This window comes from Candidatus Paralachnospira sp. LCP21S3_A2 (assembly GCF_052118925.1).
GTDB lineage: Bacteria > Bacillota > Clostridia > Lachnospirales > Lachnospiraceae > Lientehia.
The window spans coordinates 1-42,705 of the sequence record NZ_JBQKGG010000018.1; the positions used below are offsets into that span (position 1 = coordinate 1).

48 protein-coding genes, 12 tRNA genes, 1 pseudogene and 1 riboswitch are annotated in these 42,705 nt (G+C 51.8%); of the genes and pseudogenes, 13 read left to right on the forward strand and 48 right to left on the reverse strand.

Annotated elements, in window-relative coordinates; genetic code table 11:
• From ACTQ3K_RS10915 to ACTQ3K_RS10955, 9 genes are all read right to left on the reverse strand, one after another.
• Window positions 1-1,533: AAA family ATPase (locus ACTQ3K_RS10915; RefSeq protein ID WP_441567897.1), on the reverse strand; the 1,533-nt coding region annotated here is incomplete at its 3' end.
• Between the two features lie 2 nt (window positions 1,534-1,535).
• Window positions 1,536-3,125 (reverse strand): DEAD/DEAH box helicase, encoded by a 1,590-nt coding sequence (locus ACTQ3K_RS10920; RefSeq protein ID WP_441567898.1) that lies wholly within the window; start codon window positions 3,123-3,125, stop codon window positions 1,536-1,538.
• The gene (locus ACTQ3K_RS10925) at window positions 3,125-3,574 is read right to left on the reverse strand and encodes a hypothetical protein (protein WP_441567899.1); all 450 of its coding nucleotides are present in this window, start codon (window positions 3,572-3,574) and stop codon (window positions 3,125-3,127) included. Before ACTQ3K_RS10925 ends, ACTQ3K_RS10920 begins: the two co-directional genes overlap by 1 nt.
• A 14-nt stretch (window positions 3,575-3,588) precedes the next feature.
• Window positions 3,589-4,758 (reverse strand): ATP-binding protein, encoded by a 1,170-nt coding sequence (locus tag ACTQ3K_RS10930; protein ID WP_441567900.1) that lies wholly within the window; start codon window positions 4,756-4,758, stop codon window positions 3,589-3,591.
• Window positions 4,758-6,059 carry a chromosome segregation protein SMC gene (locus ACTQ3K_RS10935; RefSeq protein ID WP_441567901.1) on the reverse strand — a complete coding sequence of 434 codons (1,302 nt, stop codon included), beginning with the start codon at window positions 6,057-6,059 and terminating at the stop codon, window positions 4,758-4,760. Before ACTQ3K_RS10935 ends, ACTQ3K_RS10930 begins: the two co-directional genes overlap by 1 nt.
• A complete protein-coding gene (locus ACTQ3K_RS10940) occupies window positions 6,043-6,237 on the reverse strand; it encodes a hypothetical protein (RefSeq protein ID WP_441567902.1) in 195 nt (64 codons plus the stop codon). Before ACTQ3K_RS10940 ends, ACTQ3K_RS10935 begins: the two co-directional genes overlap by 17 nt.
• A gap of 67 nt (window positions 6,238-6,304) precedes the next feature.
• On the reverse strand, window positions 6,305-6,445 hold the full coding sequence (locus ACTQ3K_RS10945) for a hypothetical protein (protein WP_441567903.1): 141 nt from the start codon (window positions 6,443-6,445) through the stop codon (window positions 6,305-6,307).
• Complete coding sequence (locus tag ACTQ3K_RS10950) at window positions 6,438-6,572, reverse strand: hypothetical protein (protein ID WP_441567904.1); 135 nt, start codon at window positions 6,570-6,572, stop codon at window positions 6,438-6,440. The genes ACTQ3K_RS10945 and ACTQ3K_RS10950 overlap by 8 nt, the downstream gene beginning before the upstream one ends.
• Window positions 6,573-6,603: 31 nt before the next feature.
• Window positions 6,604-6,759 (reverse strand): hypothetical protein, encoded by a 156-nt coding sequence (locus ACTQ3K_RS10955; protein ID WP_441567905.1) that lies wholly within the window; start codon window positions 6,757-6,759, stop codon window positions 6,604-6,606.
• Between the two features lie 151 nt (window positions 6,760-6,910).
• Between ACTQ3K_RS10955 and ACTQ3K_RS10960 the strand changes: the two genes are divergently transcribed.
• Window positions 6,911-7,327, forward strand: coding sequence for a hypothetical protein (locus ACTQ3K_RS10960; protein WP_441567906.1), 417 nt, complete (start codon window positions 6,911-6,913; stop codon window positions 7,325-7,327).
• Here ACTQ3K_RS10960 and ACTQ3K_RS10965 read toward each other — a convergent pair.
• The 3 genes from ACTQ3K_RS10965 to ACTQ3K_RS10975 all read right to left on the reverse strand — a co-directional run bounded on the left by ACTQ3K_RS10965 (window position 7,320) and on the right by ACTQ3K_RS10975 (window position 8,240).
• Entirely contained in the window at window positions 7,320-7,652 is a 333-nt protein-coding gene (locus ACTQ3K_RS10965) for a hypothetical protein (protein ID WP_441567907.1), read from the reverse strand. The two genes, ACTQ3K_RS10960 and ACTQ3K_RS10965, sit on opposite strands and share 8 nt — an antisense overlap.
• Window positions 7,653-7,801: 149 nt before the next feature.
• Window positions 7,802-7,987, reverse strand: coding sequence for a hypothetical protein (locus ACTQ3K_RS10970; RefSeq protein ID WP_441567908.1), 186 nt, complete (start codon window positions 7,985-7,987; stop codon window positions 7,802-7,804).
• A gap of 43 nt (window positions 7,988-8,030) precedes the next feature.
• A complete protein-coding gene (locus ACTQ3K_RS10975) occupies window positions 8,031-8,240 on the reverse strand; it encodes a helix-turn-helix domain-containing protein (protein ID WP_441567909.1) in 210 nt (69 codons plus the stop codon).
• A 150-nt stretch (window positions 8,241-8,390) separates the two neighbouring features.
• Between ACTQ3K_RS10975 and ACTQ3K_RS10980 the strand changes: the two genes are divergently transcribed.
• From ACTQ3K_RS10980 to ACTQ3K_RS11010, 7 genes and pseudogenes are all read left to right on the forward strand, one after another.
• Window positions 8,391-8,822, forward strand: coding sequence for a helix-turn-helix domain-containing protein (locus tag ACTQ3K_RS10980; protein ID WP_441567910.1), 432 nt, complete (start codon window positions 8,391-8,393; stop codon window positions 8,820-8,822).
• Window positions 8,823-8,831: 9 nt separating this feature from the next.
• Window positions 8,832-9,275, forward strand: coding sequence for an ImmA/IrrE family metallo-endopeptidase (locus ACTQ3K_RS10985; protein WP_441567911.1), 444 nt, complete (start codon window positions 8,832-8,834; stop codon window positions 9,273-9,275).
• A gap of 18 nt (window positions 9,276-9,293) precedes the next feature.
• Window positions 9,294-10,232: an exonuclease domain-containing protein gene (locus tag ACTQ3K_RS10990; RefSeq protein ID WP_441567912.1), complete on the forward strand. Its 939-nt coding sequence runs from the start codon at window positions 9,294-9,296 to the stop codon at window positions 10,230-10,232.
• The gene (locus ACTQ3K_RS10995; RefSeq protein WP_441567913.1) at window positions 10,216-10,512 is read left to right on the forward strand and encodes a LexA family protein; all 297 of its coding nucleotides are present in this window, start codon (window positions 10,216-10,218) and stop codon (window positions 10,510-10,512) included. Before ACTQ3K_RS10990 ends, ACTQ3K_RS10995 begins: the two co-directional genes overlap by 17 nt.
• Window positions 10,513-10,525: 13 nt before the next feature.
• Window positions 10,526-11,266: a Fic family protein gene (locus tag ACTQ3K_RS11000; RefSeq protein ID WP_441567914.1), complete on the forward strand. Its 741-nt coding sequence runs from the start codon at window positions 10,526-10,528 to the stop codon at window positions 11,264-11,266.
• A gap of 224 nt (window positions 11,267-11,490) precedes the next feature.
• The gene (locus ACTQ3K_RS11005; protein ID WP_441567915.1) at window positions 11,491-12,948 is read left to right on the forward strand and encodes a recombinase family protein; all 1,458 of its coding nucleotides are present in this window, start codon (window positions 11,491-11,493) and stop codon (window positions 12,946-12,948) included.
• A gap of 60 nt (window positions 12,949-13,008) precedes the next feature.
• Window positions 13,009-13,539 (forward strand): annotated as a pseudogene (locus ACTQ3K_RS11010) (manganese catalase family protein); the annotation flags it as partial.
• A 71-nt stretch (window positions 13,540-13,610) separates the two neighbouring features.
• Here the strand turns inward: ACTQ3K_RS11010 and ACTQ3K_RS11015 are convergent.
• The 11 genes from ACTQ3K_RS11015 to ACTQ3K_RS11065 all read right to left on the reverse strand — a co-directional run bounded on the left by ACTQ3K_RS11015 (window position 13,611) and on the right by ACTQ3K_RS11065 (window position 25,951).
• Window positions 13,611-14,969, reverse strand: coding sequence for an alanine/glycine:cation symporter family protein (locus tag ACTQ3K_RS11015; RefSeq protein ID WP_441567916.1), 1,359 nt, complete (start codon window positions 14,967-14,969; stop codon window positions 13,611-13,613).
• A 117-nt stretch (window positions 14,970-15,086) separates the two neighbouring features.
• Window positions 15,087-15,204: riboswitch (glycine riboswitch) on the reverse strand.
• A gap of 83 nt (window positions 15,205-15,287) precedes the next feature.
• Window positions 15,288-16,223 (reverse strand): M14 family metallopeptidase, encoded by a 936-nt coding sequence (locus tag ACTQ3K_RS11020; protein WP_441567917.1) that lies wholly within the window; start codon window positions 16,221-16,223, stop codon window positions 15,288-15,290.
• Window positions 16,220-17,149: a M14 family metallopeptidase gene (locus tag ACTQ3K_RS11025; protein WP_441567918.1), complete on the reverse strand. Its 930-nt coding sequence runs from the start codon at window positions 17,147-17,149 to the stop codon at window positions 16,220-16,222. The genes ACTQ3K_RS11020 and ACTQ3K_RS11025 overlap by 4 nt, the downstream gene beginning before the upstream one ends.
• 176 nt (window positions 17,150-17,325) lie before the next feature.
• On the reverse strand, window positions 17,326-17,565 hold the full coding sequence (locus ACTQ3K_RS11030; protein ID WP_441567919.1) for a polya polymerase: 240 nt from the start codon (window positions 17,563-17,565) through the stop codon (window positions 17,326-17,328).
• Between the two features lie 62 nt (window positions 17,566-17,627).
• Window positions 17,628-20,057 carry a helicase C-terminal domain-containing protein gene (locus ACTQ3K_RS11035; protein WP_441567920.1) on the reverse strand — a complete coding sequence of 810 codons (2,430 nt, stop codon included), beginning with the start codon at window positions 20,055-20,057 and terminating at the stop codon, window positions 17,628-17,630.
• Between the two features lie 154 nt (window positions 20,058-20,211).
• Window positions 20,212-20,436 carry an HPr family phosphocarrier protein gene (locus ACTQ3K_RS11040; protein ID WP_441567921.1) on the reverse strand — a complete coding sequence of 75 codons (225 nt, stop codon included), beginning with the start codon at window positions 20,434-20,436 and terminating at the stop codon, window positions 20,212-20,214.
• Window positions 20,437-20,601: 165 nt separating this feature from the next.
• Window positions 20,602-22,104: a glycerol kinase GlpK gene (gene glpK, locus ACTQ3K_RS11045; RefSeq protein ID WP_441567922.1), complete on the reverse strand. Its 1,503-nt coding sequence runs from the start codon at window positions 22,102-22,104 to the stop codon at window positions 20,602-20,604.
• A gap of 4 nt (window positions 22,105-22,108) precedes the next feature.
• On the reverse strand, window positions 22,109-22,684 hold the full coding sequence (locus tag ACTQ3K_RS11050; protein ID WP_441567923.1) for a glycerol-3-phosphate responsive antiterminator: 576 nt from the start codon (window positions 22,682-22,684) through the stop codon (window positions 22,109-22,111).
• A gap of 80 nt (window positions 22,685-22,764) precedes the next feature.
• Window positions 22,765-23,133: a DUF1667 domain-containing protein gene (locus ACTQ3K_RS11055; protein WP_441567924.1), complete on the reverse strand. Its 369-nt coding sequence runs from the start codon at window positions 23,131-23,133 to the stop codon at window positions 22,765-22,767.
• The gene (locus tag ACTQ3K_RS11060; protein ID WP_441567925.1) at window positions 23,130-24,482 is read right to left on the reverse strand and encodes an NAD(P)/FAD-dependent oxidoreductase; all 1,353 of its coding nucleotides are present in this window, start codon (window positions 24,480-24,482) and stop codon (window positions 23,130-23,132) included. The genes ACTQ3K_RS11055 and ACTQ3K_RS11060 overlap by 4 nt, the downstream gene beginning before the upstream one ends.
• Window positions 24,479-25,951 (reverse strand): NAD(P)/FAD-dependent oxidoreductase, encoded by a 1,473-nt coding sequence (locus ACTQ3K_RS11065; protein ID WP_441567926.1) that lies wholly within the window; start codon window positions 25,949-25,951, stop codon window positions 24,479-24,481. Before ACTQ3K_RS11065 ends, ACTQ3K_RS11060 begins: the two co-directional genes overlap by 4 nt.
• 474 nt (window positions 25,952-26,425) lie before the next feature.
• Between ACTQ3K_RS11065 and ACTQ3K_RS11070 the strand changes: the two genes are divergently transcribed.
• Window positions 26,426-27,481, forward strand: coding sequence for a pyridoxal phosphate-dependent aminotransferase (locus ACTQ3K_RS11070; RefSeq protein WP_441567927.1), 1,056 nt, complete (start codon window positions 26,426-26,428; stop codon window positions 27,479-27,481).
• A gap of 312 nt (window positions 27,482-27,793) precedes the next feature.
• On the opposite strand, the gene ACTQ3K_RS11075 is transcribed toward ACTQ3K_RS11070, so the two are convergent.
• The 5 genes from ACTQ3K_RS11075 to ACTQ3K_RS11095 form a co-directional block, all read right to left on the reverse strand.
• The gene (locus ACTQ3K_RS11075) at window positions 27,794-28,021 is read right to left on the reverse strand and encodes a hypothetical protein (protein ID WP_441567928.1); all 228 of its coding nucleotides are present in this window, start codon (window positions 28,019-28,021) and stop codon (window positions 27,794-27,796) included.
• Between the two features lie 13 nt (window positions 28,022-28,034).
• Entirely contained in the window at window positions 28,035-28,916 is an 882-nt protein-coding gene (locus ACTQ3K_RS11080; RefSeq protein WP_441567929.1) for a DegV family protein, read from the reverse strand.
• A 155-nt stretch (window positions 28,917-29,071) separates the two neighbouring features.
• On the reverse strand, window positions 29,072-29,788 hold the full coding sequence (locus tag ACTQ3K_RS11085; protein WP_441567930.1) for a 3D domain-containing protein: 717 nt from the start codon (window positions 29,786-29,788) through the stop codon (window positions 29,072-29,074).
• 118 nt (window positions 29,789-29,906) lie between these two features.
• The gene (locus ACTQ3K_RS11090) at window positions 29,907-30,905 is read right to left on the reverse strand and encodes a sensor histidine kinase (RefSeq protein WP_441567931.1); all 999 of its coding nucleotides are present in this window, start codon (window positions 30,903-30,905) and stop codon (window positions 29,907-29,909) included.
• 2 nt (window positions 30,906-30,907) lie between these two features.
• Window positions 30,908-31,573, reverse strand: a complete 666-nt coding sequence (locus ACTQ3K_RS11095; RefSeq protein ID WP_441567932.1) for a response regulator transcription factor — start codon at window positions 31,571-31,573, stop codon at window positions 30,908-30,910.
• Between the two features lie 225 nt (window positions 31,574-31,798).
• Here ACTQ3K_RS11095 and ACTQ3K_RS11100 point away from each other — a divergent pair, with 225 nt between their 5' ends.
• Window positions 31,799-32,989 carry a metallophosphoesterase gene (locus ACTQ3K_RS11100; RefSeq protein WP_441567933.1) on the forward strand — a complete coding sequence of 397 codons (1,191 nt, stop codon included), beginning with the start codon at window positions 31,799-31,801 and terminating at the stop codon, window positions 32,987-32,989.
• A 211-nt stretch (window positions 32,990-33,200) separates the two neighbouring features.
• Here ACTQ3K_RS11100 and ACTQ3K_RS11105 read toward each other — a convergent pair.
• The 12 genes from ACTQ3K_RS11105 to ACTQ3K_RS11160 all read right to left on the reverse strand — a co-directional run bounded on the left by ACTQ3K_RS11105 (window position 33,201) and on the right by ACTQ3K_RS11160 (window position 38,559).
• A tRNA-Lys gene (locus ACTQ3K_RS11105) sits at window positions 33,201-33,273 on the reverse strand.
• Window positions 33,274-33,309: 36 nt separating this feature from the next.
• A tRNA-Gln gene (locus ACTQ3K_RS11110) sits at window positions 33,310-33,381 on the reverse strand.
• A 44-nt stretch (window positions 33,382-33,425) separates the two neighbouring features.
• Window positions 33,426-33,499: transfer RNA gene (locus ACTQ3K_RS11115), tRNA-His, on the reverse strand.
• A gap of 27 nt (window positions 33,500-33,526) precedes the next feature.
• A tRNA-Arg gene (locus ACTQ3K_RS11120) sits at window positions 33,527-33,600 on the reverse strand.
• 6 nt (window positions 33,601-33,606) lie between these two features.
• Window positions 33,607-33,677, reverse strand: a tRNA-Gly gene (locus tag ACTQ3K_RS11125).
• Window positions 33,668-33,886, reverse strand: coding sequence for a hypothetical protein (locus tag ACTQ3K_RS11130; protein ID WP_441567934.1), 219 nt, complete (start codon window positions 33,884-33,886; stop codon window positions 33,668-33,670). The genes ACTQ3K_RS11125 and ACTQ3K_RS11130 overlap by 10 nt, the downstream gene beginning before the upstream one ends.
• A gap of 93 nt (window positions 33,887-33,979) precedes the next feature.
• Window positions 33,980-34,465, reverse strand: coding sequence for a metallophosphoesterase family protein (locus ACTQ3K_RS11135; RefSeq protein ID WP_441567935.1), 486 nt, complete (start codon window positions 34,463-34,465; stop codon window positions 33,980-33,982).
• Window positions 34,462-35,076 (reverse strand): XTP/dITP diphosphatase, encoded by a 615-nt coding sequence (locus ACTQ3K_RS11140; protein ID WP_441567936.1) that lies wholly within the window; start codon window positions 35,074-35,076, stop codon window positions 34,462-34,464. The genes ACTQ3K_RS11135 and ACTQ3K_RS11140 overlap by 4 nt, the downstream gene beginning before the upstream one ends.
• Complete coding sequence (locus ACTQ3K_RS11145; RefSeq protein ID WP_441567937.1) at window positions 35,077-36,468, reverse strand: lectin like domain-containing protein; 1,392 nt, start codon at window positions 36,466-36,468, stop codon at window positions 35,077-35,079. It abuts the gene before it with no gap.
• Window positions 36,469-36,530: 62 nt separating this feature from the next.
• The gene (locus tag ACTQ3K_RS11150; protein ID WP_441567944.1) at window positions 36,531-37,703 is read right to left on the reverse strand and encodes a THUMP domain-containing class I SAM-dependent RNA methyltransferase; all 1,173 of its coding nucleotides are present in this window, start codon (window positions 37,701-37,703) and stop codon (window positions 36,531-36,533) included.
• Between the two features lie 122 nt (window positions 37,704-37,825).
• A complete protein-coding gene (locus tag ACTQ3K_RS11155; RefSeq protein ID WP_441567938.1) occupies window positions 37,826-38,131 on the reverse strand; it encodes a rhodanese-like domain-containing protein in 306 nt (101 codons plus the stop codon).
• Window positions 38,132-38,349: 218 nt separating this feature from the next.
• Window positions 38,350-38,559 carry a hypothetical protein gene (locus ACTQ3K_RS11160; protein ID WP_441567939.1) on the reverse strand — a complete coding sequence of 70 codons (210 nt, stop codon included), beginning with the start codon at window positions 38,557-38,559 and terminating at the stop codon, window positions 38,350-38,352.
• Between the two features lie 164 nt (window positions 38,560-38,723).
• Here ACTQ3K_RS11160 and ACTQ3K_RS11165 point away from each other — a divergent pair, with 164 nt between their 5' ends.
• Both ACTQ3K_RS11165 and dtd read left to right on the forward strand, forming a co-directional pair.
• Window positions 38,724-39,215, forward strand: coding sequence for a DUF1700 domain-containing protein (locus tag ACTQ3K_RS11165; RefSeq protein WP_441567940.1), 492 nt, complete (start codon window positions 38,724-38,726; stop codon window positions 39,213-39,215).
• A 52-nt stretch (window positions 39,216-39,267) separates the two neighbouring features.
• Window positions 39,268-39,702: a D-aminoacyl-tRNA deacylase gene (gene dtd / locus ACTQ3K_RS11170; protein WP_441567941.1), complete on the forward strand. Its 435-nt coding sequence runs from the start codon at window positions 39,268-39,270 to the stop codon at window positions 39,700-39,702.
• Between the two features lie 89 nt (window positions 39,703-39,791).
• Here dtd and ACTQ3K_RS11175 read toward each other — a convergent pair.
• From ACTQ3K_RS11175 to ACTQ3K_RS11200, 6 genes are all read right to left on the reverse strand, one after another.
• Window positions 39,792-39,865, reverse strand: a tRNA-Arg gene (locus ACTQ3K_RS11175).
• A gap of 70 nt (window positions 39,866-39,935) precedes the next feature.
• Window positions 39,936-40,020: transfer RNA gene (locus tag ACTQ3K_RS11180), tRNA-Leu, on the reverse strand.
• A gap of 34 nt (window positions 40,021-40,054) precedes the next feature.
• Window positions 40,055-40,128, reverse strand: a tRNA-Asp gene (locus tag ACTQ3K_RS11185).
• A gap of 43 nt (window positions 40,129-40,171) precedes the next feature.
• Window positions 40,172-40,245 (reverse strand) — tRNA-Ile (locus ACTQ3K_RS11190).
• 13 nt (window positions 40,246-40,258) lie between these two features.
• A tRNA-Thr gene (locus ACTQ3K_RS11195) sits at window positions 40,259-40,331 on the reverse strand.
• Window positions 40,332-40,342: 11 nt separating this feature from the next.
• A tRNA-Glu gene (locus ACTQ3K_RS11200) sits at window positions 40,343-40,414 on the reverse strand.
• A 174-nt stretch (window positions 40,415-40,588) separates the two neighbouring features.
• Between ACTQ3K_RS11200 and ACTQ3K_RS11205 the strand changes: the two genes are divergently transcribed.
• Window positions 40,589-41,452, forward strand: coding sequence for a polysaccharide deacetylase family protein (locus tag ACTQ3K_RS11205; protein WP_441567942.1), 864 nt, complete (start codon window positions 40,589-40,591; stop codon window positions 41,450-41,452).
• A 16-nt stretch (window positions 41,453-41,468) separates the two neighbouring features.
• Here ACTQ3K_RS11205 and ACTQ3K_RS11210 read toward each other — a convergent pair whose 3' ends face one another.
• Both ACTQ3K_RS11210 and ACTQ3K_RS11215 read right to left on the reverse strand, forming a co-directional pair.
• Entirely contained in the window at window positions 41,469-42,389 is a 921-nt protein-coding gene (locus tag ACTQ3K_RS11210; protein WP_441567943.1) for a LysR family transcriptional regulator, read from the reverse strand.
• Between the two features lie 102 nt (window positions 42,390-42,491).
• A tRNA-Asn gene (locus ACTQ3K_RS11215) sits at window positions 42,492-42,563 on the reverse strand.
• Window positions 42,564-42,705 lie beyond the last annotated feature (142 nt).

Consider the following 42,705-nt stretch of genomic DNA (forward strand, 5'->3'; position numbering starts at 1 on the left):
GTGGTGGCAGTAGATCACCGCACAGCCTAGCTCCGTGCAGACCTTGTCGAACTGGTTGCAGAAGTTTGCCATCTGATCGGCGCTATTTTCGTCTCCGGTAATGACTTTGTAGATCGGGTCAATGATAATGGCCACGTAGTCCTTTTTCGCAGCTCTCAGAATCAGCTTCGGCGCCAGCTTATCCATGGGCACCGATTTTCCTCGAAGGTTCCAGATGTCAATGTTTTTCAGGCTTTTAGGCGGAAGCTTTAGCGCCTCATAAACGTCCTTAAATCGGTGCAGGCAGCTCGCCCGGTCAAGCTCCAGGTTAACATACATCACCCGGCCCTGCGCACAGTGCCACTGGAGCCATTTCTTACCCTCAGCGATGGCAATGCACAGCTCGATCTGTAGAAACGATTTTCCCGCCTTGGACGGCCCGGCGATCAGCATCTTATGGCCCTTCCGCAGCACTCCATCGATCAGGCAGGGCGACAGCTCCGGCAGATGGTCCCAGACACTGTCCAGGCCTTCCGGTTCCGGCAGGTCGTCATTGACGCCCTCTATCCATTCATACCACTCATTCCAGGACTGCTTTCCAATGTTGGTATCCACTAGGAACTGCTTCTTTCCTTCTCGTGTAACGCCGGGCATTCTGGACAACCTGGACGGGTTCTTGTTCTGCGTGTCAACCTCTAAGCCGTTCTTCTGGCAGACCTCATACAGATAGTCCACACGCTTGCGGTATTCTGTGCTGTCCGCTGCATCCACCCGCACAATGGCATGCAGGCTCTTTTTCCCAGAGAATACCAGGCAGGCAATGGGAAGCTCCAGCTCCCGCAGGATCGCGTTCTGTTTCCCGATTTCCATGTGGTCGGATTCCACCAGCGCATACCGGTATTCCGTCACATTGACATTCTTACAGCCGTTCCCGTCTAACGGGTTGAAGCGGATCCATGCCCCTGCCTCCGGATTATAGTCGCCCAGGACGGCGCCGATGTCACCTTTGCACTGGTTTAACTGCTCGATCAGCTGTCCGGCTGTCCGGTCATAGTTTCCCCGCTGCGGAAGCCAGCGCGTCCCTTTTTCATCGGTGCGCTCCCAGCTTTCCGTCACATAGCCGACATTCTCCCCGGCTTCAAACAGGGTTTCCAGATACGTGATCAGCTGCTTTTCCGGTTCCCACTTCTCCGGCTCCTGAATCTCCTGTTCCTCGATCCATTCCCGGTTTACAACCACGCGGTCGCTGTCCGTCTGGATGCTGTCATTCCAGTCAAGCTCATGGCCCCTGTCCGGCACCCATCCCTGATCCAGAGCCATCTGCACGATCGTTCCGCCGGTCACCGGGGCAGAGGAGCCGGAAAAGCTCCTCCATTTCTTCTCGCACTCCCCGGTGTGGTAGCGCCCGAAGTCGCGCCTGCTCCAGTCCTCCCAGACAGAGACCGGATAGCCCTCCAGCTTCAGAGCCATCCCGACATTGACCCAGCCCTGGTAATCCAGGACGGACGGATCGATATGGGTTAAGACCTCTGCCAGGTTTGTTTTCTGTTCCATGTTCATACTCCTTTATATTCCTGCGGAACGACGCCTTTCGGGATCTTCCAGCCGTTTGCCGCGATCCGGTCGATCATGTTCTTGGCTGTCTCAAACGGCCAGGTACCGACATGCTGGAACCCGCGGCTTTCTAAAAAACGGATCTGTTTCGGAGTGGTAAGCCCTTCATTTCTGCGTCTGTCCAGCCGGTCCAGGATCTTCGCCGCCTTTCCGGCGTTATCAATCTGATCCGGCAGGATCCCCATTTTCTCCAGTGCTTTCTTCTGGTTTTCCGATGGCGGCGCCATTTCCCAGCCAAACGACGGGACATATCCAGACAGGTCTTCCGCCTGAATGCTCATCTCAAACTGCAGGGGATCCACCAGCTTTTTCTTCCGCCGCTTCATCTCTGCCAGCTGTTTTGCCAGGGCTTCTTCCCTCTGCGCCACCACATCTTCCGAGGCCGTCTTTTCTGCCTCTTCGATGTCCACCGCCAGGCCGGCTTCTTTCTCCAGATTCTCTGTCATCTTCTGCGCTACTTCCTCGTTTTCGCAGATCAGGCTTGCCGGATGGCAAAGCTCATGGCGCTCCGTGTGCCACAAAAAGTCCAGCAATAGCAGGTGATCCTTCCCGGTCTCCGGCGACAGCCTGGTACCGCGTCCCACCATCTGGCAGTACAGACTGCGCACCTTTGTGGGCCGCAGCACTACGATACAGTCCACCGATGGGCAGTCCCAGCCTTCTGTCAGAAGCATAGAGTTGCAGAGCACGTTATAAGTTCCGGATTCAAAGTCTTTCAGGATCTCTGCCCTGTCCGGGCTTTCGCCGTTGACCTCGGCTGCCTTAAATCCATGGCTGTTTAGCAAATCCCGGAACTTCTGGCTGGTTTTAACCAGTGGTAAGAACACCACGGTCTTCTTTTCTTGGCAATACTTCTGCATCTCGACCGCAATGCTCTCCAGATACGGATCCAGTGTGGTTCCGATATCGCCCGCCTTGAAATCCCCGGCCTGTACGGATACACCGCTCATATCGATCTTAAGCGGGATCGTCAGCGCCTTGATCGGCGACAGATACCCCTCTTTGATTGCCTTTGGAAGCGTGTATTCATAGGCCAGCGATTCAAAATAGGAGCCAAGGTTGCGCATATCGCCACGGTCCGGCGTTGCGGTCACACCAAGAACTTTTGCCTCCGGGAAATGCTTCAGGACACGCTGATAGCTGTCCGAAATGCAGTGGTGCGCTTCGTCAATGATGATGGCTCCGAAGTAATCCTCCGGGAAGCTTCTCAGACGCTTGTCCCGCATCAGGGTCTGGACGGATCCGACGACCACACGGCTCCAGCTACCTTTGCAGGAGATTTCCGCTTTTTCCAGGGCACAGCTGAGCCCGGTTGTTTTCCGGATCTTATCCGCCGCTTGATCAAGCAGTTCTCCCCTGTGTGCCAGGATCAGGACTCGTTTTCCCTCACCTACGCAGTCTTCCGCTACCTTAGCGAAAACAATGGTCTTTCCGCAACCCGTAGGCAGAACGAGCAGGGTCTTTAAGATCCCGCTCGCCCACTGCTCAAAAATCGCGGCTCTTGCAGCCTCCTGGTACGGCCTGAGTTCCATCAGAATTTACCCGGCGTAAAGGCCGGCTTCGCTGCGTCTTTCGGATACAGCTTTTCGATCCGGTTGAACATCTTGCTCGGATCCTTAAGCCCCGGTTCCTGGGTGATATGGGCTCTTACTGTCTTTCCGGGAAGCGCTCCCCAGTTCATGCGGATCTTTTCGCCCTCCTTTTTAAGACCGGTTCCGCGGAACAACTCCGACAGCTTCCACTCCATTCTTTCATGCAGGATATAGTTCTCGCGGAGCGATACTTCTTCGCCATGATCCCCGTATACGGTAAAGTACACGATCGCCATGTTGCAGGGCGGGAGCTTTCCTTCTCCCTTGGATCTGCCGCGGTCTACCTTTTCGATAGCTGCATTATAATCCCCTTCCGGGAGCAGGATAAACTCCTGCGCATCGCTCTGGATCTCGTCGTCCCATCCAAATTCTCTTCCTTCTACTGGCATGTCATATTCCTCCTCTAATTAAACGGTATGGATTCCTGTTCTTTCATCTGCTTGATGGCTGCATAAACCTGATCCCAGGACGCCACCAAAAGCCCTTCAACAATACCGGGATTCACGGTGTCATAATCTCGTACTGGTGTGCCCTGCGGTACATATCCCTTGGCCTCGACTACGTTCTGGATATCCCACTCATCGACGCCATACGCCTGCATCAGATCCCGCAGGCACTTCGGGATTCCCGGGTCGATATTGCTTGCCACCTCCTGGGTATTAAGCGGCAGGTTCATCTGCTGGCCGTCCGGTGTCGGGTCCGGTGCTTTCGGTTCAGGCGCAGGCGGCGGTGTGGGCTGTACCGGTGCAGGTGCTTCCGCAGGCGGTTCCGTAGGTGTCTTTGGCGCTGCGGCCACCGTTTCCTGCGGTGCCGGTTCCGATACGGTTGCAGGCCGTTCTGTCCGGTCCTGCTCAATAATGGACGCGATCACACTGTAATCAAACGGTGCCTCATCGGGCAGGCCGTAACGGTTTTTCGCGTCCCAGCAGGCGTGGTGGGTCGTATACATAACCCGTTCCCCGCCCTGTGCTTTCCGCTTCTGCCCCTTGTCGTCCACGGCAACGGAAAAGGTCTTATAATTGGCGAAGAGTAACATGTCCGCCCACTCTTTAATGAGCGGAGATGTCTGGGACTGGGTCTTTTTCCCCAGCTTTAACTCCCACCGGTCATAGGCGCCCAGCTCGTCCGGCTGCTCAAACTTTCGGATCTGCGCATGGGCCGTCAGTACTACATTGATGCCGGCCTCCACGACTTCAGAAAGCTTATTCAGGAAACGCCCCAGTTCTTCTTTTACATAGACGTAGCCATTCCCATACCCGAAATCCTCAATGCCGCTCTTGCGGTGCTTGCTGCAGATGTGATCGATGCACATGGATTCCGCCCAGTCGATGGTATCAATAACCAGCGTCTTGCAGACTCCCGGTGTACGGCGTGCATAATCCACCTGTTCTAAAAGCATCTGCCAGCTTGTAGCCTTGGGAAAGCGTGCTACGTCCATAGCGTTCGTGCTACCTTCCGTATCGATAAATACCGGATCCGGAAACCGGCTTGCAAACGTAGACTTTCCGATGCCTTCCGGTCCGTAGATCACAATCTTCTTAGCGCACGGGATCCTCCCTCTGATGATCTCCATTAAAATACTCCTTTCTGCCAGCTCTTCGGCTGCGGAGTGGCCTCCTCTGCAGGCTGATCCGCGCCGACCACATAACCGTCCTCAATCAGAATGCTGCATTCTTCTCCGGTACTAACCCTGGTGGCAATTGCCTGAAGCCCCTCAGCCTCCAGCCACGCCCCGAACTCTTTCAGGTTGTCCAGATCCATCTGTTCCAGCTTGTCCAGCAGCACAAAGCCGCACTCCGGGTTCAGCTTCCGCACGATTGCAGTGGCCACTTTCAGCCGGTCGGATCCGGACATGTTGTCCCACTGCTGCCCCTTATAGATCAGTTCCCCGTCTTTAACCGACAGCTCCGGAAGCGGAAGCTCTGCGGTGTTCAGTAATTCCGTTTTTCTGTCCCGGACTTTAGTGATCTCCGCCGTCAGGCTGTTGTACTGCTCCCGGTAGGTTCTGGCATCGTCCTCAGCCTTATCCTTATCAAGGTTCGCCCGTACCTTCCGATTCGTCTCCTCAATATTCTGGAGGCTCGCTTCCAGTTCTGCGGTGGATTCGTCACGGAGATCTACCGCGTCTTTGCTGGCAGTCATAAGATCCTGCTCCACTTCCCCCAGTTGATCCCGCATACGTTCCAGTTCCTGTTTCAGGTCTTCAACCTTAGTCTCCAGCATGGCCTTCTTTGCTTCCAGCTCTGCCTTCTTTTCCCGCTTTCGCTGGTTCTCTCCATTTCGTGCCAGGATCTCCTGCTGCTGTCGGATCAGCTCCGATGGAGATACCAGTTCCTTCGGTGCTTCTGGATAATACGACTGTTCCTTCGCATACTTTTCCTTCTGATCCGCGATCTGGCCGATGGTCCGCCGCCGGTCATACAGCTCCTTCTCCTGCGCTTCCAGCCGCTCCAGCTGGTCTCCCACGCCGATGATCTTAAGCAGCGTCTGCGCTTTCTCTTTTCCGCTGCATTCCATAAACTTCGGCAGATTCAGCGCCAGCTTTTCCACGAAACTGTCCAGGAGCTGCTGTCCTGCTTTCTGCCCGGACGGATCCGTGACCTTTAAGGTGCTGTTCTTCCCTTTCCGCTCCACGATTAAGCCATTACTCATGACCACCCGCAGGTTCGGCGGGATCACTGATCCCTCGCGCACAGCTGCGGACGGGCGGAACGCCTCTCCACCAAGGGCCCAGGCGATGGAATCCAGCACCGAGGTCTTTCCCTGGTTATTGCGGCCGCCGATGATCGTCAGCCCGTTGGCTGTCGGCTCCATCTTGACTGCCTTGATCCGCTTAACGTTCTCAATCTCCAGCTTGTTAATCTTCATAGACATCTCCGTTTTCCTCCTCCAGTGTCATTCCAAGGGCTGCCGCCACATCTTCCTTCCGGATCATGCAGACATCTCTATATTTTCTGTTTAGATCTTTCTCAAAGATCTTCGCCCGGTTCACGACCTCCATGATCTGGTCGTATTTCTTCAGGCTGATTGTTACAGTTTCCGTGATTTCCATTTGCATATCCTCCCAGATTTGATATACTGATGTTGTATAGTTGCTTTTGCCCCTTATGTAGTTGCCGCTACTGAGGGGCATTTTCATCGTCTTCTGGCATTGTGATCTCCCCGTTGTTGATCACAAAATCAATTCCCAGCACCTCATGATAGATGTACGCCGTCTCCAGTGTCATCACTTTGTAAAATTCTTCCTTGATCTCAACCATTCTCTTTCTCCTTTCTGTTTCGCCGCTTCCGATTTTTTAGCCATGCCCTCACCTCCTCCTGGATCCAGCCGATCAGCAAGATCAGACCGAGAAATCCGTAAATTACATAGATCAGATCTAACTTCACTGTTTGTTCTCCTTATCTCCCCTCGCGGGGCCTATGCTTTTGTTCTTGCCTTTGCTCGTTCTCTCGGCACCCAGCCGATTGTACCGACTGCCCGGTCTACAATGTCTTTCAGCACCTGCTGCCGTTCTTCTTCTGTCATTTCCACCGGATTCTTGTTCCGGTCTTCAATTACCAGCACTACTTTCATCGCAGCACCTCCCTCTGTATGGTATTCCGTGATCTGCTATCTGGTTCCTGTGTCTCTGTTGACTTTTTACGGCTTTGCTCCACAAAATCCTCGCTCTTGTTTTTCCCTTTTGATTTGTTACAATAAAGGCAAATACTTGGAGGTGATTTTTATGGATCTTATCGTATTAAGTGATGATTCTTTGCAGCTTTTAACACTCTTGGCCAACGATCCCGAGCATGCTCACGGATCTGATGAGGCCATCAGCCAACTTTCTTCTTATGGGCTAATTGATGTCCACATATCTGATGTCGGTTATTCCGGAGATACTCCGTATACCAAATACAGCGATCCAAAGATCACAGAATTTGGGAAGGGATATCTCTCTGCCTGGTTACGCGATGAGCAATTCCGGGAAGATATACGCCGACAGGCCAATGCCGCCGAAAAGCAAGCCGCCATTGCCATGGAACAATCAGATGAAGCCAAAAAGGCATCCAAGATTGCTACTACCGAGTCTGTTATCGCACTGGTTGTTTCTGTGCTTGCCCTTATCTTAAGTTTCCTGCAGACTTTTCATCTTACTTAGCCAGGAACATCGCTAAGCATGTAATAATTATTACGATTACCGCCGTAACGGTGCTGGAAATCGACAGGATTTCCGCCCACTTCGTCATGTTGTTCGCTTCTTTTGTTTTTTTCATTGCCTCATTGCTGAGTTCACTGATGCGTTTAAACTGCTCGGATAATTCTTTATAGCTCGGAGCCGGTTCCCATTTGAGGACCGGTTCCTTCTTTTCTTCGGCCGATCCGTTCTTTTTAGGGGCTGTCTCCGGGATCTTTCCGATCCCTACATCTGTTTTTGTTATCCAATGCGGATTTTTTTCTGCTTCTCTGTACTTTTTACTTACCATTTTTTCACCTCCACCATATCATCGCGGCCAAAACAAACAATGCAATTATTGTCGTTGCCATTCCGGCAATCTGGGCGGTTTTTGTCTGACTTGCCATGTCTTCCACTTTCCGCAGCCGTCTCCACATCTCATCGTTTTTTTCTTGCTTATCAGGACGCCGTATCGTTTCTTTCCGGTTCGTCCGTCTGATCCGCATACCCCTCTGCCACAAGCCGTCCGTCCTTTGTCCAATACTGGATCACTGTGCGCAGAGGGCTTCCCTCCCCGTTCATCTCTTTGATGATTTTCACCTTGACCAGTGACGTTTCCTTTACGTATACAATGCCTTTTTTCACCACATTCTCTCCTCCTACCTGCTGTCCTCCAGCAATCATTCGATCAACAGTGATTTTCGGCCGTAAAAAGATAATCCATGCTTAATTTAGGAAAATACTTATCATGAATTTTAAAAGCCTCTTCCACAGTAAACGGTGTATCACCGTTGATTTTATTTGACACGCTGTTTCGATGAATCCCTAAGAGACCAGACACATCTTCCATAGAGATTCCTTTTCGTGCCAGCTCCGCTTTCAAATTGGAATATTTCATCTTCTCCCTCCTTTTAGTACGCATTTGCGTGTTCATGTATATAAATTACCACTCATTTGCGTATATGTCAACAATATTTTTTGCATTTGCGTAATTTTTTGTTGATTCACACACGCAATCGTGGTATATTCGGTTTAGGAGGAAAACAGTATGGGTATAGGTATTGGAAATAAGTTAAACGATTTGCTGTCTGAGCGAGGAATGACCGTTACCGAACTTGCTCGAAAAATAGACGTTGCTCCTACAACTATCTATTCTATTATCCAGCGAAATAACAAAAAGGTAGATATTGACGTACTTATCAAAATAGCACGTGTCCTCGGTGTGAATGCTGAATACTTTGGTGATGTTCGCGCCAACAGCGATGATCATTTAACCGCAAAAGATAATCGCGACATAGCTAGAGATCTCGACCGTATTATGGGAGAAATAAAAAGCGGTGACAATGGGCCTTTATATTATAATGGAGTGGAAATTGATCAAGCCTCAATCGGACTTTTGCAAAATGCTATTGAATATGCGTTACGAGAGACTAAAAAAGAGAACAAAGTGAAATACAATCCCACCAAAAACAAGAAGTAGGTGATTTGTTTGGGAAATAATATGAGCCAAATAAAACGGCTTGTTCGATACTACACCAAAATGACCGGAAGCCGTGACCCTGTTGTAATATCTAACTATATCGGGATTCGCATTGCCATAGTGCCATTGGGATCTATCGCAGGAAATTATATGCTTCTAAAACGCAAACGATGGATCTTCATTAACGAAGATATTCCTACCGACAGCCCAATATTCAAGGTTGTTGTTGCTCATGAATTGGGGCACGCATTGTTACATCGAAAAGAAAATTGTGCTTTCATTCGGAATAAAACACTCTTATCAACTAGCCGGATTGAGCGCGAGGCTAATACCTTTTCCGCCCACTTGCTCATCAGCGATGATATGCTATCATCTTGTGACGGTATTACCGTGGATAGTTTTCATCGGTCCACTGGCTATCCTGCTGAGCTGATCAAACTCCGGATCAAATAATAATCCAAGGAGGTTCTTATGAAAAATTCTTCTCGCCCAGATAAGGGACTTAGTTTAATTGCTTCGCCTTCTGCTTATACGGTCATTGATCTTGAGACCACCGGCTTATCCCCAGACTATGACGCAATCCTTGAATTCGCTGCCATAAAAGTCAAAAACAATCAGATCTGTGATACGTTCTCGTCCCTGGTTAATGATCAGGCCTATGTTGATGACTTTATCACTGATTTAACCGGAATAACGCAGGATATGATTGATTCCGCTCCGCCAATCCTTGAAATATTCCCTCAATTTCTTGATTTTGTTGGAGACGACATTGTCATTGGCCATAATGTTAATTTTGATATTAATTTCCTGTATGATAATTCTGTCCGTATTTTTAATCGTCCATTTTCTAATGATTTTGTTGATACCATGAGGCTTTCCCGCCGCTTGTATCCACAACATCGTCATCATCGCCTTTCTGATGTTGCCGATTATTGCAATATCCAAGTCAATGACCTTCATCGCGCTCTTGCTGATTGTCAGCTCGCTTTCGGCTGCTACAATGCCTTGGTTTCTGATATCGTACATACTTACCATACTTTTGATGCGTTTGCCCACTCTGTTCTTGTTTCTTCTCACGGAGTGCGCGCATCTGATATTTCATCTTCGGTTTCCGATTTTGATATATCGCATCCTTTTTACCAAAAGACCTGTGTATTTACCGGGAAACTGGAAAAAATGACTCGGAAAGAGGCTATGCAGATAATCGCTGATGTCGGTGGAATCAACGGCGACAATGTTACTCAAAAAACCAATTATCTTATTCTTGGCAACAATGATTACTGCAGTACCATTAAGGACGGAAAAAGTTCCAAACAGAAAAAGGCTGAATCCCTTAAATTAAAAGGACAAGACATTGAAATACTCCCTGAGAGCGTCTTTTACGATATCATAAATGATTATTCTGTTTGATTTACAAATCCATGCTTCTCCCCGCACGGGCATCACCATCAACGTTTATGGCCGTGTGGCTGCCGGGATCCCGCTGGAAATGATCGAAGATGTGATTTATACCGAAGAAATCCCGGAAGAGCTGGCAAAGACCGGAGAGTTCTTTGGGCTACAGATCCACGGGGATTCCATGGAACCACTTCGAGCCGCTGGCGGTTGCGAAGATGATGAAATAAACTGTGTGGGACTCCAGACGGTTAGACTGCTGCCTGCGATAATGAGAAATAACATTTGCACATAAAGGAGGTTTTCACATGTCTGCTGCTACTGCATTTATTCCGTTTCTTCTGGACCGTTTTCAGATCGAATGGAAGCGGCGTGACCGCTCCGGCGTCTACGGTTTTACCCAGCGGCTGATGGCCTACAATTCCAACAAAATTGAAGGCAGTACTTTGACCGAAGAACAGACCGCTTCCCTGTTTGATACCGGCACACTCCCCAAGTCCGATGATTATTATCGGGCAAAAGATGTGGAGGAAATGAACGGTCACTTCCTGATGTTCAATAAAATGCTGGAAACGCTCGATCAGCCGCTCAGCCAGGATCTGATCAAACAATTTCACTACGAACTGAAAAGCGGGGTCTTTGAAGACCGGGCCAACGGCTACGCCATCGGTGACTATAAAAAACGTCCGAACATTATCGGAATGTATGAAACCGTGCTTCCGAGTAAGGTCCCGAAAGAAATGGATCTGCTCCTTTCCTGGTATGAAGGTCAAAATGTAACCTTGGAGGTTCTGGCCGAGTTCCATGTCCGCTATGAAAATATCCACCCTTTTCAAGATGGCAACGGAAGAACCGGCCGGCTGATTCTGTTCCGCGAATGTCTGCGGAATGATATTTCTCCGCTGATTATTGAGGACGTGCACCGGCCTGAATATCTGGAAGCTTTAAAAGAATACCGGGAAACGAAATCCATCATAAAGATGGTTTCTCTCTTCCAACAGGAACAGGATTACTACCGGAACCGCTGCCAGTATTTCATGAGCGAATAAACCTTGATTTAAAACAGAAAAAGCCGGCCCCTGCACCACCAGGAACCGGCCAAGATATACCATCCGAAGATGATACACCCCACAACTAAGCGCAGGAATATTGTATCATCTCCGGAACAGCCACGCAAGCGGAACATTAGTTCGCTGGCTGTTATTTTTGTACTCTTTTGCAGGCGGCGGCCTGAATCTGCTGCCCCAAGCATAACATATACGAGGTGATCAATATGAAAAACGGAGCGCTGTATGTGCGCGTGAGTACCGACAAGCAGGAAGAGCTTTCCCCGGATGCCCAGCGGCGACTGCTGCTGGAATATGCCAAGAAGAACGATATTGTGATCAGCGCCGATTACATCTATACGGAGAACGGAATTTCCGGACGGCATGCCGACAAGCGGCCGGAGTTCCAGCGCATGATCGCGGCGGCCAAGTCCGAGGAACACCCCATTGATGTGATCCTGGTCTGGAAGTTCTCCCGGTTTGCCCGGAATCAGGAGGAAAGCATCGTCTACAAGTCGCTGCTGAAAAAGCAGTGTAATGTTGATGTGGTCAGTATCAGTGAGCCGCTGATCGAAGGGCCGTTCGGCTCTCTGATCGAGCGGATCATCGAATGGATGGACGAATACTACTCGATCCGGCTGGCAGGCGAAGTTATGAGAGGCATGACGGAAAAGGCAAGACGCGGCGGCTACCAGGCAACCACGCCACTCGGCTATCAGTACAACGGCCCCGGAACCGTGCCGACCGTGCTGGAGGACGAAGCGGAAACGATCCGGTACATCTACCAGGAATATGTCCGCGGCGTTGACCGCACCACCATCGCAAGGCGTCTCAATGACATGGGACGAAAGACCAAGCGCGGCAACCTGTTTGAAAAGCGTACCGTCGAATACATCCTCCGGAATCCGTTTTATGTTGGAAAAATCCGATGGAACCGGGCACCTCATTCCGCTTACCAGGATAACCCGGACGATGAAATCATCATTGCTGATGGCGCTCATTGCCCCATCATTGCCCCGGAACTGTTCAATCGTGCAAAATCCCGTCTGGACTCTGAAAAGTGCGTCTACAAGGCGCGTAGCGTGTCAGCATGCCGTCACTGGCTGTCCGGTCTGGTGCGCTGTCCCATCTGCGGCGCATCATTAACCTACAGCGCAGGGAAGAAAAGCTGGAACTGCTGGAAATATGCCAAAGGGTTCCACCGCGGCTCCTGCCATATCTTCGACCGTGTGTTGACTGCTGCCATCCTGCACGGGCTGGAAGAGCTGCTGGCCGGAAAGGACTTTGAATATGAGTACCGGCCGCCGGCGGCACCGAAGACCATCAGCCGGCTGGCCGAACTGCAGTCGGAGCTGGCGCGGATTGCCACCAAAGAAGAACGGATCCGGCTGGCTTATGAAAATGGGATTGACACTCTGGAGGAATATAAGAATAATAAGCTCCGGTTACAGAAGGACCGGAAGCGCCTGGAAGAAGCGATTGAAAAAGAATCCGGAACGGATACAGAATCAAAGAAGCCAGGAAAGGAAGAAATCCTTTCCCGGATCCATACGGTGTATGATATGGTGGCATCTGAAGAGGTCGATCAGGTCACAAAAGGCAATCTTATGCGCTCTTTATTTGACCGGATCGTCTATGATCCCAAGACAGAGACACTGCGCTTTTACATTGTTGTCACTTCCTAGCAAAAAAGTCCGGGAACCCGCATAAAATAAGGGTTTTTCGGGCTTTCTCTGGTACCGTGATACGGCGGCCCGGACGGAGAATCCGGTGCCGCCATGCGTTACCTTTCCCAGCGCTATGCCATGCCCTATAAAGAGGGCAAGGCGGTGCTCACCGATATCGCTACCGAGGAGCTGGGACATCTGGAGATCGTAGCCTCCATCGTCCATCAGCTCACCCGCGGTCTCACCGCCGAACAGCTGGAGGAACAGGGCTTCGCTCCTTATTATGTGGATCACACCGCCGGGATCTGGCCTCAGGCAGCAGGCGGTGCTCCATTCTCCGCAGCAGAATTCCAGTCCACCGGCGATCCCATCGCCGACCTTTACGAATCCATGGCGGCGGAACAGAAGGCCCGCTTAACCTACGACAACATTCTCCGTCTGGTAAAGGATCCCGAGGTCTGCGATCCGATCCGCTTCCTTCGTCAGCGGGAGATCGTCCACTTCCAGCGGTTCGGCGAAACCCTGCGGATCGTTCAGGATCATCTCAACGCGAAAAACTTCTATGCCTTTAATCCGGCCTTTGACAAAAAGGAAACCGGCTGCGGCTGACGGAAATAGACGCACAAAAAAACGAGGGTGTGGCTCAGTATGAGCCACACCCTCAGATCATGTTATCCGGATTATTCTTTTTCCGTCTGCTTTTTGCCGGAATATTTCTTACACATTCCTACAACCGCTCCGCTCAGCACCAGAAGTGCCAGTACGTTGGGGATTACCATCAGTCCGTTAAAGAAATCGGACAGGGTCCATACCAGATCCACCTTCAGGGTAGAGCCCACAATAATGAATGCCAGAACCAGTACGGAATACACCGCAACTGCTTTCTTTCCGAACAGGTACTGAACATTGATCTTGCCAAAGAAATGCCAGCCCAGGATCGTGGAAAAAGCGAAAAACAGAAGACAGATTGCTACAAAAATATCACCGAATCCACCAAACCGTGTGGTAAACGCCGCCTGGGTCAATGCCGTTCCCTTTTTTCCGCACTCCAGCACACCGGAGGTCAGAATCGAAAACACGGTCAGATTCAGAATAATAAAGGTATCAATGAAAACACTGATCATAGCACGAAGTCCCTGCTCATGAGGGTTCTTTGCTGCCGCCCTTGCGTGTGCATGAGGAGTGGAACCCATACCTGCTTCATTGGAGAACAGGCCTCTTGCCACACCAAACCGGATCGCCTCCCGCACCGTGATGCCGGCGCCGGCGCCCAGAACTGCCTTGGGGCTGAAGGCACCCTCAAAGATCATACGGAACGCATCGGGAATCTTAGCTGCGTTGGATAAAATCAGCACCAGACTTCCGATAATATAGATTCCGGCCATGAACGGCACGATCTTTTCCACAACAGCAGCAAGACGGTTTGTTCCGCCTAAAAAGATCACACCGGCGATCACTGCCAGAACAATGCCCACTGCCACCGGCGGTACATTGATATTTCTGGAGGTGAAGACCTCTGAAAACGCTGCTCCGATGGAATTAGACTGTACCATATTTCCCATAAATCCAAGGGCCAGGATAATAAATACAGCAAACAGTCCCGCCAGGATCTTTCCAAAGGTTCCCTTAAACGCTGCTTTTATGTAGTAAATGGGGCCGCCGGTCACTTCACCGTCCACGGTAGTTTTATACTTCTGGGCCAGTGTCGCCTCCGCATAGATGGTACCCATGCCGAAAAATGCCGACAGCCACATCCAGAAAATGGCACCCGGTCCGCCGCCCAGAAGTGCAGTTGCCGCACCGGCCAGATTTCCGGTTCCGACCTGTGCCGCAATGGCAGTTGCCATGGACTGGAACGGTGTCATTTCCCCTTCTTTTCGTTCATGCTTGTGTCCCATGCTTCCAAACACCAGGTGCCAGCCCTCCCGGAACTTTCTCACCTGGATAAACTTGAGCCGGATCGTAAAGTAAATCCCTGTACCACAGAGAAGTACGATCAGCAGTACATTCCACAAAAAATCATTTGCCTTGTTCAACATTCCTATTCTCCTCACATTCTTTGTTTTTCGGTGATCCGGAATCCTGCTCCGTATCCCTTTCCTTTTCCAAAACAAAAAGAGCTGATAGTCATCAGCCCTCTAAAGAGTAGAACATTGCCTTATTGCCCTGTCCTTTTGCCTGAGAGATATACAGAACCGGTGCCCCTTCCGTTTCTGCTTTACACCTTCGGCGTCCTGGCACAATCCTGTGCAGGAACTCTCCAGAGTGTCGGTTTTAGCCGACATAGAACACCATAGCATAAAGTTCCGGAATTTGCAAGCAGTTTTGTCTGTCACATTCAAACAACTGTTTCTGTCCTACAGATGCAGCCTGCGGATAATCTTAAATAATACCTGGCTTTCAGAAACCAGCGAAGCTCCGTGGGCAAAAAACAGGATTCCGTCCGTAGGTGACTGGATCCTGCTGAGCACCGTTCCTTCCTGAGAATGCAGCACCTCTCCCAGAAGATCCCCCCGCCGTACCTCATCTCCGGGATTCTGAAACCGCCGGTAGATCCCTGCCGCATCACTGCGGACAGACATCAGATCCTGTTCGTACAGGACGGTCGCAATATATCCGCCGCTGCTGTTATAGCGCAGGATCCCCATGCGGGTCAGGAATCGCAGAACGGCCGACACTGCCCGCTGGGCAGACACTTCATCTACCTGATCCGTTCCGTTGGCATAGATGGAAAATGCGCTGGTATCCCACATCTGCCAGTGATAATTCAGGGTGGAGGTATCTAATGCATTGGGCTTTCGCACCATCACATACGGCAGGCCGAACAGGTTCGCCAGACTGGGATTCTGATAGCCTGTCTCCATCATACGCACATGAGGCACAAAATCTCCATCCATGTAAAAGCTGGTAAACTGAATCCCGTAGCTGTACTCCCGGATCTCCCGAAACAGTCCATCAGCGATCCGCTGGGTTGGCTCCCCGTTTTCATAGCCGGGGAAGCGCCGGTTAATATCCGTCTGATCCACCGTCCAGAAACGCTTTCCTACATTCATGGAATAATGGTTCACCGACGGCACCACCAGGATTTCCTTTCCTGCCGCGATGGCGCCATGCTCCTCCAGCTCCGAAAGAGCCCGCACAAGCTGAGAACAGATATACATCTGCTGCACCTCATTGCCCCGGAGGGCGCCGACAATGCAGGCCGCCTTTTCACCCTTTCCGAACCGATATCCGTAAATATTCATCTGGTCCCGGTACAGCGCCCGGAACGAATACAGGACCTCTTTTTTCATCGCACCACACCTCCAAAGATCCTGGCAATCAGAGAACCGTCTGTCACCACCGGGTACTCCCGCATGGTGAAAATAAGCCCCGTAAAAGGTGCGCGCACCACTTCCTGCTCCGTTCCGTCCAGCGGGCTTACAATGCGTCCAACTGGCTGCCCCTTCTGAATGGTCTTCCAGTGGGAGGCCTCCGGCAGAAAAATGCCCTCTCTGGACGCCCGCAGTGTCGCAGTCCGTCCCTCTGTAGACAGGATCGGCGTCCGCACCGGCGAAACCGCTCCGTCCCAGATCCCCAGTTCCTTCATGAGACGGAAGATCCCGTCCACCAGCTGGTTTCCGTACTCCATGCTGATCCGCAGACCGGTTCCCATCTCCACTGCCAGCGCCGGGATCCCGCCTTTATTTAAGCTGTAGACCAGGCTCGCCTCCGTCACTGTGGTGGCTGCACTGATCCAGATATAATCCATGTTTAAAAGCTTTGCCATGGGGAGCAGCGCTTCTTCATTCTCCGGATGGATCCGTACCTGGGGCACCTCCCGGAGAAACACATTGCTGGAATGAAGATCCAGACAGAGATCCGCGCCGAGAATATCATCGACCACCTGTGCCGCCAGATATTCCGCCATAGAGCCGTCCGATGCCCCCGGAAACAGCCGGTTCATGTCCAGATCCGAGATGGGGATCTCCCTGGAAACCGAATTGATCCCCAGCGGGTTCACCGCCGGATAAAGATCCACGATCCCCTTTAAATGCTTCTTATCCGCCTCGATCCTGCGCGCCAGCTCATAGCAGACATACTGGCCCTCCAGCTCATTTCCGTGGATTCCCGTCACAATACACAGACGCTTTCCGTTTTCGTCTCCGCACAGCCGGTTCCGCTTTAATTCCAGGCTCTCATCCACCGGAAGCTTCACACTCGCTACTGTCTCCACCATCTCATTCACCGCCGTTTCTCATTCTGCCCTGATGTCAGAAAAGCCCATTACAGAGATTGCCCTCCCCTGCACTTTGCTCACATCAAAACAGGACGCCCAGCTTCCCGAGCGTCCTCACTCTTCTATTTCCAATCCTTTTCAGGATCCTATTCTCTCCCAAATGGAAGAAGCCTTCCTTAGGCTTCTCCGTCGTACATGAACATTACGAGTTTCTGTACATCCTCGGGCTCATGTGCGATCAACTCCATCTCACCGATGGTGTTGTCCTTGAATACGCCAGAAAGCGCTACATACTGGGTCAGCTTGGATTTCAGGTTCAGTCTGTCTCCCTCATCGGTTACCAGCTCCACTTTTCCCTTGCATTCATCAATCACCTTGAAAAACTTTTCAACATCTGTGATATTCTTGACCTTCATAGTTACTTCTCCTTTCCTGTTCGGTTTTGATCCGTTGGCTTCATCCCCCGGACACTTGTCTATCATACCATGTTCGTGGGAATTTGTAAATAAATTTCACGATTCTTCCAGAACGTTCCCACCGCTTCCTCCAGTCCTTCATACTCGATCACCTGGCAGTCGGACCATTCCCTTGGAAACAGCCCGCGGTATTCATCGGTGAGAAAACGGTCATCCAGAAGAAGGATCACGCCCTCGTCGGTATCGGTGCGGATCACGCGGCCGGCAGCCTGAAGGACACGGTTCATTCCGGGATAACGGTAGGCATAGGCAAATCCGTCCTTTCCATGGGCTTCATACCAGCCACGAAGCATTTCCCGCTCTGTACAGATCTGGGAAAGTCCCGTTCCCACCACCATCACACCGATAAGCTTTTCACCGGTCAGATCGATCCCCTCGGAAAAGATCCCGCCCATGACACAAAGTCCGATGAGGCTCTGCTCCCGGTTCTCTGAAAATGCCCCCAGAAACGTTTCTCTCTCTGCCTCCCGCATATGAGACGACTGAACAAAGAGATCTGCCTCCGGCTCCCGCTCCTTCAGCACCTGATAAACCTCCTCCAGATACGCGTAGGACGGGAAAAATACCAGATAATTGCCCTTGTGAATCCCAGACGCCGTCAGGATATAATCCGCGATCCGCTCATATTCCCGTCGGTTCCGCCGTCTGTAGCGGCTGCTCACATCCCGGCCCACAGCCAGAAACCGTTTCTCCTGCGCAAACGGCGACGGAACATAGACCGCATACTCGTTCTGATTTCCGCACAGCAGCTCCTTATAGTAATTCACCGGAAGCAGCGTTGCAGAAAAGAATACCGTACTCTCTCCCTTCTGGAGACAGAGCCCCAGATTGGCCGCCGGGTTGACACATAACAGACGCAGAAGAAAGGAATCACGGCTGACCGGCTCCGTATAAAGCTTATAGGAATCATCCCACCGGTCATACATCGTTAAAAAGTGCCGGATCGACAGATACAGATTTCCGAAAGTCTCGTTTCCGTCCATGACACGAAACTCCTCCTGAAACTTCTCCATCTCGCTGAAGGCCGCTGCCAGCGCAATCGCAAAGGTTCCCAGATTCTCCCGTTCCATGGGCCCGTCACTCTCCCGCTTCATCTCCAGTAACAGCCGGTTGCAGCGGGAAAGCTTCCGTTCCAGTGCCGGGCTGTACGGCTTCACCAGCAGGCGGACCGCCAGAAAATCCTCTTTGTAAAGGGACGCACTGTACATCTCTCTGGCCCGGTCCGGCAGGTTATGCGCCTCGTCTACCAGAAACAGATAGCTTCCGTCATTTCCGTCGGCAAAATACCGCTTCAGCTGGACATTGGGATCAAACACGTAATTATAATCACAGATCACCACATCGACCCAGTCGCTTAAATCCAGGGAAAACTCATATGGACAGACATGATACTGTTTTGCCCACGCAAGGATCTCCTCCCTGCCGGCTGACTGGTGTGTATGGATATAATCAAAGACCGCTTCATTGACTCTGGAAAAATGACCCCTGGCATAGGAGCAGGCCTCCGGATTGCACTCCGGCTTCTGATCCTCACCGGCCATGGGGCAGAGCTTTTCCTTTGCCGTCAGCGTGATGGCGGATGCCCGCAGTCCATGCGCCCGCAGCGTCTCCATACCCTCCTCCGCCACCGTTCTTGTAATGGTCTTGGCCGTCAGATAAAAGATCTTCTCTTCCAGCCCTTCTCCCACTGCCTTCACCGCCGGAAACAGCACCGCCATGGTCTTTCCGATGCCGGTGGGTGCCTGAATAAACAGGGTTTTCTTTTTCTCCATGGCCCGGTACGCCGTCACCGCCAGATCCCGCTGGCCGGGCCGGTATTCAAAGGGAAATTCCAGATCACGGATCGATGCATTACGCTCCATGCGGTGCTGATACAGAAATCGTGCCCACATACCGTACTGTTCTGCCAGACCGCGGACATAGCTTCTGATCTCCTCCGCCGACAGCACCTCTCGGAACCGCCGGAGCTCCTCCGTCTCCATCTGGCAGTAGGTGATCTGAATGATCACAGAATCCGTCCCCGGCGCATCCTGCTCTTCTGTCTGAAACGCCCCGCCTTCCAGCGCCATATAGGCATAACAGACGGCCTGCGCACGGTGAACCGCAAGAGGCTCCTCCAGCCGGCTTAAATCCCAGTAGACGCCTTTGATCTCGTCCACTGCCGGAAGCTTTTCCGCATGGAACAGTCCGTCGGCGCGCCCCTCCAGGGACAGAACGATCTCGTCCAGGACAAACTCCGCCTTTAAGGGGACCTCTGCACGGTAACCGCTCCCCATGGAACGCTGAATCTTCCTGTGGATCCTGGCTCCGGCCGCCATGGCTTCCAGTTCCCGCTTTCCCCTTCTGCGGCTGTCGATATCACCGTCCCGCAGAAGAAATTCCACCAGATTTCTCACCGAAATCCGTATTCGGTTTTCCTCTAATTTTGCCACGGCCTTCCCTCCCCTCTCCGGATCTGATTCACAGTCACCTTTCGTTTACAGGCCACAGATCTTTCCCGGACGTTTCTTTACCGCAAAAATACAAAGGGCTGCCTCCCACAGAGACAGCCCGTGCTTCCGTTTTCCATATAGCGATCTTGTATCCTTAACAGGAAAACCGGTTCAGTACATGCTCAAAAGCAGAATTCTGCCCGCGGTATTCTACCGTGATCGGCTGTGTAAAATCAAGGCTCATAACACCCAGAATCGATTTTGCATCAACAACCATCCGATTATAATACATATCAATATCAAAATTACATGCGCTGGCAGCGGAAACCAGTTCCTTTGCCTCTTCCACTTTAGAAATTCTAATCTGCCTCTTGACCATTTCAACCATCCTTTTCCAAAAACACTTGTGCTTTTTTCTGCTTTACAGGAGTCCCCCCGAAAGATCCTGGAAAGTTTCTATACAACGATTGAAAGTTATATCATGTCTTTTTCCCAATGTCAAGCATTTCGACGATTTTTCCTGAAATTGGTCTTACCGGTCATCTTACTGGGCATCCGGATGGAAACAGCAGGTGGCATGTACTGCCTCTTTCCACCCGGCATACAGCTTTTTCCGTTTTTCTTCCGTAATCTGCGGCGTAAAGATCCGGTCAGCCTGATAATTTTTCGCCACCTCGTCCTTATCGTCCCAGAAACCGACCGCCAGTCCCGCCAGACATGCTGCCCCGAGAGCTGTAATTTCATTCAGTACCGGCCGCTCCACCGGAACATTTAACAGATCGCTCTGAAACTGCATGAGCAGGTTGTTTGACACAGCTCCGCCATCCACCTTCAGATCCTTCAATTCTATGCCACTGTCCTCCGACATGGCATCAATGATATCTTTTGTCTGATATGCCAGGGACTCCAGCGTTGCCCGCACAAAATGTGCTTTCGTTGTCCCTCTTGTCAGCCCGAACACTGCACCTCTGGCCCGATCCTCCCAGTAAGGCGCTCCCAGTCCCACAAAGGCAGGAACCACATAGACCCCGCCATTATCCTCGGCCATGGCAGCCACCTCTTCACTTTCCGGCGCCGTATGGATCATTTCCAGTCCATCGCGGAGCCACTGGATCGCACTTCCCGCCACAAAAATGCTTCCCTCCAGGGCATATTCCACCTTTCCGGATGCACCCCAGGCGATGGTTGTCAGCATACCATGCTCCGAACGAATCGGAGTCTCTCCGGTATTCATAAGCATGAAACAGCCCGTTCCATATGTATTTTTAGCCATGCCCGGCTCAAAGCAGGCATGTCCGAACAGTGCCGCCTGCTGATCCCCGGCGATTCCGGCAATGGGAACCTCGCAGTTAAAAAACAAGGTCGGAGCCGTTTTGGTATAAATACAGGACGAGGGACATACCTCCGGCAGCATGGATTTCGGAATGTCCAGCATAGCCAAAAGCTCATCATCCCATTTCAGATCATAGATATTATACAGCAGCGTTCTGGATGCATTGGAATAATCAGTCACATGGGCCTTCCCGCCGGACAGATTCCATACCAGCCAGGTATCCACCGTGCCGAACAGAAGATCTCCTTTCTCGGCCCGCTCCCTGGCACCCTCTACATGATCCAGGATCCATTTGACCTTTGTGCCGGAGAAATACGGATCGATGAGCAGACCCGTCTTTTCACGGATCATCTGCTCCCTTCCCTGTGCCCGCAGCTCATCACAGATATCCACGGTCTGTCTGGACTGCCACACAATGGCATGATACACCGGGATTCCTGTATGCCGGTCCCAGACCACCGCAGTCTCCCGCTGATTGGTGATCCCGATGGCCTCCACCTGCTCCGGCCCGATCCCCGAATTCATCAGCACCTCCGTCATGACCGCCTGCACACTGAGCCAGATGTCCGTGGCATCATGCTCCACCCATCCTGCCTGCGGAAAATGCTGCGGAAACTCCCGCTGGGCACTTGCCACCAGCTTCAGCTTTTTATCAAACAGGATCGCCCTGCTGCTGGTCGTCCCCTGGTCGATTGCTAAAATATACTTCTCCATGATATTACCCCTCCTGCTGTTCTTTTCTGTATGTATAAGCGGCCTGCCGGTCCGATATGGTCACGGCACAGGCCCCCGCCTGAAAGCACGCTTTGATCTGCTCTGCACTCCGCAAAAGCCCGCCGCACATGATCGGCATCCGGATCTGTTTCTGGATCTCCGGCAGAATTCCACAGGCAATTCCCGGAAGCAGCTCCACATAATCCGGCTCCAGACTCCTGCAAAGCGCGATTCCTCTGGAAAGCGACCTGGAATCGATCAGAAACAGACGAAACACAGCCAGCTTTTTATTTTTCTTCGCCGTCTCCACCACCTTCGGTCTGGTAGAAATGATCCCGTCTGCTCCCAGTCTCTGGCACGCAAACTCACATCCGGCCTCATCTGCCGAAATCCCCCTCAGAAGCTCCAGATGGAACAGAACTTTTTTCTTCTTTGCATGAGCCGCACGAACCATGTCCTGCAAAAGTGCGATATGGAATTCCATCAGAACGCCCCATGGAAAATCACTTTCCAAAAAAGCCTCAAATTCCTTCATAGTCGAGATGGCAAGCACCACCTGTCTGTTCCAGCTCTCCTGCATATCTGTTTCCTCTTTCCGCTTTCGTCCCTTATTCTGCTTTCTGCTAGACTTCTATGATTTGACCCTTTTCTTTTCTGCTTTTACGACTCTGTCTGCTTCACACTTCTCCCGGCTAAAAGATCTACTCCAAGCCCGCACAAATCTTTTTTTATTATAGCATTAACTGCCACAGGAGCGCAAACCCGAATTTTATGGATCTCCTTCATAACCGGAAAGATCTGAGCCTTCGGGATCGGTGCCGAGGTCACCACCGGCAGCCGGGCAATTCCTGCCCCGGAAAGAGCCACTGTACTGGTCACCATGCGGACCGGTGCTGTCAGCTCTGTTTTCGCATACGCTGCTCCGCGCTTACAGCCGTTTCCACTGATCTGCAGTTCTCCGTCTGCTCCGGTCTCTACCTGGATATGGCAGCTCGCCGGACATACAATACAATCTAACATCTGCTTCATGACGCACCTCCCTCTGTCAGCACAAACGTAAGCGGCAGACTCCTGCTTATCAGCGTTTCCTTTTTAATGGAAACGTTTCCCATAATCGCCGGCTCCAGATACTTTTTCTTCATGGAGGCAATCCTTGTCTCTCCCTGATACACCTCTAAAACAGCTGTTTTCCATGCCTGCCGCACCCGGAATTTAAATGTCAGCTCCCCGCCGCTTTCGAAATCCGCAGTGCAGATCCGCTGAGGAAGGATATAGGAAAGTCCGCCCTCTGCCCGTACAGGAAGCTGGTTTTCCATCACGTTTTTTCCGGATTTTCGTCTCTGTTTCACATATTCTGCCGCCGCCCGGCCAGCTTCCTCTCCCTCCTGGCTCACAAAATCCACCAGATCATGCACATGAAGCACATTGCCGCAGGCAAAAATCCCTTCTGTTTCCGTCTCATACTGCGAGCTGACACACGGCCCCTTTGTCCGCGGATCCAGTGAAATGCCTGCCTGCTCCGTCAATCCATTTTCCGGAATCAGTCCCACTGAGAGAAGGAGCGTGTCCGCCTCGAAACGTTTTTCCGTACCGGGAACCGGCTTCCTTGTCTCATCCACCTGAGCGATCACTACAGCCTCCACCCGATCCTCTCCCTCGATCCTTGTAACGGTATGGCTCAGATACAACGGAATCCCGAAATCCTCCAGACACTGGCGGCGATTTCGCGGCAGTCCGTTGGAATAAGGCATGACCTCGGCAACCCCAAGCACCTCCGCGCCTTCCAGGGTCATACGCCTTGCCATGATCATGCCGATATCACCGCTTCCTAATATAAACACCCGCCGGCCTACCAGATATCCGTCCAGATTCAGATACCTCTGGGCGGTCCCGGCAGTCCAGACCCCGGCCGGACGGTATCCGCAGATGGAAATGGCTCCTGCCGCCCGCTCCCGGCATCCCATGGCAAGAACAATGGCGCCTGCCTGAACGGTCACCAGTCCCTCTTTTTCATTCATATATGTCACGGTCCGATCCGGTCCGATCTCCAGCGCCATCGTCCTTGTCCGGATCGGAATCCCAAGCTTCTCCGCTCTGTCCACATATCGCTCTGCATAAGCCGGTCCTGTCAGTTCCTCTCCGAAGGTATGAAGCCCGAATCCGTTGTGAATGCACTGTAACAGCACACCGCCCGGCTCTTCGCCCTGCTCCAGCACCAGGATCTCCGTCACCCCCTGCTCCTTTGCTGCAATGGCAGCTGCCAGTCCGGCACTTCCTCCGCCAATGACCACCAGCTCTACCTGCTTCCGTACGGTTTGTCCTGCCTCTATTTTCTCATAACCATCCATGCTTCTTTGTTCCAGACTGTTCTGCTTCATGCTTCCACCTCCAGCTTTTCCAGGAATTTCACCTGATCCCGGTCATAAACCACCTGATCTCTTGGGATTCCCAGCTCCTCCGCCAAGATCCGTACGATCTCCGGCTGGCAGAATCCGCCCTGGCATCGTCCCATTCCGGGACGAACCCGCTTCTTCACTCCCTTGATGCTGACTGCTCCCACCGGCTTGCGGATTGCCTCCCGGACCTCGCCCTCGGTAATCCTCTCACAGCGGCAGACAATGCGCCCGTATGAGGGATCCCGTTTGATCAGCTCCTGCTTTTCCTCCAAAGAAAGCTCTGCCATGACCGGTGCTGCTGTTCTCTGCCGATAAGTTTCTTTTTTTCTCCAGCAGAATCCCTCTCCCAGAAGCTCTGTCCGGATCAGCTCTGTCCGGATATAGGAAGCAATCGCCGGTGCCGAAGAAAGTCCCGGTGATTCAATCCCTGCTGCCTGAATAAATCCGGGAACAGCCGGAGATTCCTCCAGGATAAAATCTCCGGTATTTCCTCTGGCGCGGATCCCGGCAAAATTCCGGATTACCTTTCCATACGGAACATTTTTTACTACACGGGAAAGCTGTTCCCGCACAAAGGCCAGCCCCTCCGGCGTGTTATCCCGTCCTTCCCGATTCTCTATATCTCTGGAATCAGGTCCCAGAAGTACATTTCCGTGAACCGTCGGCACCGCCAGAACCCCTTTTCCCATGACTCCCGGAACAGGATAGATCACCCGGCTCACAAAGGGCTCCTCCATCTGATCCAGTACAAAGTATTCTCCCCGTCTTGGAGTAATGGAAAGCGGCTCTTCCGTTCCCCGAAGCCGTCCCTCCGGGTCTGCCATCCGTCCCACCAGATCTCCGTAAACGCCTGCCGCATTGACAATGATCCTGCTCTCAAAGACAGCTCCTTCTGCCGTCTTTATCCGAAACCCTTCCGCAGTCTTTTCAATCCCGCTCACCTCGCTGTTTCGGAAAAACTCTGTTCCGTTTAATACGGCCTCCTCCAGAAGTGCCTCTGCCAGCTCCCACGGCCCCACCACTGCTGTATCCGGAAGATACAGCGCCATGGTAACAGAATCTGCCAGGTTCGGCTCCATAGACTTTGCTGTTTTTCCGCTGAGAAGCTGTGCCTGCACGCCACGTTCTGCCGCACGTTCATAAAGCTCCTGCAAAATCCTCTCCTCTTCTGCTCCGGAGGCCACCGTAAAGGAGCCCGTCTTTCGATACGGCACATGAAGCCGTTCACAGATTGCCTCATACTGCCTGCTTCCCTCCAGGTTCAGCCTTGCCTTTAAGGTTCCGTCCTCCGGATCATTTCCGGCATGGATAATGGCACTGTTCGCCATCGTCGATCCGCATGCCACATCATTCTCCCGCTCCAGAACCGCTGTCTTCAGCTCATATTCTGACAACTCATGAGCCAGGAAACAGCCTGTGATCCCTGCCCCGATAATCAATACATCAAACATACCCTTTTCCTCCTGTAAACCCTTTTATTTATAAGAAAAGCCCTTTTCCACAAATTTCATAGGACACACTTTTCCACAAATAAAAAACGACACAAAAAAGAAGCTCTTTCTTTTTCGTATCGCTCTGATCTCTTACACCGGTTATTAACTTGTTTCGGTTCAGCCTCTGTCTGTGCCGACTGAATCGCTGTTCTCATTATACTGCATCTGAAAAGATCCGTCAATGGATTTTGAAGGGTGGCCGGAAGCCGGATACATACTATTTGTTCGCCTCGTCCACTGCCCGCACTCCAGAAGGAAATGCAGATGCCTGTCATAATTGGGGAAAATATTGCTGTTTAAAATCATTCCTCTAAATTGGCATTTTCATGGTATGATAGTGTCAATAAGATTATGATTTTAATGATCCCTGCTGCGGCATTTTCGGAATCTGCCCTGCATGGATTCCATATAAAGTGAAAAGGAGCCTTACCCATGGACCCTGATTTTTCTTCCGTTTTCCGGCGGTCTGTCACAGAAGCCGGAGCTGTACCGTACCTGGATTTTTCCGTCAATACCAATCCTCTGGGTCTTCCGGATCTGGTGAAGCAGCAGCTTCCGTTTCTTTCGGAAATCGCCGGGGAATATCCGGATCCGGACTGTCGGGAGCTGCGCACCCGGCTGGCCCGAAAATATGAGATCCGCCCGGAACAGATTTTATGCGGCTGCGGCGCGGACGATCTGCTATACCGCCTGATATTTGCATTGAACCCCAGGCACGCCCTTGTAGTCACTCCTACCTTTGAAGAATACGACCGGGCTCTCGGAGTAATCGGCTGTGAGATCCGGCATCATCGGTTAAGGCCGGAGAATCTGTTCACACTGGAATCGGATATTTTCTCATCCCTGTCCCCGGACTGTGATCTGATGATCATATGCAATCCAAACAATCCCACGGGCCGTCTGATCAAACCGGCGCTTCTTCGTGACCTCATCGATTACTGTGAGGCTCACAAGATCCTGCTTATGGTCGATGAATGCTTTATGGAATTTCTCCCCGACTGGAAATCCCATACCTTCAAGCAGTCTGCCGCCCAAAAGAAACATCTGCTCGTCATCGACGCCTTTACGAAAACCTATTCCCTGGCCGGCTTCCGTCTCGGCTTCTGTATTTCCGGCAATCCGGAACTGCTTTCCCGCATGCATGCCTGCGGCCAGGAATTTTCGGTTTCCGCTCCCGCCCAGCTCGCCGGGCTCTGTGCGCTGATGGACCATGATTACATGAAACGCACCTATGAGCTTCTTTCCGTGGAACGGGAATGGCTGATTTCCCAATTAAAGACGCTTTCCCTCGAAGTTTACCCGTCAGCCGGAAACTTTCTTCTCTTCCGGACAGACGATCCGGCCATACGCCGGAAGCTTCTTGCGCATCAGATCAAGGTACGGGACTGCTCCCGCTTTTCTGGCCTCGGACCGGAATACTGCCGGATCGCAGTTCGGGGGCACAAAGAAAATCTAAAGCTGATGAAAGACTTAAAGATGATTTTGTAAATTACGGCTGCGTCTGGATCACCTGCATATTTAAAAGGCAGTTCCACTGCCCATACTTTTCTATTTTTCAAAACAAAAAAAGGCACCGCACTTCCGAAGGGAGTATGCGAGGCTTCCGTCGTATGACTTCACACTAGCTTCCGCCGCCAAGCGCCTTTGTCTGAGCCCGAAGGGCGAGTTTCGCGCGACCGGCGGATTATCAGCGTGTGAAGCCATACAGGAAACGCAGCTCGACTCCCGCCGGAAGTGCCGGTGCCTATATGAATTCTGAAATATTAAAATGCATGGGTGGAACCGCCATCTTAAATATTATCATATCTCCGTAAACGTAAACCGCTCTGCGATCCCTGCCGCATCTACATGAAATACGATGCTTCCGTCCGCAAGCTCCTCTTTCTCCCAGGACACCTGCTTTCCTTCCATTTTACGCCGCACATATGCTTCCGGATCATCCGTTTCGATCTCTTCAAAAAAAACATCTCTCATCTGATTGTTGGCACATTCATTAAAAATCTCCCACACAACCTCGTATTCCTTCATATCTGTCTCTCCTCTACTGCTCCAGATCCCGGTCACTCATATAGACCAGTGCGCACATGCCGGCACCCACATGGCTTCCGATGATCGGGCCGATATCCGCGATCAGAGCCGTCTTTATAAGCCCCCGCTCCAGAAGCACGGCTTCCAGCCTTTTTGCCAGCTCCAGGTTTGCGGCATGACCGATCACAACAGTCTGGGAAGCGCTGTCTGCGCCCTCGGTGCCGATCTTTGTGCAGAAGGTTTCCAGGATCTTTTTGGCGCCGCGCAGCTTGGCCGTATTGACAAGCTTTCCCTCTGCATCCACGCTTAACAGCGGCTTTACGCCCAGAGCCGTGCCCAGGATCGCCTGTGCGGCTGAAATCCGTCCTCCCTGGCGCAGATGATCCAGATCGTCCACCACAAACCAGTGGCGTACCTTCAGGCGATTTTCATAAACCCAGGCCTCCAGCTCGTCCATGGACAGGCCTTCCTTCTTCTTTAAGCCTGCCAGATATACCAGAAGTCCCTCGCCCACCGAAGCACATCTGGTATCGATGGTAACGATCTTCCGCTCCGGATATTTCCCGGAAAGCTCCTCCGCAGCCAGCACCGATGCCTGATAGGTTCCGCTTAAGCCGGAGGAAAAGCACAGGTATAAAATATCCTTTCCCTGCTCCAGGATCGGCGTAAAGGCCGTCTCATAGGTATAGCCGTTGATCTGAGCTGTGCCGACCTTTGCTCCTGCCTTGATCTTTTCATAAAACACATCGAGACTCATCTCTCTTGCGTCCGCATAATGCTTATAAGGTGTTCCGTCCACAAGAAACTCCATAGGCACCACTTCAATCCCCAGGCGTTCAAACTCCTCTGCGGGAAGATCTGCTGTGCTGTCGGTTGCGATTATATATTCTCTCATCTTCTTCTCCTCCGTTTCTTATGGCAAAAAATCCCTTCCCATTGTAAGGTCATTTATCCCGTTTGTCAACTTATATTGAAATTCAAAGTTTTTTTACTTCCACCTTATGACGAAAAGCCCCGGTATCATATCCGGAGCTTTCCTTTCTGATCCGATTACGGATTTTCTACCCAGACCTCAATATTCCGGTCTACCCCAAGCTCATTGGCCAGATCACAGTTCTCCACCAGAACATCGATCCGTTTTCCCTTGATTCCGCCGCCGCAATCCTCCGCCACATACTCGTAATCCAGACCGCCGATCCGCACATGAGTATAATAAGGGATCACCGACGGATCCACCGCTATGGTATGATGAAGCTGCATGGGCTCCTCTGTGCTGGTCTGCCATGCCCACTGGTCGTTGCAGCACTCCAGCGGACAATAATAAGTGATCACCCAGTCATCGCCCAGGCTCACCCAGCGTCCGTTTCCGGAAACCTCCTCGGCCTGTTCCTCCGCTCCCGCTTCCTTCTGATCCGTTTCGTGATCTGCGCTGTATTCCTCATAAACGGTTTCCGCTGCCTGATTTTCTGCGGCTTCGCTGCCCGGCGCCGTCTCCGGATTTCCGTTCCCTGCTGTCTCTTCAACCGTCCCGTTCAAAGCCGTGCTTTCTCCATCGGCATGGGACTCTGTCTCCTCGTTCGTCTCCCAGTCCGGTTCTCCCACCTGAGTCACGCCGTCCCTTCCCGCCGGCACAAATCCGGCCAGCCTTCCTGCATCAAACCCGGCCGCATATATTCCCGCTCCTGCCGCACAGGTTCCGCTTCCGGCGTTTCCTCTGCTGCCTGCGGCTGCCATCATGATACTGAGTCCTATGACAAATGCTTTCATTGAAATTCTTCCTTTCTTTCTGCTTTGCCATAGTATTGCCGGAAATCGGGATTTCCAAACAGCTCCCATTTTTGCTTTGATTTAAGTCCGTTTTTTCAGCTGCAGACTTTCTTTCTCCCTAGATCACTTTCCGATACAACCGGATTACAAATCTGGTTCCCACTCCCGGCGTACTCTCCACCTCCAGCTTGCCGTTCTGCCCGCCGATGATGTCCTTCGCCATAGCCAGGCCGATTCCGACACTGTCCTTTCCGGCATTCCTGCCCTTATAAAACCGCTCAAAAATATGGGGAAGCTCCTCTGGCAGGATTCCTTCTCCAGTATCCTCGATCACAAGCTGCACATACAGCCCATGCTCCTCGCCCCGAACGGTGATCCGGCCCTGCTCCGGCGTATGCTCCATACAGTTTTTCAAAATATTGGCAACTGCCTCCGCCGTCCAGGAAAGATCGCAGGTCAATGTAAGCCCCTCCGGGATCTCTGCCGAAAACGTCTGCTCCTTTAATTCCATTGGGATCAGCAGATGCTCCGCCGCATGATCCACCAGCGTCTTTACCTCCACCGTTTCCTGCTTAAACTGTACTGTCCCGGCATCCAGCCGTGAAATCTTCAACAGCGCACTGAGCAGCCATTCCATCCGTTTCAGCTGAGAGCGGAGCGTCTTCATGAAATCCTCCCGCTTCTCCTCCGGAAGATCCTCCCTTAAAATATCCGTGATGACCAGCATGGACGTCATGGGAGTCTTTAACTGATGGGAAATATTGGACAACGAATCGGCCAGATAGGCCCGGTCCGCCCGCAGAAGTTCTGCCTGAGTCTCCAGCGTCGTCACCAGCTTGTAAATGTCATTCCGTAAAAGACTTAATTCTCCCTCTGCATTGTCGGGAACATGAAGATTCATTTCTCCGCCGAGGACCCGCTTCAAATACATGGACAGCTCCGAGATCTTCCGGTACCGAAGATGATTGACCGCCAGATAGCTCCCTGCCGCTGCCGCAAAAAGTCCGATAATCCAGAAAAGGGCCAGCCCGGGAAACCATGCAGTCAGCACCGCGAAAAGGATCCCCGCTGTCAAAAGAAGAACAAACCCCTGTCTCACTTCATGATTCCGAAACATTTCTATGCACCCAGCCGATATCCCATGCCGCGGACGGTATGGATCAGCTCCTCCTCTCCCAGCTTTTCCCGCAGACGCTTGATATAAACCGTCAGCGTATTGTCATTGACATAATCGCCGCCCACATCCCAGAGTGATTCCAGAAGCTGATTTCTGGTGAGCACCTTTCCCTCCGCCTGGGCCAGCGTCAGAAGCAGCCGGTATTCCATGGCAGTCAGCATAAGCTCCTCCCCGTTTTTATAGACCTTCGCCTGGAGCGGCGAAATGGTAATGGGGCCGAACTGCAGGTTCTGAACGCCGTTCTCGGTCTTTTTGTACCGCCGCAACACTGACTTCATGCGGGACAGAAGCTCCCGGATACGAAAAGGCTTTGTGATATAATCGTCCGCCCCCATATCCAGCCCCATGACCACATTTCCCTCATCATCGCAGGCCGTCAGAAAGATGACCGCCGTCTCCTCCCGTTTTTTTGCCTTTCGGCAGATTTCATAGCCGGTCCCGTCCGGAAGTGTCACATCCAGAAGACAGAGATCAAACGTCTCCCGGTCCAGTGCTTCCAGCGCTTCCGATACCTGGCGGCACACGCAGATGTCGTAGCCCTCCTGTGTCAGCGAATATTCCAGTCCCATGGCGATGCTGGGGTCGTCCTCCACAAATAATACCTTCATCTCCTGCTCCTCCTGTTCTGCCTCCTATTGTACCTGCTCGCCGCCTCTGCCGCAACCCCTGAAGCGGTGCAGATGTCAATCTTCCGCGAATCCTCCTCGAATAAACAGAAAATCTTAAGGAAACTCCTGTACAGGACTTTTCTCCCCGTGTTATAATAAATGACAGTTTACCGGTTTTCCGGTGTCTGAAATTTTTAGCCATCAAAAGCAGAAAGGAGCCATTTCATGGTTTCCGTAATCTTATCCCCCCTGTATCTTCTCGTGATCTTTTATCTGTTGCGCTGGAACCTGCGCTGGCTGGGTTCCTGTTTCGACTTCTTTAAACGGAACTGGTTCACGATTCCCTACTGTATCCTGTTCCTCATCATATCCTGTTCGTCCATCATTGCGTTTTTCATGCGCCAGCCTCATCTGAAGTGGTTTTTCAAGCATCTGAGCAACTACTGGCTGGGAACGCTTCTTTATATCATCTTCTTCGTCGTCACCGGCGATCTGATCCGCCTGATCCTCCATCATTTCACCAAGGTCGATAAGAAAAAGCTCCACTCCAGGAAAACCTTTATCCTGGGCGGTGCCGCCGTAGTTTCCGCCATTCTTCTGGTGAGCATCTACGGGATCGTCCATGCGCGTACCTTAAAGGTAAAGGAATACGATATCACGGTTCAGAAAGCCTGCACCGACCAGGATCTGAAGATCGCCCTGATTGCAGATCTGCACATGGGCTACAGCATCGACCATACCTATATTGAAAAAATGGTACAGCGGATCAATACCCTGGAGCCGGATCTCATCTGTATTGCCGGCGACATCTTCGACAACGATTATGATGCCCTGGACGATCCGGAGGCCATCACTGCTGCCTTAAAGAACCTGAAAAGTAAATACGGAACATACGCCTGCTGGGGTAATCACGATGTCAGTGAAAACATTCTTGTGGGCTTTTCCTTCGATAAAAAAGAAAAACTGTCCGATGATACCCGCATGAAGGATCTTCTGGAAAACGCCGGGATCACGCTGCTCAACGATGAGACGGTCTGCATTAACGATTCCTTCTATCTTGTAGGCCGCCGTGATAAAAGCCGCGCCCGTAAGGTTGAGGACGGCCGTCTTTCGCCGGAAGAGCTTTTAAGCAGTCTGGATCAGTCCAAGCCCATCTTTGTCCTGGAGCATCAGCCCCGCCAGATTGAGGAGCTGGCAGCCGCCGGAGCCGATGCCCACCTCTGCGGACATACTCACGACGGTCAGCTTTTTCCCGGAAACCTCCTGGTCGCCATGATGTATAAAAACGCCTACGGCCTGAAAAAATTTGACCAGATGTACTCGGTTGTTACCTCCGGTGTCGGAATCTGGGGGCCGGACATGCGGGTCGGCACCGACAGTGAGATTGTCGAGCTGAATGTTCATTTTGAAAACTGAATGGGATCTTGTTACTGATTGGATACGCAGAATTCTTAAAGAGGATTATACCCTTTTACCAAAATGGATCAAAAGAATCCTGCTCGCAGGCTTTTCCGCCTGCGGCAGGTCTTTTATTCTATTAAATAAGTGAAACAAAAACAGCAAAAAAATGGAGCAGGATCGATTTCCTACTCCATTCTTCTAACAGCCTCTACAAGCCATTCTTTCGTGAGCCACTGGGGACTCGAACCCCAGACAACTTGATTAAAAGTCAAGTGCTCTACCACCTGAGCTAGTGGCCCATATAAAATTGTCCAGCCATTTCGGACTGTTCTGCACTGGGCTAGCTGGATTCGAACCAGCGAATGCAGGAGTCAAAGTCCTGTGCCTTACCGCTTGGCGATAGCCCATCATTTCGATCAATGATGCACACGGCACCTGGCTATGCAATGAGGGTGGATACAGGGACTCGAACCCTGGGTCTTCAGAGCCACAATCTGACGCGTTAACCAACTACGCTATATCCACCATGAGCTTCTGTCTGCACAGAAGAAACGTGCCTGGAGGGATTCGAACCCGCGACCCACGGCTTAGAAGGCCGTTGCTCTATCCAACTGAGCTACAGACACAGGAAAAGCGGGTGATGGGAATCGAACCCACGTATCTAGCTTGGAAGGCTAGTGTTCTACCATTGAACTACACCCGCATGTGATTATCGTTCTCAACGCAAGAAACATTATAACCCAGACTGTTCATAATGTCAACAGGTTTTTTGAAGTTTTTTATGTTTTTATAAATTCTCCAAACAGTTCCGGTTTTTCCATTTATTTCCACGATAAAAACAAATCGTGACGAATCGCTTCGCAGCTTACTGCTCCCGCGCTCCTGCCCATATTCGGATTCCGCTGTTTCCATCCGGAAAACGCTCCTTCCTCCTATGGGGGCGGGCCTAAGGTCGAAAGTCTTGTCATGCAAGCATGACTGCCTTTCGACTTTCGTCCCTTGGTATCATAAGAAGCACACGGTATAATCTGCCAGTCCTGTTTTGTCGTCGATGTCCATGATCATATAGGAAGGGCGCCGTCCATCCTGGCGTGGATAGGAAAGACTCCCCGGATTTAAGAGCGTCACCGGGCTGTTTTTGTCGATCAGCGGCCGATGGGTATGGCCAAACATGGCGATCTGAGCGCCCCTGGCCAACGCCTCCATTTTCAGATGCTCCGTAGTAAATGACACATTATAGGCGTGTCCATGGGTCAGAAACACCTTATAATTTCCCAGCATAAACTCCCGCTCTCTGGGAAGTCTGGAGAAAAAGTCATTATTCCCCGCGATGATTTCCACCGGACATCCGGCGATCTCGCGGATATAATCTTCGCTTCCCTCTGCATCTCCCAGATGGATCAGCATGTCGATATAATCCCCGACCATGGCAAGCACCTTGCAGAGATTTCCGTTCTGTCTGTGCGTGTCGCTGACGATCAAAATTTTCATTCACAAGCCCCCAGTTCTTCTCTAAGCTTCTCTTTCATCGCCTCCAGGGCCTTTCCCCGGTGACTGATCTGATTCTTCTCCTCCGGACTTAACTGCGCCGTTGTCATACCGCGCTCCGGCAGATAAAAGATCGGATCATAGCCAAAACCGCCGTCTCCGACGATCTCATAGCCGATCTGCCCCTCAATGGTACCTCTGGTGGTCAGAAGCCGTCCGTCCGGCAGTGCCGCCGCAATGGCACAGACAAACCGGGCACTGCGCTCCTCGCCCTTTGCGTCTGCCAGCTTGTCGATGATTGCCTGATTCTTAATATCATAGGAAGTATCCTCGCCCATGTAGCGTGCCGAATAGATTCCCGGCGCTCCGTCCAGGTAATCCACCTCAAGCCCGGAATCATCTGCCAGCACGATTCCGCCTGCCAGCTTCTGGATCTGTCCGGCCTTGATGCAGGCATTTTCCTCAAAGGTCTTTCCATCCTCCACAATATCCGCCAGGATTCCGGCCTCCTTCATAGAAAGAATCTCCAGTCCCAGATCCGCCAGGATCATGCGTACTTCCTTCATCTTGCCCTCGTTGGAGGTTGCAAAAATAATTCTATGGTTCTTCATCATTTATCTCCTGTTCGTATAGATCTTCAGGCAGACATTGCTCTGCTGCGGCTCTGTTCTGGACCACAGCCGTCCGTCCGCACTGATATAGCCTTCTCCGTCCGACAGATCCACCACTGCGGCCCGTTCTGTCTGGCTGCCTCCGTATTCCACTGCTACCGGATGCTTTGCCTCCGGCGTCCGGATTTTTATGGCCACAGAAAACCGCTCTCCGGCAGAAAGCTTCTGTCCGTTCTCCAGCCGCACCGTATAAAATCCGGCCTGCAAAATGCTTCCCTGTGCCAGACGTGCCCCGGTTACCGGCCCATCTTCCGTTATCTCGGTCTGGTAAATCTCATACTCCGTATCCGGTCCGGTGGCATAAAACCCAACCGCCGCAGCCTGTTCCTCTCCGCCGGCCTCATAGACTGCCGAAAACCACGCCGTTTCATCCTCATACCCAAGCTGTCCCAGCCAGCCGCACAGGTCATCCTGATAGATCCGGTCATAATTATCTGCCTCCTCCACGCCGGTGTAAACAAGATTGTGGACCCCGATGTTTGGATCGGCATAAGAAACGTAAAACAATCCGCTTTCCCCGAAGCCGGTTCCCCAGCTGTTCATGCACAGAAACGCACCATCCATGCCGGGATCCGTCACAAAACGCTCTCTCGGATAGGAATCATCCCAGCCCATGATAACCACATCATGATTTGGCTCTGTTTCCGTTGGATAATAATAAGAGCTGCCGGATTTCTCATAATAGTCCGACAGTCGGTTTCCCTCGGTCATATCTGTGTAAATGGATGTCTGGACACCGCCGTGGAAATACACAGCCCGCTTGATGGCATCATAATCCTTGGCCGCGGGAATCCGGATCTCCTGCACATGCTTCACTGCCGTCAGTCCCTCCGGCGATACGCCGTCCCCGTAAGGATCCTGCGCCTCGGTCACCGGCCCCTGCCACGCCAGGAAATAAGCCATGGCCATGGTGTAGTCGCCTCCCATATTCTGATCCATGCCGAAGCTGTTGTGGATCGACAGGTGATCCTCACTGAAATCCCAGGTTTCCTCTGGCAGGAGAGCTGACTGAAGGGCCGCCATGGATGCAAAAGCCCAGCAGGTTCCGAGATCTCCCTGGCTTCCCACCGCCGGACACCGGCCATGCTCCCGGTAATCATACCGTTCCGGCAGTGTTACGGTTTCTTCCACACCACCGCTCAGCGGAGAATCCAGGTTGTCCCCGGCCGCAGCAGAGCCTGAGCTGCCGGCTTCTGCCGCTCCTCCGTCCTGCCCGTATCCAGCCTCTCCATTTCCAGCGCCAATGCCCTGCTCCTCCTGCTGCCCGCTTCCGGACCACGGAAGCATCTCGCGGATCTGGTTTATCGGCCCGCAGCCGGAATTTGATACGATCATCACCGCTGCCAGAACGCTGCCTCCGACTCGCAGGAGTCCCTGTCTCCATGTTTTTCCGGTTTTTATGTCTCTGTCTCCTCCTTTTTCGGTCTCGGACGCTTTGGCGGCTTCGGTCCCAGGAACTGATAAAAATACGTCTTCATCATGCCGTTATAGATTTTCCGGTTCTTGTCCGCTTTTCGCCCGATGTATTTCTCCGCATCCTCATAGGCTGTGATCACATATTCCGACCAGGAATCCAGCGCTGCAAACCGCTCACCCATGGTTCGGTACAGTGCCGGAAGATTTTCCTTTTCCTCGATCCGCTCGCCGTAGGGCGGGTTGGTAATGACAAATCCATACTTCTTCGGATGGCTGAGCGCTGCCACATCACGCTGTTGGAAATGGATCAGGTGATCCACACCTGCCAGCCTTGCATTCTCTCTGGCAGCCTTGATGATCTCACCGTCTGCATCATAGCCCTGAATATCAGTTTCCACCTGGAGATTTACGGCCTCTCTGGCCTCGTCCAGCGCATCATACCACTCCTGCTTTGCAATGAGATTTCCCCATTCCTGCGCCGCGAAATCCCGGTTCATGCCGGGTGCGATCCCTGCCGCCATCATGGCCGCCTCAATGGGAAAGGTTCCGCTTCCGCAGAAAGGATCCACCAGAATCCGGTCACCCCTCCAGGGCGTCAGCATGATCAGCGCCGCCGCCAGTGTTTCGGTGATGGGCGCCTTGCTGGTCAGTTTCCGGTATCCGCGCTTATGAAGGGAATCCCCGCTGGTATCCAGCGTGATGGTCGCCATATCCTTCAAAAACGATACCCGAATGGGATAGGCCGCCCCGTCCTCCTCAAACCAGTTCACATGATATACGCCTTTCAGCCGTTCCACAATGGCCTTTTTCACCAGTGACTGGATATCGGAGGTGCTGAACAGCTTGCTCTTGATGGACGTTGCCTTTGTTACCCAGAACTTCGCATTCACCGGAAGAAATTCCTCCCACGGAAGCTCCTTCGTCCGGTCAAACAGCTCCTCAAAGGTCAGCGCCCGGAAGCTTCCCACCTTTAGAAGCACCCGTTCTGCCGTCCTCAGTCCGATATTGGCACGGCAGATGGCCTCTCCGTCTCCCAGAAAAGTCACTCTGCCGTCCTCCACCTGGCTCACCTCGTAGCCCAGATCTATGATTTCCTTTTTCAAAACAGCCTCCAGGCCAAAATGACAGGGGGCTGTCAGCTCATAAACATTCATTCTGCTGTACTCCTCTTCGCCGGACTGCTCCGGTTTTTCTTCCCGAACTGTTCCCATTCTGAACAGTTCCCCACAGGAAACAATTATCTATAGTTTAAGTCCTTTTGCTCCGACTGTCAATCTCAAGTGACATCATAACCGCCGATGGCTGCCGCCGTCTCAAATCCCAGCGCCGCCAGCCTTCTTGACGCCTCCATGGCCATACTGCCCCGTTCACAGTAAAACAGAAGCCGTTTCCGCTTCGGCAGCATGGAAACCGCCTCCCCCAGATATCCGTAGGGAATGTTCCATGCACCCTCAATATGCCGTCTCTCATACTGCTCCCGTTCCCTCAGATCTATGATCACACAGGATCGGTCCCCGCTGTATGCGCCAAGCTCCGTAAACGGCACCGTCCCGAAGAGCTCTCCGTCCGTGTTCCGTTTCATATCCTCACCTGCTTTTTTCGCTTCTCCTGTTATATGATATGCAGCAGGCCGGTATCAGGATCCCCGCTCTTCCGTGTATGCAGGGACCCGCTTTTCCGTGTATGCAGGAACCCCGCTCTTCCCGTATATACAGGATCTCCGCTCTTCCGTATATACAGGATCTCCGCTCTTCCGTGTATATGTAAAGGGCGTCATCTTGACGCCCCGGATTCTGCCGCTTAATCACAGTGTTCTTCATCTGCATTGCGATAGCTGTTCTGTTCTTCGTTCTTCTGACTGTTTCGGAAGTTATTCCTGGATGAATTCTTCTGGCTGTTCCGCTCCTGATTCCTGGAAGAATTTCTCTGGCTGTTTTCCATGCCGTTCTTCTGGTTCATGCCGCCATAGTTTTCCTGTTTGCTGTAATCATTATTTCTGGTGTTTGCCATTGTCATAGCCCTCCTGTATAAATGAAATAATCATCCTGCGTCATCTAGTATGGACAGCTCCGCTCATTTTATACCCCAACTTCATAAAAGCTTCACTTGATTTCTTTCGAAAAATGTGAGATTCTAATGTTGTCCTGATTTTAACAGGCAGAAAGGATCACACTATGACAAAAAATGAATTTTTAGACGGTCTGCGTCGTGCGCTCAACGGGCAGGTACCTCCGCCCACCGTATCGCAGAACCTGGAATATTATCGTTCCTATATTGCTACCGAAGAATATAAAGGCCGCAGCGAGGAGGAGATTCTGGAGGAGCTCGGTGATCCCCGCCTCATCGCCCGCACCATCATTGATGCCGGCGGCCAGCCCTCCAAAAGCGCCGGGGACGGTTATGACCCTTACAATGGTTATCAGCAGTATGAAGCTGAAGCCGACTCTTCTCCGGATCCACAGCAAAAAAGCGGCAGCTCCTTCCACAGCTACCGTTTAAGCAAGGGCTGGATATTCGCCATTGTTTTCTCGGTTCTGTTCCTGTTCTTCGCGGTTCTTTATTTCGTATTCAAGGCCGCCTTTAAGCTGCTGTTTTCATTCCATGGCATCTGGTTCTGGGCAATCCTGCTGGTGATCATCTTCAACTTGACCAGACGGCGGCAGTAGATGCCCGGCAGTGTTTCACGATTTATTTTACAACAGAAAGGAATTTTATCTTATGAGAGCAGTTGTCCAGCGTGTCAGAGAGGCCTCTGTCACCGTTGACGGAGCCGTGACCGGTTCCATCGGAAAGGGGTACCTCGTCCTGCTTGGCGTCGGCGAGGGAGATACGAAAGCAGACGCCGACCGAATCGTAAAAAAGCTGGTGAATCTCCGGATCTTCCCCGATGAAAATGACAAGATCAATCTTTCGATCCAGAACGTGGAAGGCTCCCTGCTAGTCGTTTCCCAGTTTACCCTCTATGCGGACTGCCGCCACGGCAACCGCCCAAGCTTCACCCAGGCTGCAAAGCCGGATCTTGCCGAAGAGCTTTACGAATACTTTATGGAAAAATGCCGGGAAACCATTCCGGTCGTAGCCCACGGTGTATTCGGCGCCCATATGGATGTTCGTCTCTGGAACGACGGACCCTTCACCGTCATCCTGGAATAACCTGGATGACGGTTTTATAACGAACGAAAACAGGGCCTTGCCCCACAAAAAAAAGAGATACAGCACAAAACTGTATCTCTTTACTGTCACGCGGCAGAGAAGATTCGAACTCCCGACACCTTGGTCCGTAGCCAAGTGCTCTATCCAGCTGAGCTACTACCGCATATCGACAAGAAAAGATTATAGCACATTCTTTTCTTTTTGGCAAGTACATTTTGCATTTTTTTAACAAGTGCCGGCGACCGGAATCGAACCGGTACGGCTTTAAGGGCCGCAGGATTTTAAGTCCTGTGCGTCTGCCAGTTCCGCCACGCCGGCATGTATGTTAAAAAGCTGCAGGTATACCTGCAAGCGACCCGGATGGGGTTCGAACCCACGACCTCCGCCGTGACAGGGCGGCGCTCTAACCAGCTGAGCCACCGGGCCATATAATCTTGTACTGTTGAAATTTTGCTTCTGTGGGAAAGAGTGGACCTTCAGGGACTCGAACCCGGGACCGACCGGTTATGAGCCGGTTGCTCTAACCAACTGAGCTAAAGGTCCATGTAATAAGCAAAGCCGATGATCGGACTCGAACCGATAACCTGCTGATTACAAATCAGCTGCTCTGCCAATTGAGCCACATCGGCAAAATCTTCAGTGACTCCAAGGGGATTTGAACCCCTGTTACCGCCGTGAAAGGGCGGTGTCTTAACCGCTTGACCATGGAGCCTTATCTGCATCCGAACTCCAGCGAAGCACTTGCTCAGTCTGGTATGGAATCTTACCACATTCTCAGATACTCAACGGTAAAATGATAACATAAATTCACTTGATTTGCAAGGACTTTTTGCATTTATTTCAACTTTTTTGCATATCATGAAACAATCTCTCTGTGGAGTATTTCATGAAGCGATTTTTGAAACAATCCATGAAACAGTCTTTTCACACAGATGCATTCCGCCTTTCCGGCCGTCTGTTTCGGAAACCGGCCAGGGTCTTTGCCTGGCTTCTGGTCTTTTCCCTCGCCTTTTTCGGCGGTCAGACTGCCGCCAAACGGGCTCATCCCGTCTCTGTAACCCTTTCCGATGAAGCAAACTGGGGACTTTCCTTCCAGGCAGAAGGTGCCCCGCCTGTTGCCAATGCCACCGCCGAATATCTGGCTGATTTTAATGCCCACTATATCGGCGATACCACAAAAAAGGTTCTCTACCTGACCTTTGATGCCGGGTATGAAAACGGAAATACACCCGCGATCCTGGCCGCTTTGAAAAAGCATCAGGCTCCTGCCACATTTTTTGTTGTGGGAAACTACCTGCAAACCAGCCCCGAGCTGGTGAAACAGATGCTGGCAGATGGGCATCTTGTGGGCAATCACACCTATCATCACCCAAATATGTCTGAAATTTCCACAAAGGAGGACTTTCAGAAAGAATTGACCTCTCTGGAAACCAAATTTCAGGAGATCACCGGGCAGACTATGGTGAAATTCTACCGGCCCCCTCAGGGCAAGTACAGTGAAACCAACCTGCGTCTGGCAAAGGAGCTGGGCTATCATACCTTTTTCTGGAGTCTTGCCTATGTGGACTGGTATCAGGACGATCAGCCCACAAAGGAAGAAGCCTTTGAGAAGCTGCTGGGGCGGATCCATCCAGGTGCCATTGTTCTCCTTCATTCCACCTCATCCACCAACGCACAGATCCTTGATGAACTGCTGACCAGATGGGAGGACATGGGGTACCACTTTGCTTCCCTTGGCAGTCTGATTTAGGACTTGTACAGCCAAGTCAAACAGATGGCGAACCAGCAGACTCCGGATCGGCATCTTCCAAAATCAATTGTCTTAACTTCTGTGCTGCCATACCGAGCGGCCGTTTCGGATCTCCGACCAGACTGACTGCCCGGGGCGGCACTTTTTCTTTTAACGGGATCTCGATGATCTCTCCCCGGTTGAGTGCTTCTCTTGCCATGGGCTCCGGCAGAAATCCGATTCCCAGTTCATGCTTCACCAGCGCCAGGATCTGATCTGTTGTTGCTGCCTCAGTATCCGGATGCAGCTCCACACCGTTGTTCAAAAACCATTCACTGTAAAACTGATGGGTCATAGTATCACGCCCCAGGCAGAGAAAGGGATACCGCTGAACCTCTGACAGAGAAAGAACCCGCTCTGACAACAGGAAAAAACTCTTTCCGCCAACCAAAATATCCCGAAATCCCCTCAGCCTCGTTTCCCGAAGCCCGGTCTCGATCCCGCTGGGTGTCGATATAACTGCAAAATCTGCTTCTCCGTTCTTCACGGAGCGGACAGCCTCCTGAGTACTGTGGTTGGACAGACGCAGCCGGATCCCCGGATACTGGATATGAAAGTTTTTCAGCTTTTCCAGCAAGTAAACATTCAGCGCCGTCTCGGTTGTTCCGATATAGACACTTCCGTTTTCCAGTCCGGCACTTCTCTGAATTTCTTCCTCTCCCTGCTGGAACTGCTCCACCGCTGTTTTTACATGCTGAAACAATGCTTCTCCGTCCGGAGTCAGCCGCACGCCACGGGTGCTCCGCACAAACAAACGGCAGTTCAGCTCCCCTTCCAGGCAGTTGATGGTCCGCGTGATATTCGGCTGGTTGCTTCCCATGGCGAGAGCCGCCTTGGTAAAGCTTTTGTAGGTCGCTACATAATAAAAGATTCGATAATATTCATAATTAACATTCATGGTTCTCTCCATAGGTTTCTGCCTGCATGTTATGGAAATGGAATAAAATAGTTTCTGTTATACCAAAAAATCCTGTAAACGCAATGTTTACAGGATTTATCGCTCCCCGAGTAGGGCTCGAACCTACAACAACTCGGTTAACAGCCGAGTGCTCTACCATTGAGCTATCGAGGATCATTCACAAGGCCAGGATACAAGGGCCGATATTCCTATACCTTCAAAACTACACATTGTCCAACATCATTTCATTCCCAAAACTCCTAAACCACCTGGATAAGCCCTCGACCGATTAGTAACAGTCAGCTCCACACATTAC

What these genes read in the sequence shown, in the direction of transcription:
- ACTQ3K_RS10920 (WP_441567898.1), bottom strand. Translation starts at nt 3,125, where the DNA reads ATGGAACTCAGGCCGTACCAGGAGGCTGCAAGAGCCGCGATTTTTGAG.
- ACTQ3K_RS10925 (WP_441567899.1), bottom strand. Translation starts at nt 3,574, where the DNA reads ATGCCAGTAGAAGGAAGAGAATTTGGATGGGACGACGAGATCCAGAGC.
- ACTQ3K_RS10930 (WP_441567900.1), bottom strand. Translation starts at nt 4,758, where the DNA reads ATGGAGATCATCAGAGGGAGGATCCCGTGCGCTAAGAAGATTGTGATC.
- ACTQ3K_RS10935 (WP_441567901.1), bottom strand. Translation starts at nt 6,059, where the DNA reads ATGTCTATGAAGATTAACAAGCTGGAGATTGAGAACGTTAAGCGGATC.
- ACTQ3K_RS10940 (WP_441567902.1), bottom strand. Translation starts at nt 6,237, where the DNA reads ATGGAAATCACGGAAACTGTAACAATCAGCCTGAAGAAATACGACCAG.
- ACTQ3K_RS10945 (WP_441567903.1), bottom strand. Translation starts at nt 6,445, where the DNA reads ATGGTTGAGATCAAGGAAGAATTTTACAAAGTGATGACACTGGAGACG.
- ACTQ3K_RS10955 (WP_441567905.1), bottom strand. Translation starts at nt 6,759, where the DNA reads ATGAAAGTAGTGCTGGTAATTGAAGACCGGAACAAGAATCCGGTGGAA.
- ACTQ3K_RS10960 (WP_441567906.1), top strand. Translation starts at nt 6,911, where the DNA reads ATGGATCTTATCGTATTAAGTGATGATTCTTTGCAGCTTTTAACACTC.
- ACTQ3K_RS10965 (WP_441567907.1), bottom strand. Translation starts at nt 7,652, where the DNA reads ATGGTAAGTAAAAAGTACAGAGAAGCAGAAAAAAATCCGCATTGGATA.
- ACTQ3K_RS10975 (WP_441567909.1), bottom strand. Translation starts at nt 8,240, where the DNA reads ATGAAATATTCCAATTTGAAAGCGGAGCTGGCACGAAAAGGAATCTCT.
- ACTQ3K_RS10980 (WP_441567910.1), top strand. Translation starts at nt 8,391, where the DNA reads ATGGGTATAGGTATTGGAAATAAGTTAAACGATTTGCTGTCTGAGCGA.
- ACTQ3K_RS10990 (WP_441567912.1), top strand. Translation starts at nt 9,294, where the DNA reads ATGAAAAATTCTTCTCGCCCAGATAAGGGACTTAGTTTAATTGCTTCG.
- ACTQ3K_RS10995 (WP_441567913.1), top strand. Translation starts at nt 10,216, where the DNA reads ATGATTATTCTGTTTGATTTACAAATCCATGCTTCTCCCCGCACGGGC.
- ACTQ3K_RS11000 (WP_441567914.1), top strand. Translation starts at nt 10,526, where the DNA reads ATGTCTGCTGCTACTGCATTTATTCCGTTTCTTCTGGACCGTTTTCAG.
- ACTQ3K_RS11005 (WP_441567915.1), top strand. Translation starts at nt 11,491, where the DNA reads ATGAAAAACGGAGCGCTGTATGTGCGCGTGAGTACCGACAAGCAGGAA.
- ACTQ3K_RS11015 (WP_441567916.1), bottom strand. Translation starts at nt 14,969, where the DNA reads ATGTTGAACAAGGCAAATGATTTTTTGTGGAATGTACTGCTGATCGTA.
- ACTQ3K_RS11020 (WP_441567917.1), bottom strand. Translation starts at nt 16,223, where the DNA reads ATGAAAAAAGAGGTCCTGTATTCGTTCCGGGCGCTGTACCGGGACCAG.
- ACTQ3K_RS11025 (WP_441567918.1), bottom strand. Translation starts at nt 17,149, where the DNA reads ATGGTGGAGACAGTAGCGAGTGTGAAGCTTCCGGTGGATGAGAGCCTG.
- ACTQ3K_RS11030 (WP_441567919.1), bottom strand. Translation starts at nt 17,565, where the DNA reads ATGAAGGTCAAGAATATCACAGATGTTGAAAAGTTTTTCAAGGTGATT.
- ACTQ3K_RS11040 (WP_441567921.1), bottom strand. Translation starts at nt 20,436, where the DNA reads ATGGTCAAGAGGCAGATTAGAATTTCTAAAGTGGAAGAGGCAAAGGAA.
- glpK (WP_441567922.1), bottom strand. Translation starts at nt 22,104, where the DNA reads ATGGAGAAGTATATTTTAGCAATCGACCAGGGGACGACCAGCAGCAGG.
- ACTQ3K_RS11050 (WP_441567923.1), bottom strand. Translation starts at nt 22,684, where the DNA reads ATGCAGGAGAGCTGGAACAGACAGGTGGTGCTTGCCATCTCGACTATG.
- ACTQ3K_RS11055 (WP_441567924.1), bottom strand. Translation starts at nt 23,133, where the DNA reads ATGAAGCAGATGTTAGATTGTATTGTATGTCCGGCGAGCTGCCATATC.
- ACTQ3K_RS11060 (WP_441567925.1), bottom strand. Translation starts at nt 24,482, where the DNA reads ATGAAGCAGAACAGTCTGGAACAAAGAAGCATGGATGGTTATGAGAAA.
- ACTQ3K_RS11065 (WP_441567926.1), bottom strand. Translation starts at nt 25,951, where the DNA reads ATGTTTGATGTATTGATTATCGGGGCAGGGATCACAGGCTGTTTCCTG.
- ACTQ3K_RS11070 (WP_441567927.1), top strand. Translation starts at nt 26,426, where the DNA reads ATGGACCCTGATTTTTCTTCCGTTTTCCGGCGGTCTGTCACAGAAGCC.
- ACTQ3K_RS11075 (WP_441567928.1), bottom strand. Translation starts at nt 28,021, where the DNA reads ATGAAGGAATACGAGGTTGTGTGGGAGATTTTTAATGAATGTGCCAAC.
- ACTQ3K_RS11080 (WP_441567929.1), bottom strand. Translation starts at nt 28,916, where the DNA reads ATGAGAGAATATATAATCGCAACCGACAGCACAGCAGATCTTCCCGCA.
- ACTQ3K_RS11085 (WP_441567930.1), bottom strand. Translation starts at nt 29,788, where the DNA reads ATGAAAGCATTTGTCATAGGACTCAGTATCATGATGGCAGCCGCAGGC.
- ACTQ3K_RS11090 (WP_441567931.1), bottom strand. Translation starts at nt 30,905, where the DNA reads ATGTTTCGGAATCATGAAGTGAGACAGGGGTTTGTTCTTCTTTTGACA.
- ACTQ3K_RS11095 (WP_441567932.1), bottom strand. Translation starts at nt 31,573, where the DNA reads ATGAAGGTATTATTTGTGGAGGACGACCCCAGCATCGCCATGGGACTG.
- ACTQ3K_RS11100 (WP_441567933.1), top strand. Translation starts at nt 31,799, where the DNA reads ATGGTTTCCGTAATCTTATCCCCCCTGTATCTTCTCGTGATCTTTTAT.
- ACTQ3K_RS11130 (WP_441567934.1), bottom strand. Translation starts at nt 33,886, where the DNA reads ATGGAAACAGCGGAATCCGAATATGGGCAGGAGCGCGGGAGCAGTAAG.
- ACTQ3K_RS11135 (WP_441567935.1), bottom strand. Translation starts at nt 34,465, where the DNA reads ATGAAAATTTTGATCGTCAGCGACACGCACAGACAGAACGGAAATCTC.
- ACTQ3K_RS11140 (WP_441567936.1), bottom strand. Translation starts at nt 35,076, where the DNA reads ATGATGAAGAACCATAGAATTATTTTTGCAACCTCCAACGAGGGCAAG.
- ACTQ3K_RS11145 (WP_441567937.1), bottom strand. Translation starts at nt 36,468, where the DNA reads ATGATCGTATCAAATTCCGGCTGCGGGCCGATAAACCAGATCCGCGAG.
- ACTQ3K_RS11150 (WP_441567944.1), bottom strand. Translation starts at nt 37,703, where the DNA reads ATGAATGTTTATGAGCTGACAGCCCCCTGTCATTTTGGCCTGGAGGCT.
- ACTQ3K_RS11155 (WP_441567938.1), bottom strand. Translation starts at nt 38,131, where the DNA reads ATGAAACGGAACACGGACGGAGAGCTCTTCGGGACGGTGCCGTTTACG.
- ACTQ3K_RS11160 (WP_441567939.1), bottom strand. Translation starts at nt 38,559, where the DNA reads ATGGCAAACACCAGAAATAATGATTACAGCAAACAGGAAAACTATGGC.
- ACTQ3K_RS11165 (WP_441567940.1), top strand. Translation starts at nt 38,724, where the DNA reads ATGACAAAAAATGAATTTTTAGACGGTCTGCGTCGTGCGCTCAACGGG.
- dtd (WP_441567941.1), top strand. Translation starts at nt 39,268, where the DNA reads ATGAGAGCAGTTGTCCAGCGTGTCAGAGAGGCCTCTGTCACCGTTGAC.
- ACTQ3K_RS11205 (WP_441567942.1), top strand. Translation starts at nt 40,589, where the DNA reads ATGAAGCGATTTTTGAAACAATCCATGAAACAGTCTTTTCACACAGAT.
- ACTQ3K_RS11210 (WP_441567943.1), bottom strand. Translation starts at nt 42,389, where the DNA reads ATGAATGTTAATTATGAATATTATCGAATCTTTTATTATGTAGCGACC.